At 62.5% G+C, this 56,938-nt stretch carries 51 protein-coding genes and 1 other RNA gene (2 of these 52 only partly in view); 31 read left to right on the forward strand and 21 right to left on the reverse strand.

The window, feature by feature from the left end; translation table 11 throughout:
- The 7 genes from holA to C0Z16_RS08920 form a co-directional block, all read left to right on the forward strand.
- Positions 1-539, forward strand: the 3' end of a protein-coding gene (gene holA, locus C0Z16_RS08890; protein WP_102631799.1) for a DNA polymerase III subunit delta. Its footprint begins 580 nt before the window's first position; the window shows 539 of its 1,119 coding nt (coding positions 581-1,119); the start codon falls outside the window, past its left edge; it ends in the stop codon at positions 537-539.
- Between the two features lie 280 nt (positions 540-819).
- The gene (locus C0Z16_RS08895) at positions 820-2,091 is read left to right on the forward strand and encodes a glutamate-5-semialdehyde dehydrogenase (protein WP_102631800.1); all 1,272 of its coding nucleotides are present in this window, start codon (positions 820-822) and stop codon (positions 2,089-2,091) included.
- 192 nt (positions 2,092-2,283) lie between these two features.
- On the forward strand, positions 2,284-2,700 hold the full coding sequence (locus C0Z16_RS08900; protein ID WP_102631801.1) for a CopD family protein: 417 nt from the start codon (positions 2,284-2,286) through the stop codon (positions 2,698-2,700).
- Positions 2,701-3,481: 781 nt separating this feature from the next.
- Positions 3,482-6,469 (forward strand): beta strand repeat-containing protein, encoded by a 2,988-nt coding sequence (locus tag C0Z16_RS08905; protein ID WP_146014297.1) that lies wholly within the window; start codon positions 3,482-3,484, stop codon positions 6,467-6,469.
- Positions 6,470-6,957: 488 nt separating this feature from the next.
- Entirely contained in the window at positions 6,958-8,640 is a 1,683-nt protein-coding gene (locus C0Z16_RS08910) for a ShlB/FhaC/HecB family hemolysin secretion/activation protein (RefSeq protein ID WP_102631803.1), read from the forward strand.
- A 69-nt stretch (positions 8,641-8,709) separates the two neighbouring features.
- The gene (locus C0Z16_RS08915) at positions 8,710-10,548 is read left to right on the forward strand and encodes a peptide transporter (RefSeq protein WP_102631804.1); all 1,839 of its coding nucleotides are present in this window, start codon (positions 8,710-8,712) and stop codon (positions 10,546-10,548) included.
- 7 nt (positions 10,549-10,555) lie between these two features.
- Entirely contained in the window at positions 10,556-12,316 is a 1,761-nt protein-coding gene (locus C0Z16_RS08920) for a methyltransferase domain-containing protein (protein ID WP_102631805.1), read from the forward strand.
- A 112-nt stretch (positions 12,317-12,428) separates the two neighbouring features.
- On the opposite strand, the gene C0Z16_RS08925 is transcribed toward C0Z16_RS08920, so the two are convergent.
- Complete coding sequence (locus tag C0Z16_RS08925; protein ID WP_102631806.1) at positions 12,429-13,274, reverse strand: MurR/RpiR family transcriptional regulator; 846 nt, start codon at positions 13,272-13,274, stop codon at positions 12,429-12,431.
- A 289-nt stretch (positions 13,275-13,563) separates the two neighbouring features.
- Between C0Z16_RS08925 and edd the strand changes: the two genes are divergently transcribed.
- The 4 genes from edd (at position 13,564) to C0Z16_RS08945 (ending at position 18,327) form a co-directional block, all read left to right on the forward strand.
- Complete coding sequence (gene edd, locus C0Z16_RS08930; RefSeq protein ID WP_102631807.1) at positions 13,564-15,495, forward strand: phosphogluconate dehydratase; 1,932 nt, start codon at positions 13,564-13,566, stop codon at positions 15,493-15,495.
- Positions 15,496-15,535: 40 nt separating this feature from the next.
- Entirely contained in the window at positions 15,536-16,177 is a 642-nt protein-coding gene (gene eda / locus C0Z16_RS08935) for a bifunctional 4-hydroxy-2-oxoglutarate aldolase/2-dehydro-3-deoxy-phosphogluconate aldolase (protein ID WP_027800138.1), read from the forward strand.
- 250 nt (positions 16,178-16,427) lie between these two features.
- Complete coding sequence (locus C0Z16_RS08940; RefSeq protein ID WP_102631808.1) at positions 16,428-17,822, forward strand: GntP family permease; 1,395 nt, start codon at positions 16,428-16,430, stop codon at positions 17,820-17,822.
- 10 nt (positions 17,823-17,832) lie between these two features.
- Positions 17,833-18,327 carry a gluconokinase gene (locus C0Z16_RS08945; RefSeq protein ID WP_102631809.1) on the forward strand — a complete coding sequence of 165 codons (495 nt, stop codon included), beginning with the start codon at positions 17,833-17,835 and terminating at the stop codon, positions 18,325-18,327.
- A gap of 102 nt (positions 18,328-18,429) precedes the next feature.
- On the opposite strand, the gene purB is transcribed toward C0Z16_RS08945, so the two are convergent.
- Positions 18,430-19,818, reverse strand: coding sequence for an adenylosuccinate lyase (purB, locus tag C0Z16_RS08950; RefSeq protein ID WP_102631810.1), 1,389 nt, complete (start codon positions 19,816-19,818; stop codon positions 18,430-18,432).
- Positions 19,819-19,858: 40 nt separating this feature from the next.
- The gene (locus C0Z16_RS38690) at positions 19,859-20,140 is read right to left on the reverse strand and encodes a hypothetical protein (protein ID WP_244201205.1); all 282 of its coding nucleotides are present in this window, start codon (positions 20,138-20,140) and stop codon (positions 19,859-19,861) included.
- A 260-nt stretch (positions 20,141-20,400) separates the two neighbouring features.
- On the opposite strand from C0Z16_RS38690, the gene C0Z16_RS08960 reads away from it, so the two are divergent.
- From C0Z16_RS08960 to C0Z16_RS08985, 6 genes are all read left to right on the forward strand, one after another.
- Complete coding sequence (locus C0Z16_RS08960; RefSeq protein ID WP_102631811.1) at positions 20,401-21,357, forward strand: LysR family transcriptional regulator; 957 nt, start codon at positions 20,401-20,403, stop codon at positions 21,355-21,357.
- 140 nt (positions 21,358-21,497) lie between these two features.
- Complete coding sequence (locus C0Z16_RS08965; RefSeq protein WP_102631812.1) at positions 21,498-22,811, forward strand: Glu/Leu/Phe/Val family dehydrogenase; 1,314 nt, start codon at positions 21,498-21,500, stop codon at positions 22,809-22,811.
- A 285-nt stretch (positions 22,812-23,096) separates the two neighbouring features.
- Positions 23,097-23,990, forward strand: a complete 894-nt coding sequence (locus C0Z16_RS08970) for a glutamate/aspartate ABC transporter substrate-binding protein (RefSeq protein WP_102631813.1) — start codon at positions 23,097-23,099, stop codon at positions 23,988-23,990.
- Positions 23,991-24,072: 82 nt separating this feature from the next.
- Positions 24,073-24,813, forward strand: coding sequence for an amino acid ABC transporter permease (locus C0Z16_RS08975; RefSeq protein WP_102631814.1), 741 nt, complete (start codon positions 24,073-24,075; stop codon positions 24,811-24,813).
- Positions 24,813-25,490 (forward strand): glutamate/aspartate ABC transporter permease GltK, encoded by a 678-nt coding sequence (gltK, locus tag C0Z16_RS08980; RefSeq protein ID WP_102631815.1) that lies wholly within the window; start codon positions 24,813-24,815, stop codon positions 25,488-25,490. The genes C0Z16_RS08975 and gltK overlap by 1 nt, the downstream gene beginning before the upstream one ends.
- A complete protein-coding gene (locus C0Z16_RS08985; protein WP_102631816.1) occupies positions 25,487-26,212 on the forward strand; it encodes an amino acid ABC transporter ATP-binding protein in 726 nt (241 codons plus the stop codon). The genes gltK and C0Z16_RS08985 overlap by 4 nt, the downstream gene beginning before the upstream one ends.
- A 111-nt stretch (positions 26,213-26,323) precedes the next feature.
- Here the strand turns inward: C0Z16_RS08985 and C0Z16_RS08990 are convergent, their stop codons facing one another.
- Complete coding sequence (locus tag C0Z16_RS08990) at positions 26,324-27,262, reverse strand: class II glutamine amidotransferase (RefSeq protein WP_102631817.1); 939 nt, start codon at positions 27,260-27,262, stop codon at positions 26,324-26,326.
- Between the two features lie 200 nt (positions 27,263-27,462).
- Here C0Z16_RS08990 and pyrC point away from each other — a divergent pair, with 200 nt between their 5' ends.
- The 3 genes from pyrC to rnpB all read left to right on the forward strand — a co-directional run bounded on the left by pyrC (position 27,463) and on the right by rnpB (position 30,011).
- A complete protein-coding gene (gene pyrC, locus C0Z16_RS08995; RefSeq protein WP_102631818.1) occupies positions 27,463-28,533 on the forward strand; it encodes a dihydroorotase in 1,071 nt (356 codons plus the stop codon).
- Positions 28,534-28,544: 11 nt separating this feature from the next.
- Positions 28,545-29,609 (forward strand): DUF3025 domain-containing protein, encoded by a 1,065-nt coding sequence (locus C0Z16_RS09000; RefSeq protein ID WP_102631819.1) that lies wholly within the window; start codon positions 28,545-28,547, stop codon positions 29,607-29,609.
- An RNA gene (gene rnpB / locus C0Z16_RS09005) (RNase P RNA component class A) lies at positions 29,598-30,011 on the forward strand. Before C0Z16_RS09000 ends, rnpB begins: the two co-directional genes overlap by 12 nt.
- A 106-nt stretch (positions 30,012-30,117) precedes the next feature.
- On the opposite strand, the gene C0Z16_RS09010 is transcribed toward rnpB, so the two are convergent.
- Entirely contained in the window at positions 30,118-30,540 is a 423-nt protein-coding gene (locus tag C0Z16_RS09010) for an OsmC family protein (protein ID WP_102631820.1), read from the reverse strand.
- Between the two features lie 632 nt (positions 30,541-31,172).
- Between C0Z16_RS09010 and rplM the strand changes: the two genes are divergently transcribed.
- The 3 genes from rplM to erpA all read left to right on the forward strand — a co-directional run bounded on the left by rplM (position 31,173) and on the right by erpA (position 32,642).
- Complete coding sequence (gene rplM / locus C0Z16_RS09015) at positions 31,173-31,601, forward strand: 50S ribosomal protein L13 (RefSeq protein WP_007180422.1); 429 nt, start codon at positions 31,173-31,175, stop codon at positions 31,599-31,601.
- An 11-nt stretch (positions 31,602-31,612) separates the two neighbouring features.
- Entirely contained in the window at positions 31,613-32,005 is a 393-nt protein-coding gene (rpsI, locus tag C0Z16_RS09020; RefSeq protein ID WP_011489810.1) for a 30S ribosomal protein S9, read from the forward strand.
- Positions 32,006-32,276: 271 nt separating this feature from the next.
- A complete protein-coding gene (gene erpA, locus C0Z16_RS09025) occupies positions 32,277-32,642 on the forward strand; it encodes an iron-sulfur cluster insertion protein ErpA (protein ID WP_029968241.1) in 366 nt (121 codons plus the stop codon).
- 105 nt (positions 32,643-32,747) lie between these two features.
- Here the strand turns inward: erpA and C0Z16_RS09030 are convergent, their stop codons facing one another.
- The gene (locus C0Z16_RS09030; RefSeq protein WP_102631821.1) at positions 32,748-33,878 is read right to left on the reverse strand and encodes an anhydro-N-acetylmuramic acid kinase; all 1,131 of its coding nucleotides are present in this window, start codon (positions 33,876-33,878) and stop codon (positions 32,748-32,750) included.
- Between the two features lie 227 nt (positions 33,879-34,105).
- On the opposite strand from C0Z16_RS09030, the gene tyrS reads away from it, so the two are divergent.
- The 3 genes from tyrS to C0Z16_RS09045 all read left to right on the forward strand — a co-directional run bounded on the left by tyrS (position 34,106) and on the right by C0Z16_RS09045 (position 36,622).
- On the forward strand, positions 34,106-35,356 hold the full coding sequence (tyrS, locus tag C0Z16_RS09035) for a tyrosine--tRNA ligase (RefSeq protein ID WP_102631993.1): 1,251 nt from the start codon (positions 34,106-34,108) through the stop codon (positions 35,354-35,356).
- 70 nt (positions 35,357-35,426) lie between these two features.
- Positions 35,427-35,885, forward strand: a complete 459-nt coding sequence (gene dtd, locus C0Z16_RS09040) for a D-aminoacyl-tRNA deacylase (RefSeq protein WP_102631822.1) — start codon at positions 35,427-35,429, stop codon at positions 35,883-35,885.
- 65 nt (positions 35,886-35,950) lie between these two features.
- Positions 35,951-36,622: a histidine phosphatase family protein gene (locus C0Z16_RS09045; protein WP_102631823.1), complete on the forward strand. Its 672-nt coding sequence runs from the start codon at positions 35,951-35,953 to the stop codon at positions 36,620-36,622.
- 206 nt (positions 36,623-36,828) lie between these two features.
- On the opposite strand, the gene ruvB is transcribed toward C0Z16_RS09045, so the two are convergent.
- From ruvB to ruvC, 3 genes are all read right to left on the reverse strand, one after another.
- A complete protein-coding gene (gene ruvB / locus C0Z16_RS09050) occupies positions 36,829-37,905 on the reverse strand; it encodes a Holliday junction branch migration DNA helicase RuvB (protein ID WP_102631824.1) in 1,077 nt (358 codons plus the stop codon).
- A gap of 152 nt (positions 37,906-38,057) precedes the next feature.
- The gene (gene ruvA / locus C0Z16_RS09055) at positions 38,058-38,639 is read right to left on the reverse strand and encodes a Holliday junction branch migration protein RuvA (protein WP_102631825.1); all 582 of its coding nucleotides are present in this window, start codon (positions 38,637-38,639) and stop codon (positions 38,058-38,060) included.
- Between the two features lie 116 nt (positions 38,640-38,755).
- A complete protein-coding gene (gene ruvC, locus C0Z16_RS09060; protein ID WP_042321028.1) occupies positions 38,756-39,298 on the reverse strand; it encodes a crossover junction endodeoxyribonuclease RuvC in 543 nt (180 codons plus the stop codon).
- A 128-nt stretch (positions 39,299-39,426) separates the two neighbouring features.
- On the opposite strand from ruvC, the gene C0Z16_RS09065 reads away from it, so the two are divergent.
- A complete protein-coding gene (locus C0Z16_RS09065; protein WP_102631826.1) occupies positions 39,427-39,666 on the forward strand; it encodes a hypothetical protein in 240 nt (79 codons plus the stop codon).
- 121 nt (positions 39,667-39,787) lie between these two features.
- Here the strand turns inward: C0Z16_RS09065 and purH are convergent, their stop codons facing one another.
- From purH to C0Z16_RS09090, 5 genes are all read right to left on the reverse strand, one after another.
- A complete protein-coding gene (purH, locus tag C0Z16_RS09070; protein WP_102631827.1) occupies positions 39,788-41,353 on the reverse strand; it encodes a bifunctional phosphoribosylaminoimidazolecarboxamide formyltransferase/IMP cyclohydrolase in 1,566 nt (521 codons plus the stop codon).
- A gap of 65 nt (positions 41,354-41,418) precedes the next feature.
- Positions 41,419-41,652, reverse strand: a complete 234-nt coding sequence (locus tag C0Z16_RS09075) for a Fis family transcriptional regulator (protein ID WP_006049915.1) — start codon at positions 41,650-41,652, stop codon at positions 41,419-41,421.
- Entirely contained in the window at positions 41,649-42,725 is a 1,077-nt protein-coding gene (gene dusB / locus C0Z16_RS09080) for a tRNA dihydrouridine synthase DusB (protein WP_102631828.1), read from the reverse strand. The genes C0Z16_RS09075 and dusB overlap by 4 nt, the downstream gene beginning before the upstream one ends.
- Before the next feature lie 247 nt (positions 42,726-42,972).
- The gene (locus C0Z16_RS09085; protein WP_102631829.1) at positions 42,973-44,346 is read right to left on the reverse strand and encodes a UbiH/UbiF/VisC/COQ6 family ubiquinone biosynthesis hydroxylase; all 1,374 of its coding nucleotides are present in this window, start codon (positions 44,344-44,346) and stop codon (positions 42,973-42,975) included.
- A 6-nt stretch (positions 44,347-44,352) separates the two neighbouring features.
- Positions 44,353-45,759, reverse strand: coding sequence for an aminopeptidase P N-terminal domain-containing protein (locus tag C0Z16_RS09090; protein WP_102631994.1), 1,407 nt, complete (start codon positions 45,757-45,759; stop codon positions 44,353-44,355).
- A 224-nt stretch (positions 45,760-45,983) separates the two neighbouring features.
- On the opposite strand from C0Z16_RS09090, the gene C0Z16_RS09095 reads away from it, so the two are divergent.
- A complete protein-coding gene (locus C0Z16_RS09095; protein ID WP_175130625.1) occupies positions 45,984-46,598 on the forward strand; it encodes a glutathione S-transferase C-terminal domain-containing protein in 615 nt (204 codons plus the stop codon).
- A gap of 262 nt (positions 46,599-46,860) precedes the next feature.
- Positions 46,861-47,619 carry a metalloprotease LoiP gene (gene loiP, locus C0Z16_RS09100; protein WP_102631831.1) on the forward strand — a complete coding sequence of 253 codons (759 nt, stop codon included), beginning with the start codon at positions 46,861-46,863 and terminating at the stop codon, positions 47,617-47,619.
- A gap of 95 nt (positions 47,620-47,714) precedes the next feature.
- Here the strand turns inward: loiP and lnt are convergent, their stop codons facing one another.
- The 7 genes from lnt to C0Z16_RS09135 form a co-directional block, all read right to left on the reverse strand.
- A complete protein-coding gene (lnt, locus tag C0Z16_RS09105; protein ID WP_102631832.1) occupies positions 47,715-49,442 on the reverse strand; it encodes an apolipoprotein N-acyltransferase in 1,728 nt (575 codons plus the stop codon).
- 94 nt (positions 49,443-49,536) lie between these two features.
- Positions 49,537-50,430, reverse strand: a complete 894-nt coding sequence (locus C0Z16_RS09110) for an HlyC/CorC family transporter (RefSeq protein ID WP_102631833.1) — start codon at positions 50,428-50,430, stop codon at positions 49,537-49,539.
- Between the two features lie 227 nt (positions 50,431-50,657).
- Positions 50,658-51,383: a gamma-glutamylcyclotransferase gene (locus tag C0Z16_RS09115; RefSeq protein WP_102631834.1), complete on the reverse strand. Its 726-nt coding sequence runs from the start codon at positions 51,381-51,383 to the stop codon at positions 50,658-50,660.
- An 18-nt stretch (positions 51,384-51,401) separates the two neighbouring features.
- Complete coding sequence (gene ybeY, locus C0Z16_RS09120) at positions 51,402-51,863, reverse strand: rRNA maturation RNase YbeY (protein WP_102631835.1); 462 nt, start codon at positions 51,861-51,863, stop codon at positions 51,402-51,404.
- Between the two features lie 139 nt (positions 51,864-52,002).
- Positions 52,003-53,082, reverse strand: a complete 1,080-nt coding sequence (locus C0Z16_RS09125) for a PhoH family protein (RefSeq protein WP_102631836.1) — start codon at positions 53,080-53,082, stop codon at positions 52,003-52,005.
- A gap of 75 nt (positions 53,083-53,157) precedes the next feature.
- Entirely contained in the window at positions 53,158-54,543 is a 1,386-nt protein-coding gene (gene miaB / locus C0Z16_RS09130; protein ID WP_102631837.1) for a tRNA (N6-isopentenyl adenosine(37)-C2)-methylthiotransferase MiaB, read from the reverse strand.
- Between the two features lie 254 nt (positions 54,544-54,797).
- Positions 54,798-55,772 carry a LysR family transcriptional regulator gene (locus C0Z16_RS09135; RefSeq protein ID WP_102631838.1) on the reverse strand — a complete coding sequence of 325 codons (975 nt, stop codon included), beginning with the start codon at positions 55,770-55,772 and terminating at the stop codon, positions 54,798-54,800.
- A 119-nt stretch (positions 55,773-55,891) separates the two neighbouring features.
- On the opposite strand from C0Z16_RS09135, the gene C0Z16_RS09140 reads away from it, so the two are divergent.
- Both C0Z16_RS09140 and C0Z16_RS09145 read left to right on the forward strand, forming a co-directional pair.
- Positions 55,892-56,302 (forward strand): VOC family protein, encoded by a 411-nt coding sequence (locus tag C0Z16_RS09140; protein WP_102631839.1) that lies wholly within the window; start codon positions 55,892-55,894, stop codon positions 56,300-56,302.
- 15 nt (positions 56,303-56,317) lie between these two features.
- Positions 56,318-56,938 carry the 5' portion of an MFS transporter gene (locus C0Z16_RS09145; RefSeq protein ID WP_102631840.1) on the forward strand. 567 nt of this gene lie beyond the right edge of the window, so the window shows 621 of its 1,188 coding nt (coding positions 1-621); the start codon lies at positions 56,318-56,320; the stop codon falls past the right edge of the window.

The following is a 56,938-nucleotide window of genomic DNA, read 5'->3' on the forward strand; positions in this document are numbered from 1 at the left end:
TGCTGTATCCGGCCGGTTCATTGAGCTTCGAACAGATTCACGACGCCGTGCTCAACGTCGCACGTTACGACGTATTCAAGCTGAACGAGGCGATGCTTGCCGGCGACGTTGGCCGCCTGGCGCGCATGCTCGACGGCTTGCGCGGCGAAGGCGAGGCGGCAGTGCTGGTGCTGTGGGCGGTCGTCGAAGAATTGCGCACGCTGCTGCGGATCAAGCGCGGCGTCGCGGCCGGCAAGCCGCTCGCGATGCTGGTGCGCGAAAACCGCGTGTGGGGTCCGCGTGAGCGGCTGATCGGGCCCGCACTGTCGCGTGTCACGGAAGCGGCGCTCGAAAAAGCGCTGACGCTGGCGGCGCGGTTAGATCGCCAGGTCAAGGGCTTGTCGGGCGGCACGCCTGGCAATCATCGCAATGACCCGCCGCCCGATCCGTGGGACGGTCTGTTCGAACTCGCGATGACGGTCGCGTCGCCCAAAGCGGCGCCGGTGCCGCCGCCGCGACCTCGGGCCGAGGCCGCTGGTGGAGCGCGAAGGCCGGCGTGAATTTCGCTGCTGCCACCGATCGGCGCGGAGCGCAGATCGAGCGCTGCATATGCGGCTGAAGTGCTCCGGACCAGTGTGCATGCGGACCTGATGACGAGTCCGCCCGCAAACAGATAAGGCTTAAGCGTGGGCAGGCATCGGCCGCATCGGCGCAAAGGGTAGCGCCGGCCGCCGCGGCAAGCAAAACGCCCTGGGCCGACTTACAATCGTTGAATCTTTCGCCAATCAGCTTGTCCGCCGCACATCGACGTCGACGTGCGCGGCATCACGAGAATCACCCATGGATATCGACCAGTACATGACCGACCTCGGCCGCCGCGCCCGCCAGGCTTCGCGTGCGATGGCGCGGGCGTCGACGGCCGCGAAGAACGCCGCCCTCGCGGCGGTCGCACAGGGCATCGAGCGCGATGCCGCGTTGCTCAAGGAGGCCAACGCACGGGACGTGGCGCGGGCTCGCGAGAAGGGCAATGACGCGGCTTTTATCGACCGGCTGACGTTGTCGGACAAAGCGCTGAAGACAATGGTCGAAGGTCTGCGCCAGGTCGCGGCGCTGGCCGATCCGATTGGCGAGATCAGCAATCTGAAGTATCGGCCGAGCGGCATTCAGGTCGGGCAGATGCGCGTGCCGCTCGGCGTGATCGGCATCATCTACGAATCGCGTCCTAACGTGACGATCGACGCCGCCGCGTTGTGCCTCAAGTCAGGCAACGCGACGATTCTGCGTGGCGGTTCTGAAGCGCTCGAATGCAATACCGCTCTCGCGAAGCTGATCGACGAAGGACTGGAAGCCGCCGGTTTGCCGCCGGACGCGGTGCAGGTTGTCGCCACCTCGGATCGCGCGGCGGTCGGCAAGCTGATCACCATGACCGAGTACGTCGACGTGATCGTGCCGCGCGGCGGCAAGAGCCTGATCGAGCGGCTCATGAACGAAGCGCGCGTGCCGATGATCAAGCACCTGGACGGCATCTGCCACGTGTATGTCGACGACCGCGCTGATCTCGCGAAGGCGCTGACCGTTTGCGATAACGCCAAGACGCACCGCTACGGCACGTGCAACACGATGGAGACGCTGCTGGTCGCGCGCGGCATTGCGTCGGCAGTGCTGCCGCCGCTCGGCAAGCTGTATCGCGAGAAGGGCGTCGAGCTGCGGGTGGATGCGGCGGCGCGCGCGGTGCTGGCGGACGCTGGCGTGGGCCCGCTTGTCGATGCAACCGAGGAAGACTGGCGCACCGAATATCTCGCGCCGGTGCTCGCCATCAAAGTGGTCGACGATCTGGATGCGGCTATCGATCACATCAACACATACAGCTCGCAACATACCGACGCGGTCGTCACGGAAGATCACGATCGCGCGATGCGTTTTCTGCGCGAAGTGGATTCGGCAAGCGTGATGGTGAATGCATCGACGCGTTTCGCGGACGGCTTCGAGTTTGGTCTCGGCGCGGAGATCGGCATCTCCAACGACAAGCTTCATGCGCGTGGCCCGGTGGGACTGGAAGGGCTGACGTCGCTGAAGTATGTCGTGCTCGGGCATGGCGAAGGGCGCCAATAAGCGCGATCGCGATGGAACGCGTGGCCGTGCAACGCGGCCACGCATGACTGCCTTTTCACCGCCTCTTGTCACTGTCTCTTGTCACCGCCTCTTTCAATTGCCGCGACCCTCGGTCACTTTGCGTGGCGATGCATGACCGGCATCATCCCCAGCGCTCGTCGTAACAACTAACTCACAACTGAAGGACATCCGATGCTCTGGATCAAGACGCTTCATATCGTTCTGGTCGCTTCGTGGTTTGCCGGCCTGTTCTATTTGCCGCGCATCTTCGTCAATCTGGCGATGGAAACCGAGCCGGCCGCGGTGAAGCGTCTGCTGATCATGGCGCGCAAGCTGTTTCGTTTCATGTCGTTTATCGCGGTGCCGGCGCTTGCTTGCGGCTTGTGGCTTTGGCTTGCCGTGGGAATCGGACAAGGGCAGGGATGGATTCACGCGAAAGTCGGCGTGGTTGTGCTGCTGGTGATTTATAACGGCTACTGTGGCGTGCTGCTGCGGACTTTCGAGCGTGGGGAAAACCGTCGCTCGGATAAGTGGTATCGGATGTTCAATGAACTGCCGGTGCTGGGCATGCTGGCTGCGGTGGCGTTGGTGGTGATCAAACCGTTCTGACGTGTATGACGTAGTAGATGACCTGCATCCCTGATCGTTGCCTGCTTCAACGTGGGCAGCAAGGGCTGCATTCCTCAATGCGTAGCTGTTTGACCTGCGCGGCGTTTGCCTCCGCCCGCTGATGGGTCCTGTTCTCTTTCTGCCCGCGATTGCTTTTGCCCCGCGCCGGGCAGCCATCCCCTTCGAACTCGCTCGACACTTCTCATGACGCGGGTTCGCATCGATTGTCTCGATCGAAAGCGGCTTATCTGAAAATGCCCGCCGGCGTGCGCGAATGTGTGGCCGCCAATTGGCGTCTCTGACGTCGCGCGCTCTTCGCGAACTCGTGCGTTGCTAATCCCAGCGCAGTGGCTGGCATTCGAGCCGCGATTTGGCGCGGCTCGGAATAAGACTGTTCCGAAAAAGTCGCAGCAAATCTGCGCCACGCTCGTGCGTTGTGCGATAGCTCTCGCGCTCATATATCGCGGACTCAGTTCGCCACTTCTCCTTCGTTTGCGCGGCTCGCGTAAGTGCCGCACGGCATGTCCGTTCTTTCGCCAGCCAGCAACGCTGTCGCAGCCGGGTTGCGCAAACCCTCAATCCGCAGCATCGCCTGCACTTTATCTGCAAAAGCGCCGTGTCGCTAAGGCCTTTTTAGTCCTTGTCTGATTCTGTCTGTTGGACGCGTCTCATATTCTTGACTCCGAACATTAGCAAAGCACGATGGCCCCAAGCCACGCTTCGCTCGATGTCGAGCCGCCACGTGCGGTTGTCGCATTTCCAAACATTATTGTGAGTCTTCGTGAACAAGAATCGATTTCGCCGGGTATTTAGCAGACGTCTCGGCATGCTCGTGGCGGTGGCAGAAAATGTGACGAGCCAGGGCAAGCAGGCTGGCGAAAGCGCCGGAGTCGGCGTAACCGGCCGTGAGCTTGGTGTCATCTCGTCGATGACCGCCACGGCACTGGCGCTGATCGCATTTCATCCGTCGCTGAGTCAGGCGCAGGCACTGCCGACCAACGGCCAGGTGATGGCAGGTCAGGCGAGCATCTCGCAGACCAACCCGAGCACGATGACCATCAATCAGGGTACCCAGCGCACCGTGATCGACTGGAACTCGTTTAACGTCGGCACGGGCAACACGGTGCAGTTCAACCAGCCGAACGCCCAGGCGCAGGCGCTGAACCGCGTGGTGGGCGGCGTGCCGTCGAACATTCAGGGTTCGCTGCTGGCCAATGGTCAGGTGCTGATCCAGAACGCGAACGGCGTGCTCTTCAGCAAGGGCGCGGTGGTGAACGTCGGTTCGCTGCTGGCGACGACGAAGTCGATCGATTCGAACGCGTTCATGGCGGGCAACCCGCTGGCGCTGAAGTCGACGGGCACGAACGCCAGCGTGGTCAACGACGGTTCGATCCAGGCGCAGGGCTACGTGGTCATGGTGGGCGACCAGGTGCGCAACAGCGGCACGATCACGACGGCGCCGGGCGGGCAGGTCGCGCTCGCCGCGGGCGACAGCGCGACGGTCGCGCTGCCCAACGGTCAGGGCATCATGCTGACGCTGACGAACGCGTCGGCGAACGCGCTGGTGGAAAACAGCGGCAACATCGTGGCCGACAACGGCTCGGTGCTGCTGACGGCGCGCGGCAGCAACACGCTGCTCAATACGGTGGTGAACCTCTCGGGCGTGGTGCGCGCGGGCACGGTGGTGGCCGATGCGGGCAACACGGGCGACGTCGCGGTGACGGGCAGGATCGATGCATCGAACAGGGCGGCAGGCGGCGTGGGCGGCACGGTGGTGCTCTCGGGTGATCGCGTGGGCGTGTTCGGCAATGCGAGCGTCGATGTGAGCGGCGATGCGGCGGGCGGCAAGGTGATCATGGGCGGCGACAGCCTGCACCAGCTGGCCGGCACGCAGGCGGCAACGATGCTGCAGAACGGCGTGCAGTTCGCGAACTACACGCAGGTGGATGCGGGCGCAACGATCATGGCCGGCTCGGCGCACGGTAATGGCGGCTTTGTGGAGACGTCGGGCCATAACCTGAATGTTCAGGGCACGGTGAGCGCAGCGGCGCCGCAAGGCAAGGCTGGCCAGTGGCTGATCGATCCGACGGATGTGACGATCAGCACGGCGGCAACGGCCAACGAAACGACAACGGCTGGCACGTTCACGCCGTCGACGAACAGCGCGACGGTGAACAACGCGGCCATCAGCGGTGCACTGAACGCGGGCACGGACGTGACGATCACGACGGCGAGCGCGGGCACGGCGGCGGGCAATATCGTGCAGCAGGCCGGTGCGGATATCACGAAGACGGCGGGCACGGCAGCGAACCTGACGCTGGCGGCCAACGGCAGTATCACGCTGAACGGCAATATCACGTCGACGTCGAACGCGCTGAATCTGAACCTTACTGCGGCAATGGGTACGGCTAACGGTTCAGTGCAGACAGGCAGCAATTCCACGCTGAACCTGAGCGGCGGCAACCTGACGATCTCCGCCAATACCTCAGGTGGTAACGGCGCTCTCGGGGCCACGGCCGTTCAATTGGGCGGCATACAGGCGAACATCGGGGGCGGCTCGATCACTGGTGTCGCGAATACCGGCACCGGCGTAAATTTAGTCGGCAACTTCACGGAGGTTGGCGCCGGTACGCTGACGATATCCGGAACGTCCAAATCGGGCAACATCAGCGGCAACTCAACTGATGGCAACGGCACGTGGATCGAGCCGAACGCGTCGATCAACACCTCGGACAACGGCACGACGAATATCTCGGGTAACTCGACCAACGGCACGGGCGTGATCGACGACGGTTCGATCAACACAACCGACAACGGTACGACCAACATCTCGGGCAATTCGACCAACGGTGACGGCACGGACATCAACGGCTCGATCAACACGAGCGGTAACGGTTCGACCAACATCGACGGCAACTCGACCAACGGCACCGGCACGTGGATCGAGCCGAACGCGTCGATCAACACGTCGGACAACGGCACGACGAACATCTCGGGCAATTCGACCAACGGCACGGGCGTGATCGACGACGGTTCGATCAATATCTCGGGCAATGGCACGACGGACATCTCGGGTAATTCGACGAACGGCAATGGCACGTCCATCAACGGCGATATCAACGTAACGGACAACGGAAAGATCGTAATCATTGACAACGGCACGGTGCTGACGCCAAGCGACAACGGCGGTAGCAACGGCGGCGACAACGGCGGCAGCAACGGCGGTGACAACGGCGGCGACAACGGCGGTGACAACGGCGGCAACAACGGTGGCACGCCGTCAGTCGGCGATTCGAGCGGCGGAAGTGGTGCTGTCGCTGCGGGTGCGATCGGCGCGATTGGTGTGGGCGGCGCAGCGGCCTACTTCATGAGCGACATGCTGTCGGCGCACTGGTACCTGGAAGCCGGGCAGGCACTGACGCTGGAAGCCGGCGACCCGGTGTTCTGGGCGGATGCCGAACTGGAGCACGTGACGGTCGACATGACGACGAACTCCGCCGATGTGCAACTGTTCACGCACGCCGGCGAGCTCGACCGTCATCTGGCGTACCGCGACGGCGCTGAGGGTGTGAAGCACTTCACATACGAAGATCCGCAGCAGAAGACGAAGGCGGATCTGTCGGTGAACATGCAGACGCATGAGTACTTCTACACGGAAAGTGGCGTGAAGGACGGCAAGGCATACGTGGTGAAGTCGCACGGCTGGCTGAAGATGGGCATTGCGCCCACGGGCAGCACGGCACGCGCCACGGTCAAGGGCGCAGCCTGACGCTTCAGTCGCGCCTCGAGCGAAACACGCATGAGGCGCGGTGAGGAGGCAGCAGTGCGGCCGTCCCCTCGTGGGACGGCCGGCTGAAACGCGTTTCTGTTTGTCAACAAAGGGCGGTGCCGTGTGCACCGCCCTTTCTATTTCGCGTCTAAGAAAATGCGCCTCGGAACAAACAGAAAAACACCATCTCATAGACCGGTGAGGCAATTAAAACATTAAAAATACACTTCTCATTAGGCAATTCGGACTATTCCTATTTACGTAATTAAAAAAGCATCACGAATTCGCGTCGAATGCCGCAAGCCAGCTGCAGAAGGCCATCGCCATCTCTGAAAATGTTTTTTGCGATGCTGAGAGTTTTTTTGGAATAGTCCTATTCGCTTCCGATTGCCGGACTCGTAATCTCTTATTTGTGGGGCGACGCAGTTAGACAGAAAAATCTGCAAATGTGGCGCCATGGTATTTAATCCGATTACAAGGTTGATTTAATGTTGTGGCGCAAAAATGAAGCAAATCGGCAGATCACTCGCGCGATGTGGGTCCTGCCGTTGTTGATGACAGGCGTCGCTCACGCGGACCCTGTTGCAACGGTGAATTCCACTCTGCCCGCCGTTCAGGCAGCGGTCGCTTTCAAGGTGATTCCCGCGGGCGGCCGTGAGGAGTCAGCCATGTTGAAGGTGCTGCGCGACAAGGCGACAACGCTCGGCAATGCCCCAGCGAGTCTGGGCGATATCAACCGCTGGTCGGACCGTCTCACGGACGCGCTGCGTCAAGGCGGTTTTCCTGTCGCCCAGGTGCTGATGACCGATGAGGACTGGCGCGCCGCACAGAAGGGCGCCAGCCCGCTGTTCGTTGTGTATCCCGGCAGGATCCGGAAGATCGTGGTTCAGAACAAGTCGCGCGTCGACGACGCCCGCTTGCAACGCCTCATCTCGCATGCCCTGTGCGGCAGCGATCCGGTCAATGGTATTTGCGTGCTCAACGTGCCGCGCCTCGAACGCGCCACGCAGTTGCTCCAGGACGTGCCGGGCGTCGCAATCGAAAAAGCGCCGCAGTTCTCTCCGGGCGCGGGCGTTGGCGACATCGACGTGGTCTTCAGCATTGCTGCAAAAGGCAAGCCGATGCAGGCGGACCTCATCATGGACAACCAGGGCATCCAGTCCACCGGCAGCTATCGTCTTGGTGTTACGGCGTCGGGCAACAACTACTTCGGTGCCGGCGAGAGCTACGCATTCACGCTCATGGGCACCGACAAGAAGATGTGGACGGGCTCGCTCGCCGGCAGCGTCCCGATCTTCGACGACGGTCTGCGTCTGACCGGCGGACTCACGCGCCAGCAGTACACGATCAACGCGGGTACGCCGGTCGCGGGCGTCGCGACGACCGCCCAGGCAGGCGTGCTCTATCCGTTCATGCGAGGTCTCGACACGAACCTCTGGGGCGGCGCCTCGGTCCTGCACAGCCAGGCCGCGACGACCTATAAAGACTACGGTTTCGCGTCGCACAGCACGCTCGACTCGGTGCGTTTTTCGGTTCAGGCCGACAACGGCGACCGCCCGCAGCAACTGCGCACGAACATCTTGAGCGGGCAGGCGGCGTTGACACTGGGCCATCAGCGCAACGACGACCCCGCGCTCGATGCCGGCCCGCAACGCGCGGGCAACTACGCCAAGCTCACGGGTTTCGGATTCGGCAGCTATGCGCTCACGCGCAGCGGCAATCTGTTTCTGACAGCCCGGGTCAATTCACAACTGGCGAGCCGCAACCTTGACTCGAGCGAAAAGCTCGCCGGCGGCGGCCCGGACGCCGTACGCGCATATCGCTCCGACGAAGTGTCGTTCGACGAGGGCGTTGTCATCAACGCGGGTCTATATCAGCGCTTTCCTGTGGCCACCGGCCATCAGCTTCAGTTCGGCGTGTTCTCCGATTTCGCCGTCGGCCGCGTGAACCACTCGCCTTGGGCCAACTGGGAACAGAGCTACGTCGGCGTGCCGGGCGTCACCAACACTCGCACACTCGCTGGCTACGGCGCGAGCGTGGACTGGCTAACGCCGATCGGCGCGACGGTCTCGGCGTCGGTATCCAAACCCTATGGTTTTTCATCGGCTTCGTGGGTCGACCCCGGCAAGAAGCCGCTGCAGTACTGGCTGTCTGTTACCTGGAAACACTAACGGTCGACGGCGCCCTTCGCGCCGATGACCTCATCCCATGCAATACGTTACCCCTCCCCGGAAACTGTTATGAAATTCAGCGTCAACAAATTTGAATACCTTTGCTATCGCCGCGAACACGAGAAGGCGAGCCGTGAGCTGCTGCAACTGCTCAGCAAGATCGACCAGCATTACGGCATCCTGATGGATGTCGACGTATGGGCACAGTCGAACGAAGCCCAGGACATCATGGATGATCACCTGCTCGCTCGTCTGACGTCGGCAATCACTAGTCTTGTGACCGATCCGAAGTTTACGTTCTCCGACACGGGCATCGTTCGTACCGTGTTGTTCCAGCGCTGGCTGGCCGCGATGTTTGCGGCCAGCCCGTTCCGCAACGCCGATCACATTCTCCGTTCGCTGGGCGTCGACGAGCACGCACGCAACGCTATCCAGTTGCGCAACAGCGAAGTCCGCAAGTTCCAGCTCTTCTATCTGCCGGAGTCGGAAGTCCGTCTCGACTGGGACGCCCTGTGGAAACTCGACAAGACGACGGCCGCCTCGCTCGCGATGACCATCATGTCGTCGCGCTTCCTCGGCACGCCGTCGGCGCATCAAAAGCGCGAACTGCTGCTGCGCTGGCTGCCTGAGCGGCTCGAGCAGATTGACAGCATCGATTCGCTGCCGATGGGCGTCCTCCACGACGTCTACATGCACTGCAGCTACGCGGACATGGCGGCCAAGCACGACATCAAGAAGCCGATCAACGCGCTGATCCGCCGCAAGCTCGAAGCACTCGGAATCGCGGACGTTACGCGGCCGGCGGCCCGCGTCGAGGGCGAAAAGCCTGTCGTGCTGGTCGTGCTCGAGTGGTTCTCGAAGAACCATTCGATCTACCGCACACACTCGCAAACCCTCGTCGCGATGCGTGACAAGTTTCATCTGGTCGGCATGGGCTACGACGGCCGTGTCGACGACACCGGCAAGGCGGTCTTCCACGAATTCATTCCTTTGCAGGGCGCCAACGTGTGGGAAGCCGCACGTCATGTGCGCGATACAAGCGAAGCCCGCAACGCACAGATGACGTATATGCCGAGCGTCGGCATGTTCCCGATCACGATGGTTCTCGCATGCTTGCGCGTCGCGCCGCTGCAATTGATGGCGCTTGGTCATCCGGCCACCACCCATGGCCATGCAATGGATTACGTGGTCGTCGAGGAAGACTATGTTGGCGACGAAGCCTGCTTCAGCGAAAAGCTGCTGAAGTTGCCGCGGGACGGCATGCCGTACCGCGCGCCGGCCGCCATGCTGGAGCTGCAACTGCCGACTGAAAAGGCGCCGTCCAATGTGGTCAAGATTGCCGTAGCAGGCACGACGATCAAGCTGAACCCAGGCTTCCTCCACACGTGCGCCGCGATCGCTCGCGAATCCAGCGTTCCCGTGGAGTTCCACTTCCTCGTGGGCCAGGCTACGGGTCTCGTTTTCCCGCAGGTCCGCAATCTCATCCGTCGACTGCTCGGCGAAAGCGCTGTCGTCCACAAGCACCAGGGCTACGCTGGTTATATGAACGTGATTGCCGGTTGCGACATGTTCCTGAATCCGTTCCCGTTCGGCAATACCAACGGAATCGTCGACACGGTGTGGGCGGGGCTCGTGGGTGTCTGTAAGACCGGACGCGAAGTCCATGAGCATATCGATGAAGGCATGTTCCGCCGCCTCGGTTTCCCTGAGTGGACCATCGCGAAGACCAACGACGAATACAAAGCCTCTGCGCTGCGCCTGATTGAAAACGCGCAGGAACGCCACAATTTGTGCGCGTCGCTGGCGGGTCCGAAGGCCATTGAAAAGCTGATTTTCCACGGCCGCCCCGAGATTCTCGGCGAGCGTATGCAAGCGCTCTGGCTCGACGAAGTCCACCAGGTGCAGTGAGACGAACATGAATGAAACCAGTAAATCCGCGATGCGCCGCGCACGCGATCCCGCTTTTCTGCAGCATTACTTTGTGGGCAAGGGCATCGATATCGGCGCGGGAGACGACCCTCTTAAAGCGCACGCGCATGTTTTTCCGGGCGTGACCGAGATCCTGTCATGGGATAAGGCGCAGGGCGACGCACTGCGCATGGCGGGAGCACAGGACGCATCGTTCGATTTCGTGCACTCCAGCCATTGCCTCGAGCATCTGGGCAATCCATTTCAGGGGCTCGCGAGATGGCTCGAACTGCTGAAGCCCGGCGGCTATGCGGTCCTGACCGTTCCCGACGAAGATCTGTACGAGAAGGGCAAGTGGCCGAGCCACTTCAATCGTGACCACAAGGTCAGCTTCACCATCTGCAAGCCGGAGAAGTCTTTGCCGGGATCGGTGAACGTGCTCGATGTCGTGCGGGCGCTATCTCCGGTTGCATCGTGCGAGCGCGTGTCCCTCGTGCGGGAACATTACGACGAGCGTCGCCAGGACGTGGACCAGACTGCGCGTGGCCTTGCCGAATGCGCCATTGAAATAGTGCTGCGCAAGCGCGCGGTGCCGAGCGCCCGTGAAATGATGAACGCTGCATCAAAGGCTCGTGACGCGCAGGAAAGCCTTCGGGCCTGGCGGCTCGCAGTGAAAACGTACCCGTACCGCTTCGAGGTCTACCACGGTGCGATGCTCGCATGGTTGCGCTGGGATCTCATCGAAGATATCGACGCCTTGTGGGCCCAATGCATCGAATGTCTGCCGGACCAGCATTTGCCCCGGCTCTATCACGCGCTGCACACCATCGCGGGCGGCAAGATACAGGAAGGCTTCAGCACGCGCGAATCGTGGATGAGCAAATTCGGATGGCAACGCCGCACGACAGTGCAGCCGCCGTCGACTTTTCCAGCCTGGTCAGGCGAGCCGCTCGATGGAAAGTCGATCGTCATCTGGAGCGAGTTCGGTCTCGGCGACGAAATCTTCTTCTTGCGATTCGCGCGGATTCTTCGCGAGCGTTGCGGCGCTGCGCGTGTGTCGGTAGTGTGCCAGGCACCGCTCGTCACGTTATTCGAGCGCTCAGGAGAGGCCGACGCGGTGTTTAGCGTCGCGCAGGCCGCCGGGTTGCCGCAGCACGACTACTGGGCATTCCCGCATGCGATCCCGGCTCACGTTGCGTTGGACCTCGAAGCGTTGCCGAAGTCTGTGCCTTACCTGCACGCACCGGGAGCGGCTGATTTCGCGGCGCTGACACAGAGTAAGGGCACGCTGAAAGTGGGCGTGGCGTTCAAAGGCGCGCCGACCCATGAGAACGACAAACAGCGGTCGTTGCCTTCTCTGTCGGTACTGGACGATCTCTTCAACGTGGAGGGCGCGGAGTTTTTCAGTCTGCAGAAGGGTGCTGGCGCCGACGAGGCCGCGGACTACGCGAAGCGCCTGCCGAACTTCCATGATGTCGGCGCCTCGCTGCGTAGCATGGACGACACTGCCAACGCGATCGCCGCTCTCGACGTGGTGCTGACCGTAGATACGTCGGTCGCGCATGTCGCGGCCGCAATGGGCAAGCCGACGTGGTTGATGCTGCCGTTCTACGGCGACTGGCGCTGGCACTACACGCGCAACGACAGTCCATGGTATCCGACGATGCGCCTGTTCCGCAGGCTTCCCGGCGGCGACTGGTCGGAGGTGGTCGCACGCCTTCGCGGCCGCTTGCTGATGGCGTTGAACTCCGAGCGCGCCGAGTTGTGATCGCGTTGGTGTACTCGGCGCGGCACACGGGAAAACGGGCTCCTTCGGGAGCCCGTTTTGCGTTCAAGTAAATCCGCAACGACCAAACAGGGCGCGCTTCGCGGGCCAGTCTTTACCCATCCGCGCCAATCCTTCTGCGCGCAATCAATTCCTTGGCACCGGCCAGCTTCTCCGCGAGATCTGGCCCGCGTTTTAGCGCGACCCCTACCGCAAGAATGTCGCCGATCGCCAGATGCGAAGTGCGCGAGGTCATCGGCGAAAAAATGTCCGTGTCCTCGTCGATATTGGCAAAGAGCCCGACCGATGCAATGCGCGCGAGCGGTGAATTGCCATGCGTCACGGCGATCACTTTTGCACCGCCCGCTACAGCCGACTTCGCCGCATCGACGATATCGCGCGTGCGCCCGGTGTTAGAAATCGCGACCACGACGTCGCCTTCGCCCAGCATCGCTGCCGACATCAGGAACGTATGCGGATCGGAATAGGCGACGCTCGGCATGCCGAGCCGGAAGAACTTATGTTGCATGTCGAGCGCGGTGATGCCCGAACCGCCCGCGCCGTAGAACTCAATCCGCTTCGCTTGCGACAGCACCTCGATCGCCACTGCCACGCTATCCGACGACAGGTTGTTGCGCACCTGGATCAGCGCGCCGATTGTCCGGTCGAACACCTTGGCGGCGACGCCCGGCGCCGGTTCATCCGGCCGCACGTCGCGATAGACGGCCGGCACTTCGGTGGCGATGCCCTGCGCCAACCGGATCTTGAACTCGCGAAACCCCGAAAAGCCGAGCGCATGACAAAACCGGGCGATGGTCGGCTGGCTCACGCCCGCGCGGGCGGCGACTTCTGTCATAGAGAGATCGAGCACCTCGCGCGGCGCCTCGATCACGTAATCGGCCAGCTTGCGTTCAGACGGGCGCAACTGCTCGCGCATCTCTTCGACTTGGGACAGCATCATTGGAAAACTCGCACTATGCTGAAGAATGCGTGGACTATAGCTGATTGGCGGGAAGGTACAAAAACTACATCTGCGCCGTAGGTGTTATCCCTAAGTCTTGCCTGATTTTCTCCTAACAGACGCCAGCAAGGCGTTTCACGGGAAAATACGGCGCCGCGACCCAGCGGGGATTCCGATTGCGGTCGTGTAGTTTTTCTACTAACATTGCCATCGTCGGTCGTTACGACGCCCCGCGATACCTACCTGGCATAGTGCTCGCGCGCCTGCCGCCAGCGACGAAGGAGTTCCGATGGTTTCCCCGCATTCGCAATTGTTGAAGGTCACGCAGCGCGTGGTCGAACGCAGCAAGCCAACTCGCGAGGCATATCTCGCCCGCATTCACCAGGCGCAGGGCAAGTTCCCGGCCCGCGGCGCGCTCTCCTGTGCCAATCTGGCCCACGGTTTCGCGGGCCTCGAAGGCAACGACAAGCTCGTCATCAAGCAGATTCGCGAGCCGAATATCGGCATCGTGTCCTCGTACAACGAGATGCTGTCGGCTCACGCGCCGTACAAAAACTACCCGGATATCATCAAACAGGCCGCGCGCGAAAACGGCGGTGTTGCGCAATTCGCGGGCGGCGTGCCGGCCATGTGCGACGGCGTCACACAAGGCAATGCTGGCATGGAGCTGTCGCTGTTCTCGCGCGAAGTCATCGCGATGAGCACGGCGGTCGCGCTCACCCACAACATGTTCGACGCGGCGCTGTGCCTGGGCATTTGCGACAAGATCGTGCCGGGCCTGTTAATCGGTGCGCTGCAATTCGGCCACCTGCCCACCATCTTCGTGCCGGCCGGCCCGATGACCAGCGGCCTGTCGAACGACGACAAAGCCAAGACCCGCCAGAAGTTCGCGACCGGCCAGTGCGGCCGCGACGCGCTGCTCGAAGCGGAAGCCGCCGCGTATCACGGCCACGGCACCTGCACGTTCTACGGCACCGCGAACAGCAATCAGATGCTCATGGAAATCATGGGGCTGCATCTGCCCGGTTCGGCTTTCGTGCATCCGCACACGCCTTTGCGCGACGCGTTGACTGCGCAGGCCGCGCGCCGCGTGCTCGATCTGACCGTGGAGCGCGGCAACTACATGCCGATCGGCCACGTCATCGACGAAAAGGCGATCGTCAACGGCATAGTCGCTTTGCTGGCGACGGGCGGCTCGACCAATCACACGCTGCACCTCGTTGCCATTGCGCGCGCGGCAGGCATCGTGATCGACTGGGACGACTTCGACACGCTGTCGCAAGCCGTGCCGCTGCTCGCGAAGATATACCCGAACGGCAAAGCCGACGTGAACCATTTCCACGCAGCCGGCGGCGTCGCGTTCCTGGTGCGCAATCTGCTCGAAGGCGGTTTGCTGCACGAAGACGTCAACACGGTGGTGGGCAAGGGACTGAAGCACTACACGGAAGAACCGAAGCTGATCGACGGCAAGCTGCAATGGGTGCCGGGCGCGCAAGCGAGCGAAGACACCGCGGTGCTGCGCGGCATCAAGGAGCCGTTCCAGCCGGACGGCGGCTTGCGTCTGATGCAAGGCAAGCTGGGACGCGGCGTGATCAAGATCTCGGCGGTCGCGCAACAGCATCGCAAGGTGAAGGCGCCGGCCATCGTGTTCGACTCGCAGGAAGCCGTGCAGGAAGCGTTCGACAACGGCGAACTGAAGCGCGACTTCATTGCCGTCGTGCGTTTTCAGGGCGCGCGGGCAAACGGCATGCCCGAGCTGCATCGTTTGACGCCGCTGCTCGGTGTGTTGCAGGATCAAGGTTTCCACGTCGCATTGGTGACTGACGGCCGCATGTCGGGCGCGTCGGGCAAGGTGCCGGCGGTGATTCATCTGTCGCCGGAAGCACTGTTGCAAGGGCCGATCGGCAAAGTCCGCACCGGCGACATGCTCGTGATCGACGCCGAAGCCGGCGTGCTTGACGTCGAGATCGACGCGGCCGAGTGGGCTGCGCGGCCGGGCGCGGCACCGCTGCATCAGGCGGAGAACGAAGTCGGCTTTGGCCGAGAACTGTTCGGCGTTTTCCGCGCGGCGGCAGCGCCCGCGGAGCAGGGCGCCTCGGTATTCGGCGCAATGGTGGGCGAGCATCCGGCCTCGCACGGCGAGCACGCCGCAGCGTCGTCTGCCACGAAACACGCCGGTCAGCGCGGCGAAACACATACAAGCACCACTCAGGCCAGCTAAGCAAGCCAACCAGGCGGCCGCAGAAACAAGGAGTTTGACTATGACGTCGAAAACAGTAAGCGATATCGTGCGCCTCGGCCCGGTGATTCCGGTGCTCGCGTTCGACTCCGTCGAGCAGGGCGAACACGTATCGCGCGCATTGCATGCGGGTGGCGTGAAGGTGCTCGAAATCACGCTGCGCACGGCGGCCGGGCTGGAGGCGATCGAGCGCGCGAGCCAGTTGGCCGAAGATATCGTGGTCGGCGTAGGCACGATCACGAAGCCTGAGCACTGCGCTCAGGCGAAGAAGGCGGGCGCGCAGTTCGGCGTCTCGCCGGGCCTCACCAAGGACATGCACAAAGCCGCACAGGATGCAGGCTTGCCGCTCCTGCCTGGCGTGATGACGCCGAGCGACATTATCACCGCGCTCGAACTCGGCTATGAAATCGTGAAGTTTTTCCCGGCGCAGCAGGCGGGCGGCGTGCCGATGCTGCAAGCTTTTCATGGCCCGTTCCCGACGCTGAAGTTCTGCCCGACAGGCGGCATTACCGCGGAAACCGCCACGCACTTCCTGTCGCTGCCGAATGTGGTGTGCGTCGGTGGCTCTTGGCTCACGCCGAAAGCCGCACTGGCCGCGCAAAACTGGGACGAAGTCACGCGTCTCGCGCGCGCCGCCAGCCAGTTGGCCGCGCCTGCTCACTAGTACCTATCCGCCGCATTCAAGTCAGTCAGTAGGTCAGGGAATTAAGGGCCTCGTCGATACAGCCAGTCGGGCTGTTGCGGCGAGGCTTCGTTGCAAATATGCGCGCTGGTTTCGCGGGCTTTTAGAGACAACAGACAGTAAAATTCAGCGTCCGCGTGGCGTATCCATTTCAGACGCCGGGCCGGTCGCCATGAGACGAGGTGGCTGCCGTCTTCCGTACCCACAATCAATAACGCAAAGGAGGAGCTTCATGGAAGCTGTTCACGGCAGCACGCTGCTGGTATTCGCGGTGATCGCCATCGCCTTGCTGATCTTGCTGATCACGCGCTACAAGGTCTATCCGTTTATCGTTCTGATCGTAGTGTCGCTGCTGCTCGGGCTCGCGGCCGGCATGCCGATGTCGACCATCGTCAAATCGTTCGAAACCGGCAATGGCAATACGCTCGGGCACATCGCCGTGGTGGTGGGTCTCGGCACGATGCTCGGCAAGATGATGGCCGAATCGGGCGGCGCCGAGCGCATCGCCACGACGCTGATCAACTGGTTCGGCGAGAAGAACATTCACTGGGCGATGATGGTCGTCGCGATCATCGTCGGTTTGCCGGTGTTCTTCGAAGTCGGCTTCGTGTTGCTGATTCCGATTGCCTTCAACGTTGCAAAGCGCACCAACAAATCGCTGCTGCTGGTCGGCTTGCCGATGGTCGCGGGTCTCTCCGTCGTGCACGGACTGATTCCGCCGCACCCGGCCGCGATGCTCGCCGTGCAGCAGTATCACGCGGATATCGGCAAGACGATCGCCTACGGCCTGATCGTCGGCGTGCCGACGGCCATCGTCGCGGGGCCGCTGTTCGCGCTGCTGATGAGCCGCTATGTCAAGCTGCCGAAAGATAACCCGCTCGCCGCGCAATTTCTCAACAGGGACGAGGTGCCGCTGTCCGGCACGCCGGGCGGCGCAAACGCGGCGCCGAAGCGTGAACTGCCGAGTTTCGGCATCACGCTCTTTACGGTTCTGCTGCCGGTGATCCTGATGCTGGTGGGCAGTTGGGCCGATCTGGTCTTCACGCCGAAGACCTTGCCAAACGATCTACTGCATTTCGTCGGCAACTCGGACGTCGCGCTGCTGATTGCGGTGCTGGTCAGCTTCTGGACCTTCGGCGCGAGCCGCGGTTTCAATCGCGATCAGATCCAGAAGTTCTGCGGCGAATGTCTTGCGCCGATCGCGGGCATTACGCTGATTGTCGGCGCGGGCGGCGGTTTCGGGCGCGTGTTGATGGATAGCGGCATTTCCAAAGAAATCGTTGCTGCGGCGACCGCGGCGCATCTGTCGCCGTTGCTGTTCGGCTGGCTGGTCGCGGCGCTGATCCGTCTCGCCACGGGTTCGGCGACTGTCGCGATGACGACCGCCTGCGGCATCGTCGCGCCGATCGCAGCGGCAAGCGGCGTGCAGGTCAAGCCGGAGTTGATGGTGCTGGCAACCGGCTCGGGCTCGCTGATCTTCTCGCACGTGAACGACGGCGGCTTCTGGCTGATCAAGGAGTATTTCGGTATGACGGTGGGGCAGACCTTCAAGACATGGTCGCTCCTCGAGACCATCATTTCGCTGATGGGTTTGCTGTTGACCTTCGCGCTCGCGGCGGTCCTGTAAGGAGCTTTTGATGATTCTGATCGCAATGGGCGTGTCGGGCGCCGGCAAGACGAGAATTGGCGAGATGCTGGCCGAGCGCCTGCACTGCGCGTTCACCGACGGCGACGCGTTTCACAGCGCCGCCAACAAGGAGAAGATGCACCACGGCATTCCGCTCACCGACGAAGACCGGTGGCCGTGGCTGAAAACTATCCGCGCCGCGATCGAAGAAAAGCAGAAGGCGGGCGAGACGGCGGTGTTCACCTGTTCGTCGCTGAAGCGCTCGTATCGCGACATCTTGCGCGACGGCGACAAGGACGTGTGCTTCGTTTATCTCAAGGGCTCGCGCCAGTTGCTTGAAGAGCGACTGACCACGCGTACAGGCCATTTCTTCGATCCGTCGCTGCTGCAAAGCCAGCTGGATACGCTCGAAGAACCGGACTCGGAGGAGGCGATTACGGTGAGCATCGAACTGTCGCCGGAACAGATCGTCGACGACGTGTTAAAGCAGGTCGAGCAGCGGTAACTTGCTAGCTCGCTGTTCGGATGTAGAAAAGCCGCTCCATGGAGCGGCTTTTCTTTTGCCTCGAGGAACAACCAGCGAGGCACGTAATGCTTGCAGCAGCAGTTAGCCGATGCGCTTAGCCAGTTCGACTGCCTTGCCGATGTACGAACCCGGCGTCATGGCGAGCAAGCGGTCTTTCGCATCCTGCGGAATAGCCAGGCCACCGACGAACGTTTGCAGCGCCTCACGCGTGATGCCCTTGCCGCGCGTCAGCTCCTTCAACTGCTCGTACGGATTTTCAATGCCGTAGCGACGCATGACGGTTTGCACCGGCTCGGCCAGCACTTCCCAGCAGTTATCGAGGTCTTCGTTCAGGCGCTGCGCATTCACTTCCAGCTTGTCCAGACCGCGGATCAGCGAGTCGTACGCTAGCAGTGAATAACCGAACGCGACGCCCATATTGCGCAGCACCGTGGAATCGGTCAGGTCACGCTGCCAGCGCGACACGGGCAGCTTGTCCGCGAGATGGCGCAGCGTCGCATTCGCGAGACCCAGGTTGCCTTCCGAGTTTTCGAAGTCGATCGGATTGACCTTGTGGGGCATCGTCGACGAACCGATTTCGCCAGCCTTCGTGCGCTGCTTGAAGTAGCCGACCGAGATATAGCCCCAGACGTCGCGGTCAAGATCCAGCAGGATCGTGTTGGCGCGCGCCACGGCGTCGAACAATTCGGCCATATAGTCATGCGGCTCGATCTGGATCGTGTACGGATTGAACGCAAGCTTCAGGCGCTGTTCGACCACTTCGCGCGAGAACGCTTCCCAGTCGAATTCCGGATACGCCGACAAATGCGCGTTGAAGTTGCCGACCGCGCCGTTCATCTTGCCGAGGAGTTCGACCTTCGCGATACGGTCAATTGCGCGATCAAGGCGCGCGGCCACGTTGGCGATTTCCTTACCGAGCGTGGTCGGGCTAGCCGGCTGGCCGTGCGTGCGCGAGAGCATCGGCTGGGCGGCGTGCGCGTGAGCCAGCGCGACGAGCCTCTGATGCACCGAGCGCAGCGCCGGCAGAATGACGTGCTCGCGGGCGCCTGCGAGCATCAGACCATGCGACGTGTTGTTGATGTCTTCCGACGTGCACGCGAAGTGGATGAACTCACTCGCTTTTTCCAGTTCTTCCTGCCCCTTCACCGACTCCTTCAGCCAGTACTCGACCGCTTTCACGTCGTGATTCGTCACGCGCTCGATTTCCTTGATGCGCGCGGCGTCGTGCGCGGTGAAGCGCTCGGCCAGTTGTAGCAGGAATTGCTCGGCGGCTTCGGAAAAGCGCGGCACTTCGGCGAAACCTGCGCGCGACAGCGCGATCAGCCAATGGATTTCAACCGTCACGCGATTGCGCATGAACGCAGCTTCCGAGAGCCAATCACGCAGGGCTTCGGTTTTCGACGCATAGCGGCCGTCGAGCGGAGAGAGCGCATTCAGCGCGAACAGAGTGTCGGGGCGGGTGTCGGACATGATGGCGGCTGGGTGTAAGCGTTGAGCGCTGACTGGGCACTCAGCGAGCACTCAGTAAGCGAATCGGAACGGAGGGAACCGCGAATTTTACCACCAGACGGGGCAGCCCCGATTCCGCAGGCCGCCTTGAGACCGCCAGCCGGGCCGCGACGCTCAAGCCGGCGAACCTTGGTAGCAGGGAAACAGCGCGGGAAGGATGAATGACGGCATCGAGAATCAGCCATTGCCAGTCGACCTGCTGACGCAGCACGCAACGCGCAATGGCCGGCAGCAGGTGTTCGCGATTGGCTGTCGGCGTGATGATGGAGGCGAGTGGAGGCATGGGCTAGGGCCGCGTTGCGCGGCGAGATGAGTGAGCGTTGATCGATGCGTGCCAGTCGTGGCCGCAGGAACGTGGAGCGGAATCGGATCGACCGCCCGCGTTCCGGCCGACGCAAGATGTCGACGCGCGGCTCGCGGACCTATCGGCGGAACCCCATTTTCTGGCGAAGCTGCGATAAAGCGGCCGCAAGCAAAGCAGGCGCGCCTCGCGGCACCCACTAGAATGCTGACTTCTTCTTTCTCGCCGGCAGCAGGCTTCGCATGGAACTGAAATGGCTCGAAGACTTCGTTTCGCTCGCGGAAACGCGTAGTTTCAGCCGCTCGGCTGAATTGCGTCATGTCACGCAGCCGGCGTTTTCGCGGCGCATTCAGGCGCTCGAGGCGTGGCTCGGCACCGAACTGATCGACCGCTCGGTTTATCCGACGCGGCTCACGGCGGCGGGTCAGGTATTCAACGAGCAGGCGCTCGCGATGCTCTCGCAGTTTCACGAGGCCCGCGCGCTGTTACGCGGCCATACAGCGACGCCGCAAGCGACCATCGAATTCGCCGTGCCTCACACGCTGTCGCTCACCTATTTCCCGCGCTGGCTGCAACGCATCGAGGCGCAGATGGGCCCGATCCATACGCGATTGCGCGCGCTCAACGTGCACGATGCGGCGTTGTCGCTAGTGGAAGGCGGTTGCGATCTGATGATGGGTTATCACCATCCGAGTCATCCGGTCGCGCTCGATCCCGCCCGCTATGACATGCTGACGCTCGGCAACGAGCCGATCAGCCCGTTCTCCGCGCCCGGGCGAGCAGGGCGGCCCCGGCACACGTTGCCGGGCACGGCCGAAGCGCCCACGCCTTATCTGTCGTACACACCGAACGCCTATTTGGGCCGCATGACGGAGGTGATTCTCGCCAACGCGCCCGAGCGCCTGTATCTGGACCGCCTCTATGAAACCGATATGGCCGAGGGTCTCAAGGCGATGGCGCTGGCGGGCCACGGCATCGCCTTTCTGCCGCACAGCGCGGTGGACGACGCGGTCGCCGACGGCAAGTTGATCCGTCTCGACCGTGCGACGCGCGGCACGCCCGAAGGCCAGCTCACGCTCACCATGGAGATACGTCTCTACCGCGATAAACTGGCGGCAAAAAGCGACGATGCTCGGCAGATACTCGTGAGGCAGTTGTGGGACGTGGTGTCGGAAGAACTGGCGCGCGGCGGCGCCTGAAAAAAACTGCCTGCCAACGACGCGAAATTGCAGCTTCCCAAACGTTATGCAAAAAAAACATAATCGGATAAGGAAACGGCATTGGATTTCAAAACGGCGTTTTTCGACAATGCTGCTATTCGATCAACGCCGGAGCGTTCATGTCTTCCCAGCAGCAAGTCGCAGAATCCGCCTCATCGTTGCAATCCATTCCCTCCTATCTGAATAGCGAAGACCTCGGCCCGTGGGGTAACTACCTGCGCCAGGTCGACCGGGTCGCGCCGTACCTCGGCTCGCTGTCCCGCTGGCTCGAAACCCTGAAGCGCCCGAAGCGCATTCTGATCGTCGACGTGCCTATCGAACTCGATAACGGCACTGTCGCGCACTTCGAGGGCTACCGTGTGCAGCACAACGTGTCGCGCGGTCCGGGCAAGGGCGGCGTGCGCTATCACCAGGACGTGACGCTGTCGGAAGTGATGGCGCTGTCCGCGTGGATGTCGGTGAAGAACGCTGCGGTGAACGTGCCTTACGGCGGCGCCAAGGGCGGCATCCGTGTCGACCCGCGCACCTTGTCGCGCGGTGAGCTGGAGCGCATGACGCGCCGCTATACGAGCGAAATCGGCATCATCATCGGACCGAATACCGACATTCCCGCGCCGGACGTGAACACGAACGAGCAGATCATGGCGTGGATGATGGACACGTACTCCATGAACCAGGGCCAAACGGCGACGGGTGTGGTGACCGGCAAGCCGATCACGCTCGGCGGATCGCTCGGCCGCCGCGAAGCGACGGGCCGCGGCGTGTTCGTGGTCGGCTGCGAAGCGGCGCGCCGCATTGGCTTCGATATCGAAGGCGCGCGCATTGCCGTGCAAGGCTTCGGCAACGTCGGCGGGATCGCGGCACGTCTGTTCCAGGAAGCGGGCGCGAAGGTGGTCGCGGTGCAGGATCACACCGGCTCGCTCTACAAGTCGACGGGTATCGATGCGGTCGCGCTGCTCGATCACGTGGCGAAGACGGGTGGCGTCGGTGGTTTCCCTGAAGCCGACTCGGTGACGAACGAAGAATTCTGGACGGTGGAATCGGACATCCTGATCCCGGCAGCGCTCGAAAACCAGATCACCGAGAAGAACGCCGGCAAGATCAAGACGAAGATCGTCGTGGAAGGCGCGAACGGTCCGACCACCACGGCGGCTGACGACATCCTGCACGATCGCGGCATCCTCGTGATTCCGGATGTAGTGGCCAACGCGGGTGGCGTTACGGTGTCTTACTTCGAGTGGGTGCAGGACTTCTCGAGCTTCTTCTGGACCGAAGACGAAATCAATCAGCGCCTCGAGCGTGTGATGCGCGAAGCGTTTGCCGCGGTGTGGCAGGTGTCGAGCGAGCAGAAGGTGTCGGTGCGGACGGCGGCATTTATCGTCGCGTGTAAGCGGATTCTGCAAGCGCGCGAAATGCGCGGCCTGTATCCCTGATTGTTGCTTGTAACTCGAGGAAACGGCGGGTCTGCTACCTTGCGGATCTGCCGCGCATTTCACGTGAATGCGCATGCTTGAACGCGCTCCACAAGAGCGCGTGTTGCACCCGGCGGGCGGCATCGGATCGATGTCGCCCGCCTTTGCATATCAGGAAACGTTGACCGACTACGCGAAGCCGCCGCCAGGCAATAGCGGCGTACACGCAACAACAATGGTTTATAGCCATACTTTCAGAATAATTACTTTGCTAAACTGGCGCCGTTCTTGCCAAGGAGATCAAACATGAAGGTTAAAAAAGCTGCGCTGCTGCTCGCGACTCTCGGACTGTTTACGGTTGGCGCGCATGCGCAAGACGCTGGTACGCTGAAGAAAATCAAGGACACGGGCGTCATTTCGCTGGGCCATCGCGAATCGTCGATTCCGTTTTCTTACTACGACGACAAGCAGAACGTCATCGGTTATTCGCAGGAATTCGCGCTGAAGGTGGTCGAGGCAGTCAAGCAGAAGCTGAACATGCCGAACCTGAAAGTGAAACTGACGCCGGTCACGTCACAAAACCGTATTCCGCTGGTGCAGAACGGCACCGTCGACATGGAATGCGGCTCAACCACGAATAACGCCGAGCGCCAGCAACAAGTGGCGTTCTCGAACACGATCTTCGTGATCGGTACGCGCTTGATGACCAAGAAGGATTCGGGCATCAAGGACTGGGCCGACCTGAAGGGCAAGACGGTCGTGACGACCGCCGGCACCACCTCCGAGCGCCTGCTTCGCAAGATGAATCAGGACAAGAGCATGGGCATGAACATCATCAGCGCGAAGGATCACGGCGAGTCGTTCCTGACGCTGTCCACGGGTCGCGCCGCTGCGTTCATGATGGACGACGCATTGCTCGCCGGCGAGCGCGCGAAGTCGAACACACCGAACGATTTCGTGATCGTCGGCACGCCGCAGTCGCATGAAGCTTACGGCTGCATGCTGCGCAAGAACGATCCGGAGTTCAAGAAGGTCGTCGACGAGGCAATCGCGAAGGTCGAAACTTCGGGCGAAGCGGATCAGATCTACAAGAAGTGGTTCGAATCGCCGATTCCGCCGAAGGGTCTTAACCTGAACTTCCCGGAAAGCGACGACATCAAGGCGCTCTACAAGAGCCCGAATGACAAGGCAATCGATTAAACCTTAGCTGTTTTTTTGAAACGCTGAATGAAACGGAAGGGGCAACGCGCTTCTTCCGTTTCTTTTTGCTGGAGTCTTGGTCATGTCATATCACTGGAACTGGGGCATTCTGCTGAGTCCGGTCTCCACCGGCGAGCCGACCACCTATCTGGGCTGGCTGCTGTCGGGCTTCTGGGTGACGATTACCGTGTCACTGTCGGCATGGGTGATCGCGTTGATTGTCGGTTCGTTATTTGGCGTGCTGCGCACCGTGCCGAATAAATGGGCGTCGGGCATCGGCACCGTTTATGTCGCGATTTTCCGCAATGTTCCGCTGATCGTGCAGTTCTTCATCTGGTATCTGGTGATACCGGAGTTGCTGCCGGTCTCGATGGGCACCTGGTTCAAGCAACTGCCGCCCAGCGCGCAGTTCTTCTCGTCGTCGATCATCTGTCTCGGACTCTTCACCGCTGCGCGCGTGTGCGAGCAGGTGCGCTCGGGCATCAATGCGTTGCCGCGCGCCCAGCGCGCCGCGGGTCTGGCAATGGGCTTCACGCAATGGCAGACGTATCGGTATGTGCTGCTGCCCGTCGCGTATCGGATCATCGTGCCGCCGCTTACTTCTGAGTTCCTGAACATCTTCAAGAACTCGGCGGTGGCGTCGACAATCGGCCTGCTGGATTTGTCCGCTCAGGCGCGTCAACTCGTCGACTACACGTCGCAGACGTATGAGTCGTTTATCGCAGTCACGCTGGCCTACGTGCTGATCAACCTGGTCGTGATGCAACTGATGCGCTGGATTGAAGCCAGGACTCGGTTGCCCGGCTATATCGGAGGCAAGTGATGCACCATTTCGACTGGAGCGGTATTCCGGGCGCACTGCCTACGTTGTGGACCGGCGCCATCGTCACGCTCAAGATCACGCTGATCGCGATCGTGATCGGCATCGTGTGGGGCACGGTTCTCGCGATTTTGCGGCTGTCGTCGTTCAAGCCTTTCGAGTGGTTCGCGAAGGGCTACGTGACGATTTTCCGTTCGATCCCGCTGGTGATGGTCCTGCTGTGGTTCTTCCTGATCGTGCCGCAGGTGCTGCAGAACGTGCTCGGGCTGTCGCCGGATATCGATATTCGTCTCGCGTCCGCGATGGTCGCATTCTCGCTGTTCGAGGCGGCGTACTATTCGGAGATCATCCGCGCGGGTATTCAGTCCGTGCCGCGCGGGCAGGTCAACGCGTCGTTCGCGCTCGGCATGAACTACGCGCAGTCCATGCGCCTCGTGGTGCTGCCGCAGGCATTCCGCGCAATGGTGCCGCTGCTGCTCACGCAGGGCATCGTGCTGTTTCAGGATACGTCGCTCGTCTATGTGATCAGCCTCGCCGATTTCTTCCGCACCGCCACGAATATTGGCGACCGTGACGGCACGAATGTCGAAATGGTACTGTTCGCGGGCGCGTGTTATTTCGTGATCTGTGTGATCGCGTCGAGCCTCGTCAAAGGTCTTCAGAAAAAGGTCGCAAGATGATCTCTATCAAGAATGTTTCGAAGTGGTACGGCCAGTTTCAGGTGCTGACGGACTGCACGACGGAAGTCAAAAAGGGTGAAGTGGTCGTGGTGTGCGGGCCGTCGGGTTCGGGCAAGTCCACGCTGATCAAAACCGTCAACGGTCTCGAGCCGTTCCAGAAGGGCGAGATCATCATCAACGGCCAATCGCTGACCGACAAGAAAACCAACCTGTCGAAGCTGCGCTCGAAGGTCGGCATGGTGTTCCAGCACTTCGAGCTGTTCCCGCATCTGTCGATCGTGCAAAACCTCACGCTCGCGCAGATCAAGGTGCTCGGCCGCTCGAAGGACGAAGCGGCGGTGAAGGGCGCCAAGCTGCTCGACCGCGTCGGTCTGCGCGCCCATGCTGATAAGTTCCCGGGGCAGTTGTCGGGCGGTCAGCAACAGCGTGTGGCGATTGCCCGCGCGTTGTCGATGGACCCGATCGCCATGCTGTTCGACGAACCGACGTCGGCGCTCGATCCGGAAATGATCAACGAAGTGCTCGACGTGATGGTCGAACTCGCGCAGGAAGGCATGACCATGATGTGCGTGACGCACGAAATGGGCTTTGCAAAGAAGGTCGCGCATCGCGTGATCTTCATGGACAAGGGCTTGATCGTGGAAGACGACCGCAAGGACGATTTCTTCGACAATCCGAAGTCGGATCGCGCGAAGGATTTTCTTGCGAAGATTCTGCACTGAGATTGCGATTGCGGCGGCGTTTCGCGTCTGATCTACCCGCCAGTGCTCCAGAGAAAAGCCGCCCAAAAGAGCGGCTTTTTTATTGCTGAAACGCTGTTACCCGGCCTGTGCTCAGGACTCGAACGCCGCGGCGTCGTCCGCCGCTTCAAGATCGACTTCGGCCTCGGCCATGGCCGGCGTGGCCGACACCGAGGCCGCTATCGTACTAGCGGAAGCGGACGCATCCAGAGCCGGATTGCGCAGCTTCTCCAGCACCGAAGCTGGCACAGGCACATTGACGCGGCCGATCACGTCGCCGTGCTGAAACATCATCAGGTCGCCGGGTTGGAAGGCGGTCCACACTTCGTTGTCGGTCAGAGGCTGCGTCGCGATCACCGCGACACGGTCTTCCGGCGTCGTGTACTTGGCGAAGTCAATGGAGACGTCCGCATCGACGAGATGCGCGGTGGAGAAGGGCCAGCGCCGCACGATGTAATGCAGGTGCGTCGAGCAATGCGCGAACAGCGCCTGGCCGTTCGACATCAGGAAATTGAACACGCCGAACTGCGTGATCTCGCGCGTGAGTGTTTCGAGCGCCGTGAAGAGTTCATTGAGCGGCGGTTGCTGCGCGCCGGGAAATGCCTTGCGCAGACCTTCGAGCAACGCGCAAAAAGCGAGCTCGCTGTCGGTCGTGCCGACTGCCTGATACACGCCCGTGAGCACCGGCGAATAAGCCTTGAGATCGCCGTTGTGCGCGAAGATCCAGTGGCGCCCCCACAGTTCGCGCATGAACGGATGGCAGTTTTCCAGCAGGATGTGCCCTTGCGTCGCCTTACGAATATGCGCGATGGTGTTCTTCGACTTGATCGGATAGCGCTTGACCATCTCGGCGATCGGCGAGGTGGCCGACGACTGATGGTCGATGAACAGGCGGCACGCTTTGTCTTCGAAGAAGGCGATGCCCCAGCCGTCGGCATGGTGATCGGTGACGCCGCCGCGCGCCGCAAAACCGGTGAACGAGAACGTGACGTCCGTCGGCGCGGCGCAGTTCATTCCGAGAAGTTGGCACATGTTGCGGGTAAGCCTGTGAACGGGGCGAGCCGTTACAATGATGATTTTCCAAGCATATCACCGAGCCAGAAACGCCAAATAGCAAAATTGACGTGTGTTCAGGCCGCAACACGGCGGTTTGACCTCATCCTTGGCGCATTGCTCGCGCATTTGTTCATATTCGTCGCTGCTTCCCGTTCTGCTTTCGCTCTCCTTTCGCCATGAACGATTCCAACGCTTCTCCTGATCCCCGCGACTCGATCACGCTCGCCCGCCCGGATGACTGGCATTTGCACGTCCGCGACGGCGCCATGCTCGCCGCCGTGTTGCCGGACACCGCGCGCCAGTTCGGACGCGCGATCATCATGCCGAACCTGAAGCCGCCGGTCACGACCACGGCGATGGCGCAGGCGTACCGCGAGCGGATCGTGGCCGCCATCCCGCCGGATGCGAAGTTCGAGCCGCTGATGACGCTGTATCTGACCGACAACACGCCGCCCGACGAAATCCGTCGCGCGCGCGAAAGCGGCTTCGTGCACGGCGTGAAGCTCTACCCGGCCGGGGCGACGACCAACTCGGACGCGGGCGTGACCGACATCATGAAGTGCGCGAAAACGCTCGAAGTGATGCAGGAAACGGGCATGCCGCTGCTCGTGCATGGCGAAGTGACGGACTCGTCGATCGACCTGTTCGACCGCGAAAAGGTGTTTATCGATCGGGTGATGACGCCGTTGCGCCGCGAGTTTCCGGCGCTGAAAGTGGTGTTCGAGCACATCACCACCAAAGACGCGGTCGACTACATCCGTGAAGCCGGCGTGGCGCCGAGCCTGCTGGGTGCGACGATCACCGCGCACCATCTGCTGTACAACCGCAATGCGATTTTCCAGGGTGGCATCCGCCCGCATTACTACTGCCTGCCGGTGCTTAAACGGGAGACGCATCGCGTAGCGCTGGTCGAGGCGGCCACGTCGGGCAATCCGCGCTTCTTCCTCGGCACCGACAGCGCGCCGCATCCGAAGGGCTTGAAGGAACATGCTTGCGGCTGCGCGGGCTGCTACACGGCGCTGCACGCGCTGGAACTCTATACGGAAGCCTTCGATAAGGCCGGCGCGTTGGACATGCTCGAAGGCTTTGCGAGCTTCTTCGGTGCAGATTTTTACGGTCTGGCGCGCAGCGCGGAGAAGATCACGCTGCGTCGGGAAGAATGGACGCTGCCGGCCGAGCTGCCGGTCGGCGATACGCCGGTGGTGCCGCTGCGTGGCGGCGAGTCGATCGGTTGGCGGCTGGTTTGAGGCTTTGCTAGATGCAGAGTGACGCGGCCGCGGGTGTGAGCGCAAACGACGGTGAGGGCGCAGGGGCGACTCTGGGCGCGGTAGCGGCGGCACCCGCGTCTAGTGCAGCAAGTGTCGCGAGTGCAGCAGGTGCGGCAAGTGCAGCAAGTGCGGCGACAGGCGTCGCGGCAAGCTCGGCGGCAACTGCGGCGCCAACCGCGGCTCCAGGTGCGCCGGTGCCCGACGCGTGCCCAGACCCTGCACTGTCAAGCTTCGCCGCGATCGACTGGTCGAAGCCGTGGTTCGCGCACTTCGCCCAGCGCTGCCAGCGCTGGCAGCGTGCCGCGCTAACGAGCTACGCGGCCTTGCTGGCCGAAATGAACGCCGACGCCGATGAGACGCGCCAGACCACAGGCCGCGGCGAGCGCCTGGTGTTTATCGCACAGGACGACCTGCCACCAGGCGCGGCCTACGAGGCGCATATCGCGTCGACCGGCGGCGTGCCGACGCGCCACAATCTGCACGACTTCTTCAACGCGTCGATGTGGTTCGCCTTTCCGCGCATCAAGGCGGCGCTCAATGCGCGACAGTCGGCGGCGATCGACCTGCTGGGCGTCGGCCCGACCCGCGGCGGCGTGCGCGACGCGTTGACTCTCTTCGACGAAAACGCACTGCTGTTCGCTTGCGCCGATCCGGCTTTGAGCGCCGCGCTGCGCGGCTTCGACTGGCAGACGCTGCTCCTCGACCGGCGCGACGCATGGGGCGTGAGCTGCGAGGTGCGCTGCTTCGGCCATGCGCTGCTGGAAAAGCTGATTGCGCCGTTCAAGGCGTGCACGGGACATGCGTGGATCGTCGAGGTGCCGTCCGCGTACTTCCAGTGGGACACCGCTGCACGCGACGCGTGGCTGGACGAGGCCGTCAGCACCGCTTTGCTGAACACCGACGCGCTGACGAGCCGGCAGTTCGCGCCGCTCCCGGTGCTGGGAATTCCGCGCTGGTGGCCCGAGAACGAGGCGCCGGCCTTTTACGACGACAAATCCGTATTCCGCTCGGGCCGGCGCGCAGATGTTAAAATCGGCGCCAGCAAAGCAGGCTAGGCAGTCGCGGCCTCGGCGGCTTCGGCCAAAGAGGGCGAGGAAAGTCCGGACTCCACAGGGCAGGGTGATGGCTAACGGCCATCCGTGGCGACACGCGGAACAGGGCAACAGAAAGCAAACCGCCGATGGCCCGGCGCAAGTCGGGATCAGGTAAGGGTGAAACGGTGCGGTAAGAGCGCACCGCGGCTGCTGCAAGGCAGACCGGCACGGTAACCTCCACCCGGAGCAATTCCAAGTAGGCAGGCGCGCATCTTCGAGATGCAGGACGGGGCCCCCGTCTCGTCTGCGGGTAGGAAGCTTGAGCGTGTCAGTAATGGCGCGCCTAGAGGAATGGCTGCCACACGCGTCGCGTTTTCGGGCGCAGCGCGTGCACAGAATCCGGCTTATCGGCCTGCTTTGCCACTCATCACAAAAAATGCCGGCGTCTTTTGGGATGCCGGCATTTTTCATTTGCGCGTTCGGCGTTCCGGCTATGGCCGCAGCCTCAGTCTTCGCCGCAAAACCCCGCCTAGTTCGCGACGATGTCGAACGAGTGCGTCAGTTCAGCCGTTTTCGCGATCATGATCGAGGCCGAACAGTATTTGTCGTGCGACAGATTGATCGCGCGCTCCACAGTCGCCGGATTCAGATTCTTGCCGGTCACGGTGAAGTGAAAGTGAATCTTGGTGAACACTTTCGGATCTTCGCTGGCGCGTTCGGCCTTGAGCGTCACGGAGCAGTCGGCAATTTCCTGGCGGCTCTTTTTCAGGATCATCACGACGTCGTAGGCAGTGCAGCCGCCCGTGCCGAGCAAAACCATCTCCATCGGACGCGGCGCGAGATTGCGGCCGCCGCCTTCGGGCGCGCCGTCCATCGTTACGAGGTGGCCGCTGCCCGTCTCCGCGGCAAACGCCATCCCGTCTTGCCCCATCCAGCTCACTTTGCATTCCATGCTGTACTCCCACCGCGCTTCGCTGTATCGAGACGGCATTGTAGCCCGGCGTTTCAGTGTCCGCCCGAGGCGACTTTCGCCTGAAATTATGCGCAATAGCGGCTCGCCTGTTGCAGCGCGGCATCTCGCGGCAGGCCGATGTGCGCTCTGCGATTTAGGGGTTTTACTCTAGCGGTTGTACTACCGCGAGCGACCAAAAGCGCGCGAGCCGGTGTTTTAGAAGCGCCGGATATGTAAAACAGGGGCGATCGTCGAAACCCACATTGTGAAATCGAATTTCGCAATGCAAATGTTCTTGCGTTGCACAAGGATGCTTCATATAATTGCCCCATCGGTTGCGGCAGTTCGCAACCTCCGCTGTCTCCTCCACCTCCTCCTTTGGTGGATTAAACCCGAGCCACTTGTTCGGGTTTTTTTTCGCCCGAACGTACGCCTGATTCGCGGGCTGTCTCCTGCGCCTTTCACGTCGAATCCCGCACGTTTTGACTTGACGTCGCAAATTCCTTTATAATTCAGGGCTTTTCCGCATTCGCGCCCGCGGAGGAAGAACAGGGAGAGCCTGCACGCGCCTCGATGCGCACACTACAAGCAGGAAAAAACACATTGGGCGCAGCAATTTTTTTGGATCGATCATGAAGACGTTTTCCGCAAAAGCCCATGAGGTGACGCGCGAATGGTACGTGATTGACGCGACGGATAAGGTTCTCGGGCGTGTCGCCAGCGAAGTGGCACACCGTCTTCGCGGCAAGCACAAGCCTGAATTCACTCCCCACGTCGACACCGGTGATTTCATCATCGTTATCAACGCCGGCAAGCTGAGAGTCACGGGCAACAAGGCTACTGACAAGAAGTACTATCGCCACTCGGGCTACCCGGGCGGTATCTATGAAACGACGTTCGGCAAGATGCAGGAACGCTTCCCGGGCCGTGCGCTCGAGAAAGCGGTCAAGGGCATGCTGCCGAAGGGCCCGCTCGGCTACGCGATGATCAAGAAGCTGAAGGTCTACGCTGAAGCAACGCATCCGCATTCGGCGCAACAGCCGAAAGCGCTCGAGATCTAAGGGGAGCCCACATGATCGGTAACTGGAATTACGGCACGGGCCGCCGCAAGAGCGCCGTCGCACGTGTGTTCATCAAGGCAGGCAAGGGCGATATCGTTGTCAACGGCAAGCCCATCGCCGATTACTTCTCGCGCGAAACGTCGCTGATGATCGTGCGTCAGCCGCTGGAACTCACGAACCACGGCGTCACGTTCGACATCAAGGTCAACGTGACGGGTGGCGGTGAAACGGGTCAAGCCGGTGCGGTTCGCCACGGCATCACCCGCGCGCTGATGGACTATGACGCAACGCTGAAGCCGGAACTGTCGAAGGCCGGCTTCGTCACGCGTGACGCTCGTGAAGTCGAACGTAAGAAGGTCGGCTTCCACAAGGCACGTCGCAGGAAGCAATTCTCGAAGCGTTAATCGCTTCGGGTGCGAACCGGCTTCTTGGCTGGAACGCAGCAAAAGCCGCCAACGCTGTCGCGAAGGCGGCTTTTTTTATGGTTTGCGGCGCGGCATGGCGTTGCGGTAACGGATTCGTCGCCGCCGCGCCGCTTTAGGCAAGTCCAGGCAGATTGCGCCGCGAGTCGCGCCGTCATTGAGATTCCGCTAAGAACCCATTGATTTTGTGGGCTTCAGCACGATATTGAGATCAGCCCTACAATAGCGGTTAGAAGCTTTCTGGAGAGTTCGAATGAACGCAGTCACCGATACACCCGTGACCGAGATGCCCGCCCCCTTCGTTTTCACCGACGCAGCGGCTGACAAGGTCAAGCAACTGATCGAAGAAGAAGGCAATGCGGACCTGAAACTGCGCGTTTTCGTGCAGGGCGGCGGCTGCTCGGGCTTCCAATACGGCTTTACGTTCGACGAAGCCGTCAACGAAGACGACACCGTCATGAACAAGAGCGGCGTGCAGTTGCTGATCGACTCTATGAGCTACCAGTATCTGGTCGGCGCAGAGATCGACTACAAGGACGACATCAACGGCGCGCAGTTTGTGATCAAGAATCCGAACGCGAGCACGACTTGTGGCTGCGGTTCGTCGTTTTCGGTTTAATAGCCGAAGACGAGGCTGTGCAAAGGAACGGGGCTGCGGCCCCGTTTTTATTGCCTGGGCGCGCCGATGAAGCACGGCCCAGGCTCGCCACAATGACAGCTTGCGTCAACGCGGGTAAATCGCCCCCAGCACACGCTCTGCGCTGGCGCCGGTAACGGCCGGCAGACTGCCCGGCAGACGTGCGACGCAGCGCATCGCGAGCCACGCGAACGCGAGCGGCTCAACCTGGCTGGGTGGTACGCCGAGCGCGTCTGTCGTCATCACGGGTACGCCGCTGACGCCGCTGTCTTCCAGCGCTTGCTGCAACGCCTTCAAAATCTCCGGATTGCGCGCGCCGCCGCCGCACACATACACCGCTCGCGCGTCCGACGCATGCCGCTCGATCTCGCGTGCGACCGTCACGGCGGTCAGCGCAACGAGAGTCGCCTGCACGTCGACCGGCGCGAGTCCGGCGAACGGCCGCAGCTTACCGTCGAGCCATTCGGCGTTGAACAGGTCGCGGCCCGTGCTTTTGGGCGGCTGTTGCGCGAAAAACGGCTCGTCGAGCAACGCGTTCAGCAGCGACCGATCCACCTGGCCACCTGCCGCGAAATGCCCGTTTTCATCGAACGGTTTGCCGAGATGGCGCTGCGCCCACTCGTCGAGGAGCGCGTTCGCCGGCCCGCAATCGAAACCGCGCACACTGCCGGTCGCATTCAGGATCGTGATGTTGCTGATGCCGCCGAGATTGCACACCACACGCGTTTCATCTTTCGCGCCGAACACCGTCGCGTGAAACGCCGGCACGAGCGGCGCGCCCTGGCCGCCGGCCGCGACATCGCGGCTGCGGAAGTCGGCGACCACGTCGATATGCATCATCTCGGCGAGCAGCGCCGGGTTGTTGATCTGCCGCGTATAACCTTTCTCCGGCCGATGCCGCACCGTCTGCCCATGCACGCCGATCGCGCGCACTTCCGCGGCAGACACGTGGCAGCTGCGCAGCAACTCGTGGCAGCACACGGTGTAGCGCGTGGCGAGCGCGTTCGCGGCCAGCGCTTCACGCTCGATCTCGTTTTCGCCCGGCTGTTGCAGCGCGAACAGCGCGTCGCGCAAGCCCGCGGCGAAACCGACAAACGCCTCGGCCAGCACCACGGGCGGTTTTCCCTCGGCGAACCGGACGGCCACGCCGTCCACACCGTCCATGCTCGTGCCGGACATCAATCCAAAGTAGACGCCGTCTGCGAGGTCTTGCGCCACGTTGCTGCTCCTAATGATGGTTCGTTGCTGGTTCATTGCCGCTTGTTTGCGAAGGTTGTAGCAGATTATCGGTGCAAGCGCGCTCGAATATGAAGCGCGGCACGGACGGCGGCACGGCCCGTCGCGTAGAAATCTTGCGCGGGCGGCGCGCTCCCGGCCCTGTCGGTGGGTGCGGCGGCGCGCATCTATGGGACAATCTACTTTTTTCGCGACTTCACGTTTCCAGCATGAGCACCGAGTCCACCAAGCCTAACCCCGCCTCCGCCTTCCCGATCACCGACGAAGTCCGTCACGCTCTGGCCGTCACCAAGCGCGGCGTCGACGAATTGCTGATCGAAGAAGAGTTCGCGCAAAAACTCGCGAAGAGCGCGGCGACCGGCACGCCGTTGCGTATCAAGCTCGGGCTCGATCCGACTGCACCCGACATCCACATCGGCCACACAGTCGTGCTGAACAAGATGCGCCAGTTGCAGGACCTAGGTCACACGGTGATTTTTCTGATCGGCGATTTCACGTCGCTGATCGGCGATCCGTCGGGCCGCAATGCCACGCGCCCGCCGCTCACGCGCGAGCAGATCGAATCGAACGCAAAGACGTATTTCGAGCAGGCCGCGCTCGTGCTCGACCGCGACAAGACCGAGATCCGCTACAACAGCGAATGGTCGATGCCGCTCGGCGCCGACGGCATGATCAAGCTCGCGTCGCGCTACACGGTGGCACGGATTCTCGAGCGCGAGGATTTCACCAAGCGTTTCCAGAGCGGCGTGCCGATCTCGATCCACGAATTCCTGTACCCGCTGATGCAGGGTTACGACTCGGTGGCGCTGAATGCCGACCTCGAACTCGGCGGCACGGACCAGAAGTTCAATCTGCTGGTGGGCCGCGAACTGCAGAAGCAGTACGGTCAGGAGCAACAGTGCATCTTGACGATGCCGCTGCTCGAAGGTCTCGACGGCGTCGAGAAAATGTCGAAGTCGAAGAACAACTACATCGGCATCAGCGAAAAGCCGACAGACATGTTCGGCAAGCTGATGAGCATTTCCGACGTGCTGATGTGGCGGTACTTCGAACTGCTGTCGTTCCGCCCCATGGACGAAATCGCAGCCTTCAAAAAAGAGATTGAAGCCGGCCGCAATCCGCGCGATTTCAAGGTCATGCTTGGCCAGGAAATCGTCGCGCGCTTCCATTCGCAGGCCGACGCCGAGCGCGCGCTCGAAGATTTCAATCATCGAGCGAAGGGCGGCGTGCCCGACGACATCCCGGCGCTCACGCTTGCCGGCGCACCGCTCGCGATCGGCCAATTGCTCAAGCAGGCCAACCTCGTGCCGTCGACGAGTGAAGCGTTGCGCAATATCGAGCAGGGCGGCGTGAAGATCGACGGCGCGACGGTGTCCGACAAGGGCCTGAAGGTCGAGTCCGGCGAGTACGTGGTGCAGGTCGGCAAGCGCCGTTTTGCGCGCGTCACTCTGACTGCCTGACTGCCTGACTGTCTGATCGCGGGATTGATGTGCGCCTGACGAATCGAACCTCGCAGCCCGAGCGAAGCCTATGATTGCGTTGATTCAACGCGTGCGGCGCGCCGAGGTGCGCGTGGCCGACCGCATGACAGGCGCTATCGACACCGGGCTACTTGCGCTAGTGTGCGCCGAACGCGGCGACACCGAAGCCGCGGCCGACCGGCTGCTCGCCAAGGTGCTCGGCTACCGTGTGTTCAGCGACGCGGCGGGCAAGATGAACCTCTCCGTGCAGAATCTGGACGGCGCGGGGCGCGCGGGCGGTTTGCTGCTGGTTTCGCAGTTCACGTTGGCCGCGGACACCAACAGCGGCTTACGTCCGAGCTTCACCCCAGCAGCGCCGCCCGATGAAGGCAAGCGCCTATTCGAATACTTTGTTTCGGCGGCGCGTGCGAAACATCCCATCGTCGAGACCGGCGAATTCGGCGCCGACATGCAGGTGTCACTCGTCAACGACGGGCCGGTCACGTTCTGGCTGCAGACCAACGCCTGAGTTTCGCGCAGTTCTTGCGACAATAGCGGCTCCGCACAACCGGCGAACAGCGCCACCTCGATCCCATGACCAAGCAGATTCTGTTTATCCGGCACGGCGAGACCGACTGGAATCGCATCAAGCGCATTCAAGGGCACATCGACATTCCGCTCGCCACGGCGGGCCTCGCCCAGGCGCAAAGCCTCGCACGCCGCATCGTCGATGACCTGAAGCATGGCGCGCGGCTCGACGCGATTTATTCGAGCGACCTGGAGCGTGCGCGGCAAACCGCGCAACCCATTGCCGACGCGCTCGGCTTGCCGGTGCATCTGCGCGAAGGTTTGCGTGAGCGTTCCTATGGCGCGTTCCAGGGCCACGACAGCGATGAAATCGCCGCGCGTTTCCCGGACGAATACGCACACTGGCAAACCCGCGACCCCGGCTTCTCGCCGCCAGAAGGTGAGTCGCAGCGTGTTTTCTATCATCGCGTGCTGCACGCTATAGAGCCGCTCGTGGCCGCGCATCCGGGCGGGCGGATCGCCTGTGTCGCGCATGGCGGCGTGCTCGATTGCGTGCGCCGCTTTGCGTGCGGTTTGCCGCTCGATGCCCCGCGCGACTACGCGCTGCTGAATACGAGCGTGAACGTAGTGGACTTCGACAACGGCCGTGCAACGGTTGTGTCGTGGGGCGACGTATCGCATCTCGACGCGCCCAGCGCCGACGATAGCTTCAAGAAAGTTCCGGAACCGGGGCGTTAGTCACTCAAGCCGCGTCACTCGAAGTCAGGGCACGCCCGTGACGCGGTGCCGCTGAGCGAAATCCGGCTCACGCGTCCCAGCAACCCCCGACGCGCGCCTTTAGACGCGCCGTTCACCCGGCGCCCATCTGATTACTGTTGCGACGACACGCAACCCGGGGCCGCGCCACCCGCCCGGCGAATCTATACTTGCGCTTCGAGTGCCGCTCAGGTCGCAGCCGAGTCCCATAAACCAGGCAGCGTGCTCGATGCGTCGGGGGCCGCGAGCCCGAAGTGCCGGTAAGTCAGCAGCGTGGCGACGCGCCCGCGCGGCGTGCGCTGCAGGAAGCCTTGCTGGATCAGATACGGTTCGAGCACGTCTTCGATCGTGTCGCGTTCTTCGCCGATGGCCGCGGCCAGATTGTCGACGCCGACCGGTCCACCGTCGAACTTGTGCAAGATTGCTTCGAGCAGCTTGCGGTCCATCAGGTCGAAGCCAACCGCATCGACGTCGAGCATTTTCAGCGCCGCGTCGGCGACTTGCGCCGTGATATTGCCGTCGGCTTTGACCTCGGCAAAATCGCGCACGCGCCGCAGCAGCCGGTTGGCGATACGCGGCGTGCCGCGCGCGCGCTTGGCAATTTCAAACGCGCCATCAGGATGAATCTGCGCATGGAGCAGCGAAGCCGAGCGCGTAACGATGCGCGCGAGTTCCTCCGCGTTATAAAACTCTAACCGTGAAACGATGCCGAAGCGATCGCGCAGCGGATTGGTCAGCATGCCCGCGCGGGTCGTCGCACCGACCAGCGTGAACGGCTGCAAGTCCAGCTTGACGCTGCGCGCGGCCGGCCCTTCGCCGATCATGATGTCGATCTGATAATCCTCCAACGCGGGGTACAGAATTTCTTCGACGACTGGCGAGAGTCGGTGAATTTCGTCGATGAACAATACGTCGTTGGCTTCGAGATTGGTGAGCAACGCGGCGAGGTCGCCGGCGCGCTCCAGCACTGGTCCCGACGTTTGCCGCAGATTCACACCCATCTCCCGCGCGATGATGTGCGCGAGCGTGGTTTTACCCAAGCCCGGTGGCCCGAACAGCAATACGTGGTCGAGCGATTCCGAGCGGCGCTTGGCGGCCTCGATAAAGATTTCGAGCTGGCCGCGCACCTTTTCCTGCCCGACATATTCTTCGAGCTGGCGCGGGCGCAACGCGCGCTCGAACGCTTCTTCGTTCGGCGAGACGGGCGTGGCCGCGATGATGCGCTCGGCGGCGAGTTTGTCGGCGAATTTGTCGGTTTCGATCATGTGGGCATTGTACCGCGCGAGGGCAGCCGGGAAAGTCGGCCGAACGGCTAGGGCGCTCGGCCTTCATAGGCGATTCCTCGTGTGCCGGGCGTCGCTCGCGGAGCACGGCGCGGTGCCACCGAGGCGGCGCCGACGTTCCGCCGGGATTCCACTCAAGCCTTGGACAGCGCCTTCAACGCGAGTTTGATGCCCTCGGAAACGCCGCTGCCGGCCGGCACGTTCTTGATCGCGGCCAACGCTTCTTTTTCCGAGTAACCCAATGCGAGCAGCGCGTTAAGAATGTCGGACGCGTGAGCGGATGCCGACGCCGCGCCGGCCATCGCGCCGAGGTCCGCGCCGAGCTTGCCCTTCAGTTCGAGCAGCAGCCGCTCCGCCGTCTTCTTGCCTATTCCCGGCACGCGCGTGAGGCGCGCCGCGTCCTGCAGCGTGACCGTCTGCGAAAGCTCGTGCACGCTCATGCCGGACAGCACGGCCAATGCCATGCGGGCGCCGATGCCGGAGATCTTCAGCAACTCGCGAAAGGTCGAGCGTTCGTCGGCGGTGCCGAAGCCGTACAGCAGATGCGCATCTTCCCGCACGATCATCTGCGTGAGCAGCACCACGCGTTCACCAGTCGACGGCAGGTTATAGAAGGTGCTCATCGGCACATCGACTTCATAACCGACGCCGTTGCAGTCGATAAGAAGGTGCGGCGGATTTTTTTCCAGCAGGACGCCGGCAATGCGACCGATCATGGCGAATTCAATCTTGAGAGAAAGGGCGAGTGTAGCGCAGGGCGTGCGTGCCGCTTACGGCCTGGCTTGGCATCAAGCTAAAAAAGCCGCTGTATGGCGGACGACACGGCGAGAGCTTATCCGACCAGACGTCCGCGCCTCACACGCAGTCCTTTCTTTGCAAGCGCTGGCGCAATGCCGCCCAGCGTGCTCAATGTCGTGCCGCCGTGCGCATGACAGATCGCCATGCCGAGCGCGTCGGCGGCGTCGGTGCCTGGCACGCCGGAAAGGTTGAGCAGGCGCACGACCATCTGCTGCATCTGCTCCTTGGTGGCGCGGCCGTAGCCGACGACGGCCTGCTTCAACTGCAAGGCCGTGTATTCGGCGACCGGCACGCCGCCCGCCACCAGGCCGCAGATGGCCGCGCCGCGCGCCTGGCCGAGCAGCAACGTGGATTGCGGGTTGACGTTGACGAACACCTTTTCGATCGCGGATTGATCCGGCGAGTGCTGGCGAATCAGCGTCGAGATGCCTTCGAAAATGGTGCCGAGCCGTGACGGCAGATCGGCGTCCGCGGTCTTGATGACGCCGCTCGCGACGTAGCTGAGTGTGTGTCCGCTTTGGTCGATCACGCCGAAGCCGGTCACGCGCAAGCCGGGGTCGATGCCGAGAATTCTCATGAAGTGCCGCACATGCGGTTAAAACCAGGTGCCTGCGATACTACAACACACACGCCGCATGGCGGTCTGCGTGCGGCGACGCAGGCGGAATAAAAACTGCTGCATCTGACGGAGGGAGGTGACCGCACATGCAGCGCTATGGAAACAGAAGCGGGAAATCCGGCGTCGTGGCTTACGAAATCAGCGATAACTTCGTCGCCGCTCGGTTCAACTCGGGCACGACTTACTGGTATTCGAAGAAGAGCGTCGGCGTGAAACATGTCGCTGCGCTCAAGCGACTCGCGAAGCAAGGCGAGGGCCTTGGCACCTACATCAGCCAGCACCCGGAAGTGAGAGACGGCTACGAGCGCAAGGATCCCCCGGACTGACCACTGACGCGCGGCGTCGCGGGCATCCAAAGACAAAACGGCCCGGCGGAAAATTCCACCGGGCCGTTCGATCGTCTCTTACTCCGGACGGTGCAACAACACGCCGCTCGTCAAGCCGGAATCAATGCCGGAAGTGACGCACGCCGGTCAACACCATCGCGATGTTGTGTTCGTCCGCGGCACTGACCACTTCGTCGTCGCGCATTGAGCCGCCCGGTTGAATCACGCAGGTCGCGCCCGCTGCCACGACCACGTCGAGGCCGTCGCGGAACGGGAAGAATGCGTCCGAAGCGACCGCCGAACCGGTCAGCGTCAAACCGGCGTTCTGCGCCTTGATGCTGGCGATGCGCGCCGAGTCCACACGGCTCATCTGACCCGCGCCGACGCCGAGCGTCATGCCGTTGCCGCAGAACACGATTGCGTTCGACTTCACGTACTTCGCCACGCGCCATGCGAACAGCAGGTCGTCCATTTCCTTCGGCGTCGGATGACGCTTCGTGACCACACGCAACTCACGCGGCTGCACGTTCTTTGAATCGAGCGATTGCACCAGCAGCCCACCGCCCACGCGTTTCAGATCGAACGCGTTATGGCCTTCGCCCAAGGCGATTTCGAGCAGACGCACGTTCTGCTTGGCCGCGAAAACCTGGCGTGCTTCCGCGCTCAACGACGGCGCGATCAGCACTTCGACGAACTGCTTGGCCACCGCTTGCGCTGCCGCTTCATCCACTTCGCGATTGAACGCGATGATGCCGCCGAACGCCGACGTCGGATCGGTCTGGAACGCCTTCGAATACGCTTCGTTTGCGTCGACGCCCACCGCCACGCCGCACGGATTCGCGTGCTTGACGATCACGCAGGCCGGTACATCGAAGGTCTTCACGCATTCCCACGCCGCGTCGGAATCCGCAATGTTGTTGTACGAGAGTTCCTTGCCCTGCAACTGGTTGTAGTTCGCGAGCGCGCCGGCCGGCACCGACAGGTTGCGATAGAACGCCGCGCTCTGATGCGGGTTCTCGCCGTAGCGCAAGTCCTGCACCTTGTTGAAGGCCAGATTGAGCGTTGCCGGATAAGCGTTGCGCGACGAGTGTTGCAGTTCGTCGGTGAGGCTCGTCAGATAATTCGTGATCGCGCCGTCGTACTGCGCAGTGTGTGCAAACACCTTCGTCGCGAGACGGAAATTCGTCTTGTACGACACTGCGTTGCTGTTCGCGCGCATTTCATCGAGCACGACCGCGTAGTCAACCGGATCGACCACCACCGTCACGTCGCGATGGTTCTTCGCAGCGGAGCGCAGCATGGTTGGACCGCCGATGTCGATGTTCTCGATCGCGTCTTCCAGCGAGCACTCTTCTTTCGACACGGTCTGCACGAACGGGTACAGGTTCACGACCAGCAGGTCGATGGTCGGAATATCGTGCTTCTCGAGCGCCGCCATGTGTTCCGGCAGGTCGCGGCGCGCGAGAATGCCGCCGTGCACCTTCGGATGCAGCGTTTTCACGCGCCCGTCCAGCATTTCCGGGAAGCCCGTGTAATCGGCGACTTCAGTGACGGAGAGGCCGGCGTCCGCGAGCAGTTTCGCGGTGCCGCCGGTCGACAGGATCTTGACGCCGAGGTCCGACAGCGACTTGGCGAAGTCGACGATGCCGGACTTGTCGGAAACGGAGATGAGCGCTTGCTTGATCATGATGAAGACGAAAAGCCGAAGGGAAACGTGGCAGGGCGCGAGAAACTACAACAAGGTACAACCGGCTACAACAAACCATGCTGTTGCAGTTTCTTGCGCAGCGTATTGCGGTTGATGCCGAGATACTCGGCGGCCAGCGACTGATTGCCGCCGGCCTGCTCGAGCACCACTTCGAGCAGGGGTTTTTCCACGCACGAAATCACCATGTCATAGACGTCGTGCGGATTGGAGCCGTCGAGGTCCTGGAAATAGATGCCCAGGCTGTCGCGGACAGATTGTTCGATATTGTTCTTGCTCATGCTGCTAGTCGGTCGGTGTGGTCCTCGCCCTTGTTGTCGGGCCCGGGGTTGCCAACTGTTTCGTCGACGTAGACGAGGCGGTCGGAGATCGCCTTCTGTGCGTCGAAGAACTCATTGACGGCGAGGAGTTGTTCGCGCGTGGTATCCAGCGTATTCATGCGATGCCGGAACACGTTGGCGCCGGAAAGGCCGCGAGTGTACCAGCCGATGTGCTTGCGCGCAGTGCGAACGCCCGTAAATTCCCCGTAGAACGCGTAGTGATCTTCCAGGTGCTCGTTCATGACCTGCTGGATTTCGTCGATGCGCGGCGGCGGCAGCAACTCGCCCGTTTGCAGGAAATGCTCGATCTCGCGGAATAGCCACGGGCGCCCCTGCGCCGCGCGGCCAATCATGATGGCGTCCGCGCCCGTGACGGCGAGCACGTGGCGCGCTTTTTCCGGCGACGTTATGTCGCCGTTGGCGACCACCGGAATGCGCACGGCGACCTTGACCGCCGCGATGGTCTCGTATTCGGCGTCGCCGTGATACAGGTCGGCACGCGTGCGGCCGTGCACGGTCAGCATCGAAATACCGGCGGCTTCGGCGAGACGCGCGACGTTCAGCGCATTTTTATTCTCACGATCCCAGCCGGTGCGGATCTTCAGCGTGACGGGCACCGCGTCGGGACCGACGCCAACGGCGCCCACCACCGCCTCGACAATGCGCTGCACGAGCGGCTCGTTCTGCAGCAGGGCCGACCCCGCCGCCACGTTGCACACCTTCTTGGCCGGGCAGCCCATGTTGATGTCGATGATCTGCGCGCCGTTCGCCACGTTGTAGCGGGCCGCTTCGGCCATCATGGCCGGATCGGCGCCGGCGATCTGCACGGCGATCGGCTCGACTTCGCCCGCGTGATTCGCGCGGCGCATGGTCTTCTCGCTCTTCCACAACTGCGCGTTAGACGCGACCATTTCCGACACCGCATAGCCCGCGCCCAGCCGTTTGCACAACTGCCGGAACGGCCGGTCGGTCACGCCGGCCATGGGCGCGACGAACAGGTTATTACGCAGATTGTGCGAGCCGAGAATGGGCATGACGTGGACGCGCGCGCGACCGATTGCACATGCTGTCAATCGGAGCGTTCGCGAAATGCGAGGGAAAACCGCTATTTTAGCGTTAACGGATAAGCGGCACCCGACATGCGGGCGTCGTAAGTCATTAAATCTTCTATGAAAGTGGTTCGCGTCATAGAAACCTGCACCGCTTGCGCAACGCTTTTCTGAGCGACGGAAAGCGCTGCGCCACGCCCGCCACGCCATCCCGCGCAAGCGGGCGGCGCGTTCAGCGGCGCTGCCCGAACATCATTTGACGCGCAAGCGCGGTTTTCACCGGCGGCACGAATTCGAGCGCGGTCAGCGCGAGGCCGCGCATGATCGGGAGCGGCGCGAAGTCGACGGTGAAAAGACGCGCGAGCGTGTCGGTGGCACCGATCGTCAGGCGCCGGTCGAGCGCGCGGCGCTGCGCGAACGCGGCGAGCGCAAGCGGCGTGGGGCCTTCTGCCGACAATGCGTCGGCCAGCGCGTGCGCGTCGCGCAAGCCGAGATTGAGACCTTGGCCCGCGACCGGATGCAGCGTTTGCGCTGCATTGCCGATCGCGACGACGCGGCCCTTCACGAGCGTATCGACGGCGTTCAGCCCTAACGGAAACGACGCGCGACCCCTGATCTGCGTGAAGCGTCCCATGCGGCCGCCGAATGCGGTGCCAAGTTCGCCGAGGAATTCGTCATCGGCGAGTTGCGCGCGGCGCGCGGCCTCGTCGGGCGAGCAGCACCAGACGAGCGCGTAATCGGCGCCGCGCACGCCGCCCGTCGGCAGCAAGGCGATCGGACCTTGCGATGTGAAGCGCTCCCACGCCACATGCGGTTGGGGCGCCGACACGCTCACCGTGCCAACCAGCGCTGTCTGGCCGTAGTCGCGCGTGCCACGTTCGTCTGAGCGTTTGCTGCGTGGCAAGCCGGCGTCGTTCGGCGCGGATGCCCGCGTGTAGGTTCCGGCGTCGCGCTCCGCGTCTTTTTCTGCGTCGCTGTCAGCGCTCTCATCGACCGCCGCGGTTGCGCTGGTTGCCGCACCCATGCGTCCATTACCGTGCCCACCTTTCTGATCGCCGAACAGCCCGCCTTCCGCGTTCACCAGAATGCGCGTGCGGAGCCGGCGCGTCACGCCCGCCGTTTCAATCGCCAGCGTGACCCCGTCATCTTCCTGAACAGGCGCGGCGGCGGACGTCGAGCGGAACCAGTGCACCGGCGTCGCGTGCACCGCTTCCGCCAGGCCGTGGACGATCGAGCCGTAGCGCAACACGTAGCCGAGCGCGGGCAGGCCGTGCTCGCTGTGCTCGATCACAGTGCGGCCGAAGTGTCCGCGTTGCGATACGTGGATGCGCTGGATCGCGGTGGCGTCGGCTGGCCAGCGCAACGGTTCGAGGATCATGCGGCTGCCATGCGACACGGCGATGGCGCGCGGATCGGCAATCGAATCTTCCGGCTCGCGCGCATCGACGAGGCCGATTTTCAGCGCGCGCGTCATGCTGCGGCGCGCCAGCCAACCGGCGAGCGCAAGCCCGACCGGGCCGGCGCCGACAATCGTCACGTCAAAATCGAATGTGTGACCGGACGCGGCGGGCTTCAGAATCACCGTCGACTGGGATACGTCGTTCATTGTGGGTTACTTCCTTGTTTCATGTGCCGCGCGGGCTTCCTGCATTAGCGCCTCGATCTCGCCGGCGGCCACCGGCACGTCGCGCGTCATCAGTTCGCAGCCGGTCGGCGTGACGATCGCGTCGTCCTCGATGCGCATACCGATGTTCCAGTAACGCTCGGGCACGCCTTCGGCCGGCCGGATGTACAGGCCCGGCTCGATGGTCAACGTCATCGAAGCCTGCAACGTGCGCCACGGCAGCGCGCCCGCTTCGTCGCGCGGCGCCCCGCGCTCGCGGTAGTCGCCGACATCGTGCACGTCCATGCCGAGCCAGTGGCCAGTGCGGTGCATATAGAACGGCGCGTAGGCGCGCTCGGCGATCACGTCCTCGACGGAAGCCAACTTCTTGCGGTCGACGATGCCCGTATCCAGCAAGCCTTGCGACAGCACGCGAACAGCGGCCTGGTGCGGATCGTCGAAAGTCGCGCCGACGCGCGTGGCATCGACGGCCGCCTGCTGCGCGGCCAGCACGATGTCATACAGTTCGCGCTGTGCTGGCGTGAAGCGGCCGCTCGCGGGGAACGTGCGCGTGATATCGGATGCGTAGCCGTCCAGCTCGCAGGCCGCGTCGATCAGGATCAGGTCGCCATCTTGCGCAATCGCGTTGCCAGCCGGGTAGTGCAGCACGCACGCATTAGCGCCGGCCGCGACGATCGACGTATAAGCGGGCGCCTGCGCACCGAATTTGCGGAACGTGTAGAGCAGCTCCGCTTCGAGTTCATACTCGCGCACGCCGGGGCGGCACGCGGCCATCGCCCGGCGGTGCGCCTGCGCGGAGATTTGCCCGGCGCGGCGCATGATCGCGAGTTCGTGGTCGTCCTTGATGAGCCGCATGTCGTCGAGGAGCGGCACCAGATCGCGCGCGGCCGCGGGCGCCGCGACGCCACTGCGCCCTTGCGCGCGCACGGCGTCGAGCCAGCCGCGCACTTGTCCGTCGAGCGTTTCCGACACGCCGAGCGCGTAGTGCAGCGACGGCTTGTCGGCGAGGAGCCGCGGCAGGTGTGCGTCGATCTCGCCGAACGGAAATGCGGCGTCGAATCCGAACGCCACGCGCGCGCCGTCGGGCCCGAAACGAAAGCCTTCCCATGTCTCGCGCTCGACGTTTTTCTCGCGGCAGAACAGGATCGACGCCGGCTCGCCGGATGCGGCGCTCGCATCGAGCACGAGCAGCGCTTCGGGTTCCGTAAAGCCGGTCAAATAGTAGAAGTAGCTGTCGTGCCGGTACGGATAATCGGCGTCCCGGTTGCGCAGCGCTTCGGGCGCGGTCGGCACGATGGCGACGCCGCCGCCCGCCGCGCGCAGCGCGGCGAGTACGCGCTCGCGGCGCGTGCGGTAGACGTCGATGGCGATGGTGGGTTCGGTCGGCTGGTTCATCATGCGATTGTAGCGCCCAATGCACGGACTCATTTTGCGCGGATGCCGGCGCCGAACGACCGGTGCGTTGGCCGTTCGGCCGGCTAGACGGCGGGCTGGAGTCGCGGCAATGTTGCAATCCATCCACAGCGAGTGTGCACGCGGCTCCCGAAGAGCGCGCGGGGCACTCGCGCGCGCCGCCAAGCACTTATACTTTCGCCGGATTCAGAAAAAGGCAGATGGCAATGATGAAACTCATCGGTTCGCTCGCCAGCCCGTTCGTGCGCAAAGCGCGCATCGTGTTGGCCGACAAGAAGATCGACTACGAGCTGGTGCCCGAGAACGTCTGGGCGTCGGATACTCGCATTCACACCTTCAATCCGCTTGGCAAGGTGCCGTGCCTCGTGATGGAAGACGGCGAAGCGGTGTTCGACTCGCGCGTGATCTGCGAGTACGTGGACACGCTGTCGCCGGTTGGCAAGCTGATTCCGCAATCCGGGCGCGAGCGCATCGAGGTGCGTTGCTGGGAAGCGCTCGCCGACGGCCTGCTGGACGCAGCCGTGCTGATCCGCCTGGAAAGCACGCAGCGCACGCCGGAGCAGCGCGTCGACGCATGGGTGGCGCGGCAGCAGCGCAAGATCGACGAAGCGCTCGTCGCCATGTCGCAAGGATTGGGCAGCAAGCCGTGGTGCGCGGGCAATCACTACACGCTCGCGGATATCGCGGTGGGTTGCGCATTGGGTTATCTCGACTTCCGCATGCCGGAACTGAATTGGCGCGAGCCGCATCCGAACCTCGACAAGCATTTTCAGAAACTTTCGCTGCGTCAGTCGTTTATTGATACCGTGCCAGCTAACTGATTGAAGCGCTGGATATAAACATGCTCGCAATTGTGGCAAATTTGCAAAATTGCGTTAATCAGTCTTTCAGTGTCATGAATTAAGGCTTTCATTTGTGGTAAAAAGCGCCTTCCGCCAGGCGCTTTTTTTTCGTCTGCCGCTTGGGGCAATGGTTATGCAATCAACATATTCGGCCGTCTTTGCGCCGATACGCGGCCATTGCAAATGGGCGGTGCATCGAGCGCGCCGTCGAAACGAATAACACCACCAAGAGACTTTCACCATGAAACCGTATCGCCTCGTTATTGCCGCTTCCTTCTGCTCGCTGTTTGCCGCGTGCTCCAATGTCAGCAACATGGATCCCTCCGCGCTGATCCAGTCCGGACAGTTGGCCACCCAGGCCGCGACGCTCACCGACGCCGACGTGCGGGCGTTGACCGATAAGTCGTGTGTGCAACTCGACAGCGAAAACAAGATCGCGCCGGCCAACAGCAAGTACCAGCAACGTCTGAACAAGATTGCCGCGCAGTTGGGCGACAACATCAACGGCACGCCGGTGAATTACAAGGTGTACATGACGAAGGACGTCAATGCATGGGCAATGGCGAACGGCTGCGTGCGCGTTTACAGCGGTTTGATGGACATGATGAACGACAGCGAGGTGCGCGGCGTGGTCGGCCATGAAATGGGCCATGTGGCGCTCGGTCATACGAAGAAGGCGATGCAGGTTGCGTATGCGACGTCGGCGGCGCGTTCGGTGGCGTCTTCAGCGGGCGGTATTGCCGGCTCGCTGTCCGGCTCGCAATTGGGCGAATTCTCCGAAAAGCTGATTAACGCCCAATTCTCGCAAACGCAGGAAAGCGCAGCGGACGATTATTCGTTCGATTTGCAGAAAAAGAAGAAACTCGATCCCTCGGGTCTGGTGACCGCATTCAACAAACTCGCGCAAATGGATGGCGGAAAATCGAGTATGTTGAGTTCGCATCCGGCGTCGCCGGCACGTGCGCAGCATATTCAGCAGCGCATTGCGTCGAATCAGTAACGCTTGCGTGGTTCGATAGACGCGCGCTCGCGGTCATGCCGCGGCGCGCGTTTTTTAATGCGGGTCATTGGGTTTATTGGGGCTTATCGGGGGGCTTATTGATTGCTGCTTTGATCGCCATTCTTGCGCCGTGCAATACCCGGCCCAAATGCAAAACCAAAAGCCAGCAGCAGTAACGAAACGGCCAGCACGGTGTTATTGCCGCTCGTCACATACGGCGTGCTGCCAGCAGTGCCTTGCACCGTGATGTCGAGCGAACCGATCGTGTAGGGCATGAGGCGTCCCAGCACCTTGCCGTTTGCGTCGATCGCGGCGGTCATGCCGGTGTTGGTCGCGCGCAGCATCGGCCGGCCGGTTTCGAGCGAGCGCATGCGCGCTATCTGCAAGTGCTGGTCGAGTGCGATGGTGTTGCCGAACCAGGCGAGATTAGTCGAGTTGATCAATACGCCCGCTGGCGTATCGCTCTCGCGGATGGTCCGCGCGATCTCTTCGCCGAAAATGTCCTCGTAGCAGATGTCGACCGCGACCGGCTGATTGTGGACGACGAACGGTTTCTGCACCGGGCCGCCGCGCGCGAAATCACCGAGCGGAATGTTCATCAGATTGACGAACCAGCGAAAGCCCCACGGCACGAATTCCCCGAACGGCACGAGGTGATGCTTGTCGTAACGGTAGATGCCGCGTGTGCCCGGCGTGACGCCGAACAGGCTGTTCGTATAGTCGACCACACGGCCCTCGGGCGTGACGGAGCCGCCGATCGCGCCGAACAGAATCGCGCTGCCCGTCGAGTCAGCAAAGCTGCGCACCGCCGACGCGAACGGCGCCGGCAACTGCTGCGCCAGCACGGGAATGGCGGTCTCCGGCGTGACGATCAGATCGGCGGGCTTCGCGGTAATCATCTGCTGATACTGGTCGATGGCGGCGCGCATGCCCGCTTCCTCGAACTTCATCTCCTGTTTCACATCGCCTTGCAGCAGACGCACGGTTAGCGGCGCGTTGGCCGGCACAGTCCATTTGGCGAGCGGCAACAGCAGGCCGGCGGCGATCAGCGCCAGCGCGATGCCGCCCGGCACCGCAACCCGTGCCACGCTTCCACGAACGCTTGCGCCTCTGGAGGAGGTGACTTCGCGAGGTTCGGGCGGACGGCGCCGGAGCGGCAGCAACGCCAGAAGCGCCTGCACGATCAACGCGGCCACGAGCGCGAGCATCCAGCCGACGCCGTACACGCCCGCCAGCGGCGCGAACCCTGCCAACGGACCGTCGACTTGTGCATAGCCGCTCGCGAGCCACGGAAAGCCGGTGAACACCGTGCCGCGCAACCATTCGCTCACAGCCCACGCGCTCGCGAAACCCAGCGCGCCATGCCAGGTCGGCGAGAACGGCGTATCGATGCTTGAAGCGCCGCTACGCGCGTGGCCGGCGCAGAACGACCAGATGCCCGCAGCCAAAGCCGGGTACAGCGCGAGGTAAAGAGAAAACAGCACGAGCGCCGTGCCCGCGAGCGGCGCGGGCATGCCGCCATAAAAATGCATGCTGACGTACAGCCACCACACACCGGTCACGAAGTTGCCGAAGCCGAACGCGCCGCCCGTCAGCGCGGCACTCTTCCAGCCGGTGCTGCGCGTCAGCCAGCCGAAAAAGAACACGAAGATCGCGAGTTCGAGCCAGCCGCCGTGCGGCGTCGGAGCGAACGACAGCGTATTGGCCGCGCCGGCCGCGAGCGCGACAAGGTAGTGCCAGCGAGGAAGCGTACGGACGCGAGTGAGCTGTGCAGCGGAAGCGTTCACACCGTGACGCGAAGAGGAAGTGATCGGGTCGGCCATTGTTGCGCGGTCGGCGTGAGGAGTGACAAGTGGAGTGACGAGTTTCGAAAGCGAGACAAGACGAGGAGGCGCGGGCCGCGAGGCAAGCGGCCGCTCAGGTCTGCACGTGCTGCGCTTCGCGTTCGCGCTGACCGGCAAGCGGATCGCGCCGCACCAGCAGCATGTGAACCTGGCGGGCGTCGCCGCGCAGAATTTCGAAGATCAGGTCGTCGATACGAACCTTCTCGCCGCGATGCGGCACGCGCCCGAAATGATGCGTGACGAGCCCGCCGATCGTGTCCACTTCTTCGTCTGAATAGCGGGTGCCGAACGCTTCGTTGAACTGCTCGATCTCGGTCAGCGCACGCACCCGGAAGCGCCCGTCCGGCGAGGCGATGATGTTGCCGCTTTCTTCGTCGAAATCGTATTCGTCTTCGATGTCGCCGACGATCTGCTCCAGCACGTCCTCGATCGTGATCAGGCCGGCCACGCCGCCGTATTCGTCGACCACCACCGCGAGGTGATTGCGATTCACGCGAAAGTCGTGCAGCAGCACGTTAAGCCGCTTTGATTCGGGGATGAAGACGGCGGGGCGCAGCATGCCGCGCACGTCGAACTCTTCTTCGGCGTAGTAGCGCAGCAGGTCTTTCGCGAGCAGCACGCCGATGATGTTGTCGCGATTGCCTTCGTAGACCGGATAGCGCGAGTGCGCTTTTTCCAGCACGTACGGAATAAATTCGGCGGGACTCTCCGCGATGTTGATCGCGTCCATTTGAGCACGCGGCACCATGATGTCACGCGCGCTCAGTTCGGAGACCTGGAACACGCCTTCGATCATCGACAGCGAGTCGGCGTCGATCAGGTTGCGCTCGTGCGCGTCCTGCAGAATTTCAAGGAGTTCGGCGCGCGAGTCGGGCTCGGGCGAGATGAAATCGGTCAGACGCTCGAGTAGCGAGCGTTTTTCCTGCGGTTTGTCGGTGTGGCGTCGACTGGGATACGTGTCGTTCATGGTAGTGCGCCCGGCAAAACTGGGCGCGCTGTTGCAGAGCATTAAGGATACACCACGCACATGGCAGGACCGTGTCCCGCCGGGCCGGGCGATGAATGAAACCGGGCTGACACCGGTCCGCCGCAACGCGCGGACCATGGGTCAATCCTAACTGATTACGTGGCGAAAAGCGTTTCGGAGAAAAAAACGGCGAGGCAACGCACGCGCGGCCGACGCCATTTAGTGGCTTATTCGCCCGCCTGTTTGCCCGCTTGCGGCTGCGTCCGCAGTTCAGCGCCCGCCGAATCGATCTCGCGATCCGGGGCGCAGCAGCGCGCAAGCAGCGCTTCCAGCGCGCGGTCGGGCATGCCGCTTTCGCGCAGCGCGTGAACCGTGCGGCTCACGTAGTCGAGCGTCGTGCCGTAGCGGCCACGCGCGCAGCCGAACACGGTTTTGACGACCTCGTCGCCGAGCTTGCCGGTGTAGCTGGGCACGTCGCGCCGCATCACGAACGCAAGTGCATCCACGCGTCGTCCATCGGCCAGCACGCACGGCAGCCAAGCCGGCCGGTATGAACCCATCGCCATTTCGCGGCGCCACAGCGCTTCCAGATGCGGCATGGCGCCTTGCGCCGCCAGACGAAACGCAATGCCCGTGCAGGAGCCGCCGCGATCGAGCGCGAGCACGAGCCCCGGCTGTTCCGGCGTGCCCCGGTTCACGCGCGACCAGAGATACAGCCCGCGGTGATAACCGTGCACTTTCGAGCGTGTCGCTTCGACGGTGGGCAGGCCGGGATTCCAGATCAGCGAGCCATAGCCGAACAGCCACAAGTCGCGCTGACGGTCCCAGTCGCGCAGCGAGCATTCGAGCGATGCCCGCAATTCCTCGTCCGTGAGCAGCCTCGACTCGCCCAGCGCAGGCGGATAATCCGGGCAGGGCGTTGGGGTGTCGGCATCAGGAGAAAAGGCGCTCACGGTCGGTCCTGACGACGGTTATCGGTAAGGGTCGGGAAAACCGAGCTTGCTGAGAATCTCGGTTTCGATCGCTTCCATTTCCTCGGCTTCTTCCTCGACTTCGTGGTCGTAGCCCTGGGCGTGGAGCGTGCCGTGCACCAGCAGATGCGCGTAGTGCGCGATGAGCGGCTTGCCCTGCTCGGCCGCTTCTTTCTCGACGACCGGGCAGCACAGGATCAGATCGCCCGTCACAGGATCGTCTTCCGATTCCGCGTACGCGAAGGTCAGCACATTGGTCGAATAGTCCTTGCCGCGGTAAGTGCGGTTCAGCGTGCGGCCTTCTTCGGCGTCGACGAAACGTACGGTCAGCTCGCCGTCCGCGAAAAGGGCGGCCTTGACCCAGCCGGCCACCGTGGCGCGCGGCAACAGCGCCTTATGTTCCGGCCATGCCTTGCCGGCCGGGAATTGCAGGTTCAGCGTCAGTTTCGGAGTGCGGCTCATGCTTGTTCGAAGTGATGCGCGAGGTATTGCGCGGCTTGTTGCGCAGTCCGTCGCGCGACATGCGGCGCGTGTTTTTGCGCCAACTGTCGTAGGGTGAGCTGCGGCAGTTTCAGTGCGACTCGGCGCGCATCCGGCCGCATCAACGCGAATCCGCCGGACTGGCGGTCTTCTGCGAATGCGCGTCGTACGCCTCGACGATTCGCGCGACCAGCGGATGCCGCACCACGTCCGCGCTGGTAAAGCGCGTGAGCGCAATGCCGCGCACGTCGGACAGAACCTGCTGCGCTTCAATAAGCCCGCTCTTGTGGCCGCGCGGCAAATCGATCTGCGTCGTGTCGCCGGTCACCACGGCTTTCGAGCCGAAGCCGATCCGCGTGAGGAACATTTTCATCTGCTCGGGCGTGGTGTTCTGCGCCTCGTCCAGAATGATGAACGCGTGATTGAGCGTGCGGCCGCGCATATACGCGAGCGGCGCGATTTCGATCATCTGTCGCTCGAACATCTTCGCGGTTTTGTCGAAGCCGAGCAGGTCGTAGAGCGCGTCGTAGAGCGGACGCAGATACGGATCGACCTTCTGCGCGAGATCGCCCGGCAGGAAGCCGAGACGCTCGCCCGCTTCGACGGCCGGCCGCGTCAGCACGATGCGTTTGACCTGGTCGCGCTCCAGCGCGTCCACCGCGCAGGCGACCGCGAGATAGGTCTTGCCCGTGCCGGCCGGACCCACGCCGAACGTGACGTCGTGCGAGATGATCTGCTTTAAATAATCGCGCTGCGCGGGCGTGCGGCCGCGCAGATCGGCGCGCCGCGTGTATAGCTTCGGGCCGAGTTCCTCGAGATCGTCTTCGCCGCTGTCAGCGGGTTGATCGAAGGGATGGTCGGGATTGCCCGGGAAGCCCGGCTCGCCCGCTTCGTCGCCATTGCCGTTGCCGTTGCCGTTCGTGCGATGCCGCGCCGGGTGGCGCACCTCGACGAGCGCGAGCTGGATGTCGTCGACCGACAGGGGATCGCGCGCGTTGTTATAGAAGTTTTCGAGCGCGGTCAGCGCGAGTTTTGAGCCGCGCCCGCGAATCGTGATGCGGTGTCCGCGGCGTTGCAGCGTCACATCGAGCGCCTGCTCAATCTGACGCAGGTTTTCGTCGAGCGGTCCGCAGAGGTTGGCGAGCCGCGCGTTGTCGTCGCGCGGAGCGGTGAATTCCAGATGCGGCTGAGTGGTTTTCAAGGCGGTGAGTCGATCCTGTCGGTTTCAGTACGCGGGCGGCGTCGGGCCGCGCCGCGTCTTTGAGTCAGTCGTCAATCAATGCGTGACGGCGGGCGCGCCGTTTTCTGCGTTGCCGTGCACCAGCACGAGTTCGCCACGCAGCGAATGTGGGTACGCTTTGACGATTTTCACGTCGACCATCTGGCCGGTCAGCCGGGCATGCGACGCCACCGGCGCAGGGAAATTCACCACGCGGTTGTTTTCAGTGCGACCCGCGAGTTCGTTCGGGTCTTTACGCGCAGGGCGCTCGACCAGAATGCGCTCGATCTTGCCGACCATCGAATCGCTGATGCGCTGCACGTTTTCTTCGATGGTGGCCTGGAGGTGCTGCAAACGCTTCAATTTCACTTCACGCGGGGTGTCGTCGTGCAGATTCGCTGCCGGCGTGCCCGGACGCGGGCTGTAGATGAACGAAAAGCTCGTGTCGTACTTCATCTCGTGCACGAGCGCCATCATCTTGTCGAAGTCTTCTTCTGTCTCGCCGGGGAACCCGACGATCATATCCGTCGAAAGCGAGAGATCCGGTCGGATCGCGCGCAGCTTGCGGATCACGGACTTGTATTCGAGCACGGTGTAGCCGCGCTTCATTGCCATCAGAATGCGGTCGGAGCCGTGCTGGACGGGCAGATGCAAATGGCTGACCAGCTTCGGCACCTTCGCGTAGGTGTCGATCAGGCGCTGCGTGAATTCCTTCGGATGCGACGTGGTGTAGCGAATCCGTTCAATGCCTGGAATATCTGCGACGTATTCGATCAGCGTGGCAAAATCGGCGATTTCCGACGAACCTTGTGTGAGCGCGCCGCGGTAGGCGTTCACGTTCTGGCCGAGCAGCGTGACTTCGCGCACGCCCTGGTCTGCAAGACCGGCGATTTCGGTCAGCACGTCGTCGAGTGGACGCGACACTTCTTCGCCGCGCGTGTACGGCACGACGCAATAGCTGCAGTACTTGCTGCAGCCTTCCATGATCGACACGAACGCGCTCGGGCCTTCCACGCGAGCCGGCGGCAGGTGGTCGAACTTTTCGATTTCCGGGAACGAGATATCGACCTGCGCGCGGCCGCTTTCGCGGCGCTTGTCGATCATTTGCGGCAGACGGTGCAGTGTTTGCGGACCGAACACCAGGTCGACATACGGCGCGCGCGCGACGATCGCCGCACCTTCCTGGCTCGCCACGCAGCCGCCGACGCCGATGATCAGATTCGGATTCGCTTCTTTCAACTCGCGCACGCGGCCGAGATCGGAGAACACTTTCTCCTGGGCTTTCTCGCGTACCGAGCAGGTGTTGAACAGAATGACGTCCGCGTCTTCGGGCGTGTCTGTCTTGACGAGGCCTTCAGCCGCGCCGAGTACGTCGACCATTTTGTCGGAGTCGTACTCGTTCATCTGGCAGCCAAAGGTCTTTACATAAACTTTCTTGGTCATCGAATTTCGCCGGTCGCAGTGGTTAACCTGGGGGCGTCGTATAAAGGGTCAAGGGAGATGCAAGAACGTGCGATAAGCGTGCGATAAGCCCGCGGGACGGCGCTTTCGGCGGATCGAGCGGCCCGGGTGGTCGCTTGCCGCGCACGCTTGCAACGTAGCGCAATATTATAGCCCTTCGCCCGATACGGCTTCGGCGCCTCGCTTCTTAGGCTGGTTTCAACCCTGGTTCTCAACCCGCTTTCTCAGCCGGCTTCTCAACCCGCGTTCGCGTTCGCGTCCGCTTCCGCGCGCGGCGGCGCCGGCGGCAGGCCCAGCAGAGTTTCCAGTTCGTCCGACACTCGCGCGAAGCGCTCGCTCAAAAAATCCAGCAGCACGCGCACGCGCGGCGCCATGAAACGATTGCGGTGGTACAGCGCGTGCAAGGGCGCGTCCGGATAACGCCATTCTGGCAGCAGGATTTTCAGGCCGTCGGCGCGCAGGTCCGCTTCCACGTCCCACATCGACTTGATCACGATGCCGTAGCCGCGCAGCGCCCATTCGCGAGCGACGGCGCCGTCATTGGTCTCGCGCGCGGTTTCGACCGGCACGGTGTAGTGCTGCACTTCGTCGCCGCGCGTGAAGCGCCACTCGTTGACCGGTCCGGAACCGGTGCTGAGCACGATGCAATCGAAATTCGCCAGATCGTGGGGGGCTTTCGGCTCGCCCTTGCGCGCGATGTACTCCGGCGACGCGCACAGCACGCGCCGGTTCGGCGCCAGCTTGCGCGCCACGAGCGAGCTGTCCTGCGGCACGCCGAAGCGGATCGCCAGGTCGATGTCCTCCTGCACGAGGTTCGACAGCGAGTCCGAGAGCGTTAGCGCGAACGTCACTTCGGGATAGAGCGCATTGAATTCGTCGAGCCAGTGCATCAGCAGATTGCGACCGAAGTCCGAAGTCGCCGACACGCGCACCTTGCCGCGCACCACGCCTTGCCCGGCTTGCAGCGCGGCTTTCGCGTCGTCGAGCGATTGCAGCGCCTGGCGGCAGCAGTTGAGATAGAGACGCCCTTCGTCGGTGAGCCGCAACTGGCGGGTAGTGCGCTCAAACAGGCGCGCTTTTAGCCCGGCTTCGAGCTTCGCGAGACGCGCGCTCGCGGCGGCGGGCGTGAGCCCCATCTTGCGGCCCGCCGCCGACAGGCTGGCCTGCTGCGCCGCTTCGACGAAGAGGCGAATGTCGCCGAGGTTATCCATCGTTTGTTTCAAATAGTATTTGAAAATGCTTCAAATGCTACGCCAATTATCAAATCACCGCGGCATCGCGACAATTCGCTTGTCGAAAAATCATGCGGTGCCGCCAGCCGCCTGAAACCATGCAATTCGATCACGCGACCATCGTCACCGCCGACCTCGACAACGCCCGGCGTTTCTTCGTCGATGTAGCCGGTTTGACGCAAGGCTCGCGTCCGCCGTTTTCGGTTGACGGCTACTGGCTGTATGCGGACGGGCGCGCGGTGATCCATCTGGTCAACGCGACGGACCCGGCCCCGTCTCCGGCCCCGGCGGTCAGAGCGGCGCCGCGCATCCACCACATCGCGTTCCGTCTGCAAAGCGCCGCCGAATGGCAGGCGCTGCTCACGCGCCTGCGTGCAACCGGCGTCGACTATCAGACTGCGCAAGTGCCGCCGATAGGACCGCAACAAGCCGCAATGCAGATATTCGTGGCGCTGGCGCCGCGTGTCGTCGTCGAGTTCGTGACGGCGCTGCAGCACGCTCAACCGTAAAACCTGGAGAACAACATGCCGATTCCATTACTCGCGCTCGCGATCAGCGCCTTCGCTATCGGAACCACCGAGTTCGTCATCATGGGCTTGCTGCCCGAGGTCGCGCGCGATCTGATGGTGTCGATCCCGTCGGCGGGATTGCTGGTGAGCGGCTATGCGCTCGGCGTTGCGGTCGGCGCGCCGCTGCTCGCGGTCGTCACGAGCAGAATGCCGCGCAAGCTCGCGTTGCAGTTGCTGATGGGCGTGTTCATCGTCGGCAATACGCTGTGCGCGGTTGCGTCGAGCTATTCGGTGCTGATGATCGCGCGCGTGGTGACGTCGTTCGCGCATGGCTCGTTCTTCGGCATTGGCGCGGTCGTGGCGGCGTCGCTCGTGCCGCCTGAGAAGCGCGCGAGCGCGATTGCACTGATGTTCACCGGCCTCACGCTCGCAAACGTGCTCGGCGTGCCGTTCGGCACGTTCGTCGGCCAGGAGTTCGGCTGGCGCGCGGCGTTCTGGATTGTCAGCGCGTTCGGCGTGCTGTCGCTCCTGGGCGTGACCGCACTGGTACCCAATCGCCACGATTCCGGCCCCGCCGGTCTCGGCCACGAAGTGCGCGTGCTGAAAGACCCCCAGGTATGGACCGCGCTAGCGATG

This window comes from Paraburkholderia rhynchosiae, from assembly GCF_002879865.1.
In the GTDB taxonomy this organism is placed as follows: Bacteria; Pseudomonadota; Gammaproteobacteria; order Burkholderiales; family Burkholderiaceae; genus Paraburkholderia; species Paraburkholderia rhynchosiae.

What these genes read in the sequence shown, in the direction of transcription:
- C0Z16_RS08895 (WP_102631800.1), top strand. Translation starts at nt 820, where the DNA reads ATGGATATCGACCAGTACATGACCGACCTCGGCCGCCGCGCCCGCCAG.
- C0Z16_RS08900 (WP_102631801.1), top strand. Translation starts at nt 2,284, where the DNA reads ATGCTCTGGATCAAGACGCTTCATATCGTTCTGGTCGCTTCGTGGTTT.
- C0Z16_RS08910 (WP_102631803.1), top strand. Translation starts at nt 6,958, where the DNA reads ATGTTGTGGCGCAAAAATGAAGCAAATCGGCAGATCACTCGCGCGATG.
- C0Z16_RS08915 (WP_102631804.1), top strand. Translation starts at nt 8,710, where the DNA reads ATGAAATTCAGCGTCAACAAATTTGAATACCTTTGCTATCGCCGCGAA.
- C0Z16_RS08920 (WP_102631805.1), top strand. Translation starts at nt 10,556, where the DNA reads ATGAATGAAACCAGTAAATCCGCGATGCGCCGCGCACGCGATCCCGCT.
- C0Z16_RS08925 (WP_102631806.1), bottom strand. Translation starts at nt 13,274, where the DNA reads ATGATGCTGTCCCAAGTCGAAGAGATGCGCGAGCAGTTGCGCCCGTCT.
- edd (WP_102631807.1), top strand. Translation starts at nt 13,564, where the DNA reads ATGGTTTCCCCGCATTCGCAATTGTTGAAGGTCACGCAGCGCGTGGTC.
- eda (WP_027800138.1), top strand. Translation starts at nt 15,536, where the DNA reads ATGACGTCGAAAACAGTAAGCGATATCGTGCGCCTCGGCCCGGTGATT.
- C0Z16_RS08940 (WP_102631808.1), top strand. Translation starts at nt 16,428, where the DNA reads ATGGAAGCTGTTCACGGCAGCACGCTGCTGGTATTCGCGGTGATCGCC.
- C0Z16_RS08945 (WP_102631809.1), top strand. Translation starts at nt 17,833, where the DNA reads ATGATTCTGATCGCAATGGGCGTGTCGGGCGCCGGCAAGACGAGAATT.
- purB (WP_102631810.1), bottom strand. Translation starts at nt 19,818, where the DNA reads ATGTCCGACACCCGCCCCGACACTCTGTTCGCGCTGAATGCGCTCTCT.
- C0Z16_RS38690 (WP_244201205.1), bottom strand. Translation starts at nt 20,140, where the DNA reads ATGCCTCCACTCGCCTCCATCATCACGCCGACAGCCAATCGCGAACAC.
- C0Z16_RS08960 (WP_102631811.1), top strand. Translation starts at nt 20,401, where the DNA reads ATGGAACTGAAATGGCTCGAAGACTTCGTTTCGCTCGCGGAAACGCGT.
- C0Z16_RS08965 (WP_102631812.1), top strand. Translation starts at nt 21,498, where the DNA reads ATGTCTTCCCAGCAGCAAGTCGCAGAATCCGCCTCATCGTTGCAATCC.
- C0Z16_RS08970 (WP_102631813.1), top strand. Translation starts at nt 23,097, where the DNA reads ATGAAGGTTAAAAAAGCTGCGCTGCTGCTCGCGACTCTCGGACTGTTT.
- C0Z16_RS08975 (WP_102631814.1), top strand. Translation starts at nt 24,073, where the DNA reads ATGTCATATCACTGGAACTGGGGCATTCTGCTGAGTCCGGTCTCCACC.
- gltK (WP_102631815.1), top strand. Translation starts at nt 24,813, where the DNA reads ATGCACCATTTCGACTGGAGCGGTATTCCGGGCGCACTGCCTACGTTG.
- C0Z16_RS08985 (WP_102631816.1), top strand. Translation starts at nt 25,487, where the DNA reads ATGATCTCTATCAAGAATGTTTCGAAGTGGTACGGCCAGTTTCAGGTG.
- C0Z16_RS08990 (WP_102631817.1), bottom strand. Translation starts at nt 27,262, where the DNA reads ATGTGCCAACTTCTCGGAATGAACTGCGCCGCGCCGACGGACGTCACG.
- pyrC (WP_102631818.1), top strand. Translation starts at nt 27,463, where the DNA reads ATGAACGATTCCAACGCTTCTCCTGATCCCCGCGACTCGATCACGCTC.
- C0Z16_RS09000 (WP_102631819.1), top strand. Translation starts at nt 28,545, where the DNA reads ATGCAGAGTGACGCGGCCGCGGGTGTGAGCGCAAACGACGGTGAGGGC.
- C0Z16_RS09010 (WP_102631820.1), bottom strand. Translation starts at nt 30,540, where the DNA reads ATGGAATGCAAAGTGAGCTGGATGGGGCAAGACGGGATGGCGTTTGCC.
- rplM (WP_007180422.1), top strand. Translation starts at nt 31,173, where the DNA reads ATGAAGACGTTTTCCGCAAAAGCCCATGAGGTGACGCGCGAATGGTAC.
- rpsI (WP_011489810.1), top strand. Translation starts at nt 31,613, where the DNA reads ATGATCGGTAACTGGAATTACGGCACGGGCCGCCGCAAGAGCGCCGTC.
- erpA (WP_029968241.1), top strand. Translation starts at nt 32,277, where the DNA reads ATGAACGCAGTCACCGATACACCCGTGACCGAGATGCCCGCCCCCTTC.
- tyrS (WP_102631993.1), top strand. Translation starts at nt 34,106, where the DNA reads ATGAGCACCGAGTCCACCAAGCCTAACCCCGCCTCCGCCTTCCCGATC.
- dtd (WP_102631822.1), top strand. Translation starts at nt 35,427, where the DNA reads ATGATTGCGTTGATTCAACGCGTGCGGCGCGCCGAGGTGCGCGTGGCC.
- C0Z16_RS09045 (WP_102631823.1), top strand. Translation starts at nt 35,951, where the DNA reads ATGACCAAGCAGATTCTGTTTATCCGGCACGGCGAGACCGACTGGAAT.
- ruvB (WP_102631824.1), bottom strand. Translation starts at nt 37,905, where the DNA reads ATGATCGAAACCGACAAATTCGCCGACAAACTCGCCGCCGAGCGCATC.
- ruvA (WP_102631825.1), bottom strand. Translation starts at nt 38,639, where the DNA reads ATGATCGGTCGCATTGCCGGCGTCCTGCTGGAAAAAAATCCGCCGCAC.
- ruvC (WP_042321028.1), bottom strand. Translation starts at nt 39,298, where the DNA reads ATGAGAATTCTCGGCATCGACCCCGGCTTGCGCGTGACCGGCTTCGGC.
- C0Z16_RS09065 (WP_102631826.1), top strand. Translation starts at nt 39,427, where the DNA reads ATGCAGCGCTATGGAAACAGAAGCGGGAAATCCGGCGTCGTGGCTTAC.
- purH (WP_102631827.1), bottom strand. Translation starts at nt 41,353, where the DNA reads ATGATCAAGCAAGCGCTCATCTCCGTTTCCGACAAGTCCGGCATCGTC.
- C0Z16_RS09075 (WP_006049915.1), bottom strand. Translation starts at nt 41,652, where the DNA reads ATGAGCAAGAACAATATCGAACAATCTGTCCGCGACAGCCTGGGCATC.
- dusB (WP_102631828.1), bottom strand. Translation starts at nt 42,725, where the DNA reads ATGCCCATTCTCGGCTCGCACAATCTGCGTAATAACCTGTTCGTCGCG.
- C0Z16_RS09085 (WP_102631829.1), bottom strand. Translation starts at nt 44,346, where the DNA reads ATGAACGACGTATCCCAGTCGACGGTGATTCTGAAGCCCGCCGCGTCC.
- C0Z16_RS09090 (WP_102631994.1), bottom strand. Translation starts at nt 45,759, where the DNA reads ATGAACCAGCCGACCGAACCCACCATCGCCATCGACGTCTACCGCACG.
- C0Z16_RS09095 (WP_175130625.1), top strand. Translation starts at nt 45,984, where the DNA reads ATGATGAAACTCATCGGTTCGCTCGCCAGCCCGTTCGTGCGCAAAGCG.
- loiP (WP_102631831.1), top strand. Translation starts at nt 46,861, where the DNA reads ATGAAACCGTATCGCCTCGTTATTGCCGCTTCCTTCTGCTCGCTGTTT.
- lnt (WP_102631832.1), bottom strand. Translation starts at nt 49,442, where the DNA reads ATGGCCGACCCGATCACTTCCTCTTCGCGTCACGGTGTGAACGCTTCC.
- C0Z16_RS09110 (WP_102631833.1), bottom strand. Translation starts at nt 50,430, where the DNA reads ATGAACGACACGTATCCCAGTCGACGCCACACCGACAAACCGCAGGAA.
- ybeY (WP_102631835.1), bottom strand. Translation starts at nt 51,863, where the DNA reads ATGAGCCGCACTCCGAAACTGACGCTGAACCTGCAATTCCCGGCCGGC.
- miaB (WP_102631837.1), bottom strand. Translation starts at nt 54,543, where the DNA reads ATGACCAAGAAAGTTTATGTAAAGACCTTTGGCTGCCAGATGAACGAG.
- C0Z16_RS09135 (WP_102631838.1), bottom strand. Translation starts at nt 55,772, where the DNA reads ATGGATAACCTCGGCGACATTCGCCTCTTCGTCGAAGCGGCGCAGCAG.
- C0Z16_RS09140 (WP_102631839.1), top strand. Translation starts at nt 55,892, where the DNA reads ATGCAATTCGATCACGCGACCATCGTCACCGCCGACCTCGACAACGCC.